This is a genomic window from Microbispora siamensis (genome assembly GCF_016863095.1).
GTDB classification, from domain to species: Bacteria; Actinomycetota; Actinomycetes; order Streptosporangiales; family Streptosporangiaceae; genus Microbispora; species Microbispora siamensis.
The window spans coordinates 114,808-170,202 of the sequence record NZ_BOOF01000030.1 but is presented as its reverse complement, the minus strand read 5'-3'; the positions used below and the strand labels follow the sequence as shown (position 1 = coordinate 170,202).

At 73.6% G+C, this 55,395-nt stretch carries 57 protein-coding genes (2 of these 57 cut by a window edge); 27 read left to right on the top strand and 30 right to left on the bottom strand.

Annotation, left to right across the window (positions count from 1 at the left end):
• From lanKC to Msi02_RS25235, 5 genes are all read right to left on the bottom strand, one after another.
• Positions 1 to 374, bottom strand: partial view of a class III lanthionine synthetase LanKC gene (gene lanKC / locus Msi02_RS25255; RefSeq protein ID WP_204050547.1) — the 5' portion only. The gene continues 2,254 nt to the left of window position 1, outside the view; only the first 374 of its 2,628 coding nucleotides appear in the window; the start codon lies at positions 372 to 374; its stop codon lies beyond the left edge, outside the window.
• 377 nt (positions 375 to 751) lie between these two features.
• Positions 752 to 1,465 carry a sensor histidine kinase gene (locus tag Msi02_RS25250; protein ID WP_204050546.1) on the bottom strand — a complete coding sequence of 238 codons (714 nt, stop codon included), beginning with the start codon at positions 1,463 to 1,465 and terminating at the stop codon, positions 752 to 754.
• Between the two features lie 281 nt (positions 1,466 to 1,746).
• Positions 1,747 to 2,847, bottom strand: a complete 1,101-nt coding sequence (locus Msi02_RS25245) for an NAD(P)/FAD-dependent oxidoreductase (RefSeq protein ID WP_204050545.1) — start codon at positions 2,845 to 2,847, stop codon at positions 1,747 to 1,749.
• Positions 2,844 to 3,404: an isoprenylcysteine carboxyl methyltransferase family protein gene (locus tag Msi02_RS25240; protein WP_204050544.1), complete on the bottom strand. Its 561-nt coding sequence runs from the start codon at positions 3,402 to 3,404 to the stop codon at positions 2,844 to 2,846. The genes Msi02_RS25245 and Msi02_RS25240 overlap by 4 nt, the downstream gene beginning before the upstream one ends.
• A gap of 9 nt (positions 3,405 to 3,413) precedes the next feature.
• Complete coding sequence (locus Msi02_RS25235) at positions 3,414 to 4,481, bottom strand: type III polyketide synthase (RefSeq protein WP_204050543.1); 1,068 nt, start codon at positions 4,479 to 4,481, stop codon at positions 3,414 to 3,416.
• A 119-nt stretch (positions 4,482 to 4,600) separates the two neighbouring features.
• Here Msi02_RS25235 and Msi02_RS25230 point away from each other — a divergent pair, with 119 nt between their 5' ends.
• A complete protein-coding gene (locus Msi02_RS25230; RefSeq protein WP_239108684.1) occupies positions 4,601 to 5,632 on the top strand; it encodes a UbiA family prenyltransferase in 1,032 nt (343 codons plus the stop codon).
• 22 nt (positions 5,633 to 5,654) lie between these two features.
• Here the strand turns inward: Msi02_RS25230 and Msi02_RS25225 are convergent, their stop codons facing one another.
• Positions 5,655 to 6,812, bottom strand: a complete 1,158-nt coding sequence (locus tag Msi02_RS25225; RefSeq protein WP_239108683.1) for an MFS transporter — start codon at positions 6,810 to 6,812, stop codon at positions 5,655 to 5,657.
• A gap of 75 nt (positions 6,813 to 6,887) precedes the next feature.
• Between Msi02_RS25225 and Msi02_RS25220 the strand changes: the two genes are divergently transcribed.
• Positions 6,888 to 7,631 (top strand): AraC family transcriptional regulator, encoded by a 744-nt coding sequence (locus Msi02_RS25220; RefSeq protein ID WP_204050542.1) that lies wholly within the window; start codon positions 6,888 to 6,890, stop codon positions 7,629 to 7,631.
• Positions 7,632 to 7,640: 9 nt separating this feature from the next.
• Here the strand turns inward: Msi02_RS25220 and Msi02_RS25215 are convergent, their stop codons facing one another.
• Positions 7,641 to 9,164: a DUF2079 domain-containing protein gene (locus Msi02_RS25215; RefSeq protein ID WP_204050541.1), complete on the bottom strand. Its 1,524-nt coding sequence runs from the start codon at positions 9,162 to 9,164 to the stop codon at positions 7,641 to 7,643.
• 198 nt (positions 9,165 to 9,362) lie between these two features.
• Here Msi02_RS25215 and Msi02_RS25210 point away from each other — a divergent pair, with 198 nt between their 5' ends.
• From Msi02_RS25210 to Msi02_RS25200, 3 genes are all read left to right on the top strand, one after another.
• Complete coding sequence (locus Msi02_RS25210; RefSeq protein ID WP_204050540.1) at positions 9,363 to 12,053, top strand: helix-turn-helix transcriptional regulator; 2,691 nt, start codon at positions 9,363 to 9,365, stop codon at positions 12,051 to 12,053.
• Between the two features lie 79 nt (positions 12,054 to 12,132).
• Positions 12,133 to 13,380, top strand: coding sequence for a M24 family metallopeptidase (locus tag Msi02_RS25205; protein ID WP_204050539.1), 1,248 nt, complete (start codon positions 12,133 to 12,135; stop codon positions 13,378 to 13,380).
• Positions 13,377 to 14,375 (top strand): MBL fold metallo-hydrolase, encoded by a 999-nt coding sequence (locus Msi02_RS25200; protein ID WP_204050538.1) that lies wholly within the window; start codon positions 13,377 to 13,379, stop codon positions 14,373 to 14,375. Before Msi02_RS25205 ends, Msi02_RS25200 begins: the two co-directional genes overlap by 4 nt.
• Before the next feature lie 69 nt (positions 14,376 to 14,444).
• On the opposite strand, the gene Msi02_RS25195 is transcribed toward Msi02_RS25200, so the two are convergent.
• Genes Msi02_RS25195 through Msi02_RS25185 form a run of 3 tightly spaced genes read right to left on the bottom strand, consistent with a single transcriptional unit; the run spans position 14,445 to position 16,347 of the window.
• Positions 14,445 to 15,056 (bottom strand): methyltransferase domain-containing protein, encoded by a 612-nt coding sequence (locus Msi02_RS25195; RefSeq protein WP_204050537.1) that lies wholly within the window; start codon positions 15,054 to 15,056, stop codon positions 14,445 to 14,447.
• Positions 15,053 to 15,706: a TIGR04282 family arsenosugar biosynthesis glycosyltransferase gene (locus Msi02_RS25190; RefSeq protein ID WP_204050536.1), complete on the bottom strand. Its 654-nt coding sequence runs from the start codon at positions 15,704 to 15,706 to the stop codon at positions 15,053 to 15,055. The genes Msi02_RS25195 and Msi02_RS25190 overlap by 4 nt, the downstream gene beginning before the upstream one ends.
• Complete coding sequence (locus tag Msi02_RS25185) at positions 15,703 to 16,347, bottom strand: glycosyltransferase family 2 protein (RefSeq protein ID WP_204050535.1); 645 nt, start codon at positions 16,345 to 16,347, stop codon at positions 15,703 to 15,705. Before Msi02_RS25185 ends, Msi02_RS25190 begins: the two co-directional genes overlap by 4 nt.
• Before the next feature lie 103 nt (positions 16,348 to 16,450).
• Here Msi02_RS25185 and Msi02_RS25180 point away from each other — a divergent pair, with 103 nt between their 5' ends.
• Positions 16,451 to 17,728, top strand: a complete 1,278-nt coding sequence (locus Msi02_RS25180; RefSeq protein ID WP_204050534.1) for a hypothetical protein — start codon at positions 16,451 to 16,453, stop codon at positions 17,726 to 17,728.
• Between the two features lies 1 nt (position 17,729).
• On the opposite strand, the gene Msi02_RS25175 is transcribed toward Msi02_RS25180, so the two are convergent.
• Positions 17,730 to 18,749, bottom strand: a complete 1,020-nt coding sequence (locus tag Msi02_RS25175) for an NAD-dependent epimerase/dehydratase family protein (protein ID WP_204050533.1) — start codon at positions 18,747 to 18,749, stop codon at positions 17,730 to 17,732.
• A gap of 148 nt (positions 18,750 to 18,897) precedes the next feature.
• Here Msi02_RS25175 and Msi02_RS43440 point away from each other — a divergent pair, with 148 nt between their 5' ends.
• Positions 18,898 to 20,046, top strand: coding sequence for a cellulose binding domain-containing protein (locus tag Msi02_RS43440; RefSeq protein ID WP_239108682.1), 1,149 nt, complete (start codon positions 18,898 to 18,900; stop codon positions 20,044 to 20,046).
• A gap of 67 nt (positions 20,047 to 20,113) precedes the next feature.
• The gene (locus Msi02_RS25165) at positions 20,114 to 21,397 is read left to right on the top strand and encodes a cytochrome P450 (protein WP_204050532.1); all 1,284 of its coding nucleotides are present in this window, start codon (positions 20,114 to 20,116) and stop codon (positions 21,395 to 21,397) included.
• Here the strand turns inward: Msi02_RS25165 and Msi02_RS25160 are convergent.
• Complete coding sequence (locus tag Msi02_RS25160) at positions 21,385 to 22,539, bottom strand: RtcB family protein (protein ID WP_204050531.1); 1,155 nt, start codon at positions 22,537 to 22,539, stop codon at positions 21,385 to 21,387. The two genes, Msi02_RS25165 and Msi02_RS25160, sit on opposite strands and share 13 nt — an antisense overlap.
• 117 nt (positions 22,540 to 22,656) lie before the next feature.
• Between Msi02_RS25160 and Msi02_RS25155 the strand changes: the two genes are divergently transcribed.
• On the top strand, positions 22,657 to 23,685 hold the full coding sequence (locus tag Msi02_RS25155) for an aminoglycoside phosphotransferase family protein (RefSeq protein ID WP_204050530.1): 1,029 nt from the start codon (positions 22,657 to 22,659) through the stop codon (positions 23,683 to 23,685).
• Positions 23,686 to 23,878: 193 nt separating this feature from the next.
• Positions 23,879 to 24,316: a hypothetical protein gene (locus Msi02_RS25150; protein WP_204050529.1), complete on the top strand. Its 438-nt coding sequence runs from the start codon at positions 23,879 to 23,881 to the stop codon at positions 24,314 to 24,316.
• Positions 24,317 to 24,346: 30 nt separating this feature from the next.
• On the opposite strand, the gene Msi02_RS25145 is transcribed toward Msi02_RS25150, so the two are convergent.
• The 5 genes from Msi02_RS25145 to Msi02_RS25125 are packed head-to-tail and all read right to left on the bottom strand — an operon-like array spanning position 24,347 to position 28,789.
• On the bottom strand, positions 24,347 to 25,033 hold the full coding sequence (locus Msi02_RS25145; protein ID WP_079314903.1) for a nitroreductase family protein: 687 nt from the start codon (positions 25,031 to 25,033) through the stop codon (positions 24,347 to 24,349).
• A complete protein-coding gene (locus Msi02_RS25140; protein WP_204050528.1) occupies positions 25,020 to 26,333 on the bottom strand; it encodes an MFS transporter in 1,314 nt (437 codons plus the stop codon). The genes Msi02_RS25145 and Msi02_RS25140 overlap by 14 nt, the downstream gene beginning before the upstream one ends.
• A 23-nt stretch (positions 26,334 to 26,356) precedes the next feature.
• Positions 26,357 to 27,172: an alpha/beta fold hydrolase gene (locus Msi02_RS25135; RefSeq protein ID WP_079314905.1), complete on the bottom strand. Its 816-nt coding sequence runs from the start codon at positions 27,170 to 27,172 to the stop codon at positions 26,357 to 26,359.
• A 10-nt stretch (positions 27,173 to 27,182) separates the two neighbouring features.
• On the bottom strand, positions 27,183 to 27,941 hold the full coding sequence (locus tag Msi02_RS25130) for an SDR family NAD(P)-dependent oxidoreductase (RefSeq protein WP_239108681.1): 759 nt from the start codon (positions 27,939 to 27,941) through the stop codon (positions 27,183 to 27,185).
• Complete coding sequence (locus Msi02_RS25125; RefSeq protein ID WP_204050526.1) at positions 27,938 to 28,789, bottom strand: sugar phosphate isomerase/epimerase family protein; 852 nt, start codon at positions 28,787 to 28,789, stop codon at positions 27,938 to 27,940. The genes Msi02_RS25130 and Msi02_RS25125 overlap by 4 nt, the downstream gene beginning before the upstream one ends.
• 167 nt (positions 28,790 to 28,956) lie before the next feature.
• Here Msi02_RS25125 and Msi02_RS25120 point away from each other — a divergent pair, with 167 nt between their 5' ends.
• Positions 28,957 to 29,829: a LysR family transcriptional regulator gene (locus Msi02_RS25120; RefSeq protein ID WP_204050525.1), complete on the top strand. Its 873-nt coding sequence runs from the start codon at positions 28,957 to 28,959 to the stop codon at positions 29,827 to 29,829.
• Between the two features lie 40 nt (positions 29,830 to 29,869).
• Here Msi02_RS25120 and Msi02_RS25115 read toward each other — a convergent pair whose 3' ends face one another.
• Positions 29,870 to 30,346, bottom strand: a complete 477-nt coding sequence (locus Msi02_RS25115) for a nitroreductase family protein (RefSeq protein WP_204050524.1) — start codon at positions 30,344 to 30,346, stop codon at positions 29,870 to 29,872.
• A gap of 12 nt (positions 30,347 to 30,358) precedes the next feature.
• Entirely contained in the window at positions 30,359 to 31,714 is a 1,356-nt protein-coding gene (locus Msi02_RS25110) for an MFS transporter (protein ID WP_204050523.1), read from the bottom strand.
• Between the two features lie 132 nt (positions 31,715 to 31,846).
• On the opposite strand from Msi02_RS25110, the gene Msi02_RS25105 reads away from it, so the two are divergent.
• The 5 genes from Msi02_RS25105 (at position 31,847) to Msi02_RS25085 (ending at position 35,024) form a co-directional block, all read left to right on the top strand.
• A complete protein-coding gene (locus Msi02_RS25105; protein WP_204050522.1) occupies positions 31,847 to 32,317 on the top strand; it encodes a MarR family winged helix-turn-helix transcriptional regulator in 471 nt (156 codons plus the stop codon).
• A gap of 235 nt (positions 32,318 to 32,552) precedes the next feature.
• Positions 32,553 to 32,975: a YjdF family protein gene (locus Msi02_RS25100; protein WP_204050521.1), complete on the top strand. Its 423-nt coding sequence runs from the start codon at positions 32,553 to 32,555 to the stop codon at positions 32,973 to 32,975.
• 118 nt (positions 32,976 to 33,093) lie between these two features.
• Entirely contained in the window at positions 33,094 to 34,083 is a 990-nt protein-coding gene (moaA, locus tag Msi02_RS25095) for a GTP 3',8-cyclase MoaA (protein WP_204050520.1), read from the top strand.
• 51 nt (positions 34,084 to 34,134) lie between these two features.
• A complete protein-coding gene (mobA, locus tag Msi02_RS25090) occupies positions 34,135 to 34,755 on the top strand; it encodes a molybdenum cofactor guanylyltransferase (protein ID WP_204050519.1) in 621 nt (206 codons plus the stop codon).
• Positions 34,756 to 34,766: 11 nt separating this feature from the next.
• Entirely contained in the window at positions 34,767 to 35,024 is a 258-nt protein-coding gene (locus Msi02_RS25085) for a DUF6457 domain-containing protein (protein WP_079314974.1), read from the top strand.
• 308 nt (positions 35,025 to 35,332) lie between these two features.
• Here the strand turns inward: Msi02_RS25085 and Msi02_RS25080 are convergent, their stop codons facing one another.
• Complete coding sequence (locus tag Msi02_RS25080) at positions 35,333 to 35,656, bottom strand: DUF3099 domain-containing protein (protein WP_239108680.1); 324 nt, start codon at positions 35,654 to 35,656, stop codon at positions 35,333 to 35,335.
• A gap of 86 nt (positions 35,657 to 35,742) precedes the next feature.
• Here Msi02_RS25080 and Msi02_RS25075 point away from each other — a divergent pair, with 86 nt between their 5' ends.
• Positions 35,743 to 35,958 carry a dodecin gene (locus Msi02_RS25075; protein WP_139573056.1) on the top strand — a complete coding sequence of 72 codons (216 nt, stop codon included), beginning with the start codon at positions 35,743 to 35,745 and terminating at the stop codon, positions 35,956 to 35,958.
• A gap of 27 nt (positions 35,959 to 35,985) precedes the next feature.
• Here the strand turns inward: Msi02_RS25075 and Msi02_RS25070 are convergent, their stop codons facing one another.
• A complete protein-coding gene (locus Msi02_RS25070; protein ID WP_204050518.1) occupies positions 35,986 to 37,368 on the bottom strand; it encodes a metallopeptidase TldD-related protein in 1,383 nt (460 codons plus the stop codon).
• Positions 37,365 to 38,858 carry a TldD/PmbA family protein gene (locus tag Msi02_RS25065; protein ID WP_079314917.1) on the bottom strand — a complete coding sequence of 498 codons (1,494 nt, stop codon included), beginning with the start codon at positions 38,856 to 38,858 and terminating at the stop codon, positions 37,365 to 37,367. The genes Msi02_RS25070 and Msi02_RS25065 overlap by 4 nt, the downstream gene beginning before the upstream one ends.
• A 77-nt stretch (positions 38,859 to 38,935) precedes the next feature.
• Here Msi02_RS25065 and fabG point away from each other — a divergent pair, with 77 nt between their 5' ends.
• The 3 genes from fabG (at position 38,936) to Msi02_RS25050 (ending at position 41,632) form a co-directional block, all read left to right on the top strand.
• Positions 38,936 to 39,640, top strand: coding sequence for a 3-oxoacyl-[acyl-carrier-protein] reductase (fabG, locus tag Msi02_RS25060; protein ID WP_079314918.1), 705 nt, complete (start codon positions 38,936 to 38,938; stop codon positions 39,638 to 39,640).
• Positions 39,641 to 39,669: 29 nt separating this feature from the next.
• Positions 39,670 to 40,434, top strand: coding sequence for an enoyl-ACP reductase FabI (gene fabI, locus Msi02_RS25055; RefSeq protein WP_204050517.1), 765 nt, complete (start codon positions 39,670 to 39,672; stop codon positions 40,432 to 40,434).
• Between the two features lie 226 nt (positions 40,435 to 40,660).
• Entirely contained in the window at positions 40,661 to 41,632 is a 972-nt protein-coding gene (locus Msi02_RS25050; RefSeq protein WP_204050516.1) for a helix-turn-helix domain-containing protein, read from the top strand.
• 105 nt (positions 41,633 to 41,737) lie between these two features.
• Here Msi02_RS25050 and Msi02_RS25045 read toward each other — a convergent pair whose 3' ends face one another.
• The 5 genes from Msi02_RS25045 to Msi02_RS25025 all read right to left on the bottom strand — a co-directional run bounded on the left by Msi02_RS25045 (position 41,738) and on the right by Msi02_RS25025 (position 46,964).
• Complete coding sequence (locus tag Msi02_RS25045; protein WP_204050515.1) at positions 41,738 to 42,895, bottom strand: LLM class flavin-dependent oxidoreductase; 1,158 nt, start codon at positions 42,893 to 42,895, stop codon at positions 41,738 to 41,740.
• 11 nt (positions 42,896 to 42,906) lie between these two features.
• On the bottom strand, positions 42,907 to 43,458 hold the full coding sequence (gene ssuE, locus Msi02_RS25040) for an NADPH-dependent FMN reductase (RefSeq protein ID WP_204050514.1): 552 nt from the start codon (positions 43,456 to 43,458) through the stop codon (positions 42,907 to 42,909).
• A 52-nt stretch (positions 43,459 to 43,510) separates the two neighbouring features.
• A complete protein-coding gene (locus Msi02_RS25035; protein WP_204050513.1) occupies positions 43,511 to 44,743 on the bottom strand; it encodes an SfnB family sulfur acquisition oxidoreductase in 1,233 nt (410 codons plus the stop codon).
• A gap of 4 nt (positions 44,744 to 44,747) precedes the next feature.
• Positions 44,748 to 45,881 (bottom strand): dimethylsulfone monooxygenase SfnG, encoded by a 1,134-nt coding sequence (gene sfnG, locus Msi02_RS25030; RefSeq protein ID WP_079314923.1) that lies wholly within the window; start codon positions 45,879 to 45,881, stop codon positions 44,748 to 44,750.
• Positions 45,882 to 46,037: 156 nt separating this feature from the next.
• On the bottom strand, positions 46,038 to 46,964 hold the full coding sequence (locus Msi02_RS25025) for a LysR family transcriptional regulator (RefSeq protein ID WP_204050512.1): 927 nt from the start codon (positions 46,962 to 46,964) through the stop codon (positions 46,038 to 46,040).
• A 152-nt stretch (positions 46,965 to 47,116) separates the two neighbouring features.
• Between Msi02_RS25025 and Msi02_RS25020 the strand changes: the two genes are divergently transcribed.
• A complete protein-coding gene (locus Msi02_RS25020; protein ID WP_204050511.1) occupies positions 47,117 to 48,340 on the top strand; it encodes an acyl-CoA dehydrogenase family protein in 1,224 nt (407 codons plus the stop codon).
• A gap of 131 nt (positions 48,341 to 48,471) precedes the next feature.
• Here Msi02_RS25020 and Msi02_RS25015 read toward each other — a convergent pair whose 3' ends face one another.
• From Msi02_RS25015 to Msi02_RS25005, 3 genes are all read right to left on the bottom strand, one after another.
• Positions 48,472 to 49,071, bottom strand: a complete 600-nt coding sequence (locus tag Msi02_RS25015) for a DUF2690 domain-containing protein (RefSeq protein ID WP_204050510.1) — start codon at positions 49,069 to 49,071, stop codon at positions 48,472 to 48,474.
• A 153-nt stretch (positions 49,072 to 49,224) separates the two neighbouring features.
• On the bottom strand, positions 49,225 to 50,244 hold the full coding sequence (locus Msi02_RS25010) for a hypothetical protein (protein ID WP_204050509.1): 1,020 nt from the start codon (positions 50,242 to 50,244) through the stop codon (positions 49,225 to 49,227).
• A 151-nt stretch (positions 50,245 to 50,395) separates the two neighbouring features.
• Positions 50,396 to 51,334, bottom strand: coding sequence for an aldo/keto reductase (locus tag Msi02_RS25005; protein WP_079314927.1), 939 nt, complete (start codon positions 51,332 to 51,334; stop codon positions 50,396 to 50,398).
• Between the two features lie 35 nt (positions 51,335 to 51,369).
• On the opposite strand from Msi02_RS25005, the gene Msi02_RS25000 reads away from it, so the two are divergent.
• The 6 genes from Msi02_RS25000 to mshC form a co-directional block, all read left to right on the top strand.
• Positions 51,370 to 52,188 carry an undecaprenyl-diphosphate phosphatase gene (locus Msi02_RS25000; protein ID WP_079314928.1) on the top strand — a complete coding sequence of 273 codons (819 nt, stop codon included), beginning with the start codon at positions 51,370 to 51,372 and terminating at the stop codon, positions 52,186 to 52,188.
• The gene (locus Msi02_RS24995; RefSeq protein ID WP_079314929.1) at positions 52,185 to 52,886 is read left to right on the top strand and encodes a histidine phosphatase family protein; all 702 of its coding nucleotides are present in this window, start codon (positions 52,185 to 52,187) and stop codon (positions 52,884 to 52,886) included. The genes Msi02_RS25000 and Msi02_RS24995 overlap by 4 nt, the downstream gene beginning before the upstream one ends.
• 9 nt (positions 52,887 to 52,895) lie before the next feature.
• Positions 52,896 to 53,462 carry a DUF3090 domain-containing protein gene (locus Msi02_RS24990; RefSeq protein ID WP_079314930.1) on the top strand — a complete coding sequence of 189 codons (567 nt, stop codon included), beginning with the start codon at positions 52,896 to 52,898 and terminating at the stop codon, positions 53,460 to 53,462.
• Positions 53,463 to 53,519: 57 nt separating this feature from the next.
• Positions 53,520 to 54,281 (top strand): SCO1664 family protein, encoded by a 762-nt coding sequence (locus Msi02_RS24985; protein ID WP_204050508.1) that lies wholly within the window; start codon positions 53,520 to 53,522, stop codon positions 54,279 to 54,281.
• Between the two features lie 94 nt (positions 54,282 to 54,375).
• The gene (locus Msi02_RS24980; RefSeq protein WP_239108679.1) at positions 54,376 to 55,140 is read left to right on the top strand and encodes an NRDE family protein; all 765 of its coding nucleotides are present in this window, start codon (positions 54,376 to 54,378) and stop codon (positions 55,138 to 55,140) included.
• A gap of 10 nt (positions 55,141 to 55,150) precedes the next feature.
• On the top strand, positions 55,151 to 55,395 hold the beginning of the coding sequence (gene mshC / locus Msi02_RS24975) for a cysteine--1-D-myo-inosityl 2-amino-2-deoxy-alpha-D-glucopyranoside ligase (protein WP_204050506.1). 967 nt of this gene lie beyond the right edge of the window; the window shows 245 of its 1,212 coding nt (coding positions 1–245); its start codon is at positions 55,151 to 55,153; its stop codon lies beyond the right edge, outside the window.

The following is a 55,395-nucleotide window of genomic DNA, read 5'->3' as shown; positions in this document are numbered from 1 at the left end:
TCGTCCACGGGGTAGATGGTGACCAGCTTGCCGCTCGACCCGCGGAAGGCGTACTTGGAGTTCTGCATCGTCATCACGCGCCGGCCGCGCAGGAACTTGAAGGCCAGCCCGCGGGGCACGCAGTAGTCCCAGGCCGCCGCGATCACCCGCTCCGCCTCCGGCACGGAGGAGGAGATGTGGATCTTCCAGCCCTGGGTGGGCAGGGTCGCGCCGGCCGGCGCGTAGTGCAGCCAGGTCTCGCTCTCGGCGTGCGCCCACCCGTCGGGCGTGGGCCGTGCGGCGAGGGCGAAGTCGGGATGCTCCGCGCGCTTGGTGTCGAGCGTGTCGTAGAACAAGGGATCTGCGAGGCAGTAAATCTCGTACTTACTAATCACCAGATGTCCCCTTAGGCCGGTCACATCAAAGAATTACGGAAATAAAGAGAAGGGCCAAGTTACGCCCGTCAACTGCGCTATGTGAAATCTGCACATAACAAACCATGACGCAGTCACGGGTCGATGGTGATGCTGTTCACGGCCGTCTCCGGGATGCCGCGTGAAGCATTCGGTCAAGGGGCTGGTCAAACGCCGTGCGGGCCGACGGGGCCGGCGCGGGGCGGCGGACGGGTGGAGGAGGGCGGGGCGCGACGCGCCTCGTGCACGCCCGGCGGGCGCTCAGCGGTCTGTGGAGGGAGGCGCGGGGTGCCGAGGGCGCTCCATCGCGGATCCGCGCGCCGGACGCCGGTCCACCCGGCGGGTGCGCGCGGCCGGCGTCAGCGGCGGTCCCCGCCCCTGCGGGGGATCTCGGCGATGAGGCGGAACCAGCCGTCCGGGTCGAGGACCGTTCCCATCACGCCGTCGAGCGCCGCCGCCCGGTTGCGGAGGTTGTCCAGCCCGCTGCCGTCGCCGGGCGGCACGGTGGGGTCGACGCCGTCGTTGGCGACGGTGAGCGTCGCCATGCCGCCGCGCACGACGATCTCGATCGTGCACAGGGTCGCCCTGCTGTGGCGCAGGACGTTGGTCACCGCCTCCCGCACCATGATCGCGAGCACCGCGCTCACCTCCTCGCCCAGGTCCGCCTCGGTCGCCTCGACCTTGCAGTCGGTTCCGTACGCCCGGAGCACGGCCCGCGCGTTGGCCAGTTCCGAGGCGAGCGAGACGTCCCGGAAGGAGCGGGTCACGTTGCGGATGTCGGCGGACGCCTGGCGGATCGACTGCACCACGTCGGCCAGCGCCGGTCGCAGGGGGCTGTCGTCGTCCGCAAGCCGGTAGGCGAGTTCGCTGCGCAGGGTGGCCAGCCACAGGCGGCTGCTCACGAGGTCGTGCACGTCGCGGCCGAACTGCTCGCGCGCTTCGGCCGCGGCCTGCCGTACGGCCTCGGCCTGCATGGCGCGCAGCCGGCGCAGGCGGAGCACGAGGACGACCAGCGCGGCGATCAGGAGCGTACCGAGCAGGGCTAGCAGGGCGAGCAGAGCGATGTGCGGCAAGTGGGGCAAGTGACGACCCTCCAGTCATCCCTGCCGTAACATCGGCCTCGCCATTCGGTACACACGCTAGATCTTTGCATACCGGTCACCAAATATGGCTACTTCGCCAATGTCGAAGTAGGTTCTATTACCACCGCGTATAGAGATCTCCGGGGGCGCCCTAAAAACGGGCGTTCATGAACTGTGAATCCGGCTGTAACAATTCACGGGGGGCCGTGTCCGTTTCGCACCGAAGGTGCGAGAAGCGTGGAAGGCGCGGGGAGCGCGGAAGGCGCGAGGGTTCAGGCGAGCGACCGCACCGCCGCCCCGAACACCGCGGGTAGGCGCCGCGCGGCGGGCACGATCATCCGGGCCGCGGGAGGATGCCGCCGGGCCCGCACGAGCGCGGCCGTCAGCAGCCGGGAACGCCGCGACAGGCGCCGCCAGGCGGTCTCGTACTCCTCGGGGCGGCCCGCCCGCAGGCAGCCGACCAGGGCGCGGGCCGACAGCAGCGCGAGCGAGATCCCCTCGCCGGTGAGCGCGTCCACGTAGCCCGCGGCGTCGCCGACGAGCAGCACCCGCCCGGCCACCCGCCGCCGCACCCGCTGGCGCAGCGGCCCGGCCCCGCGCACGGGGGTGACGGGCGGGCCGTCCAGCCGGGCGAGCAGGTCGGGGAACCGCGCCAGGTGCTCGTCGTAGGGCCGCCGCTCGCTGCTCAGCACGGCCACGCCGACCATGTCGTCGCCCACCGGCGTGACGTACGCCTCGCCGCCGGGCGCCCAGTGCACCTCCACGAAGTCCGTCCAGGGCGCGACCCGGTAGTGGCGGCGCAGGCCATACCTGCGGGGGCCGCCGGACGGCAGGTCGAGTCCGAGTTGAGCCCTGATCGGCGAGTGCAGCCCGTCGGCCGCGACCAGCCACCGCGCGCCCAATCCCGAGCCGCACAGGTCCCGCTCACACAGGTTTCGATCACACAGGTGGGCGCGCTCAGGCCCGCACGGGTCCGGCCCGCCCGTCACGTGGGCGCGCACGCCCTCGCCGGTGGCGCGCACCACGTCCACCCGGCCGGGCACCACGCGGACGCCGAGGTCCCGGGCGCGGCGGGCGAGCGCAGTGTGCAGGGCGGTGCGGCGCACGCCCAGCCCGGGGCCGTCCCGGAACTCCGCCTGCACCCGGTGCCGCCCGTCGACGTAGCGGATGCCGCGGAACGGCACGCCGTCCGGCACCGCCACCCCGAGGTCCGCCAGGGCGGCGGCGCCGGTGGGCATCAGGCCCTCCCCGCACGCCTTGTCGACCGGGCAGGGCCGCGGCTCGACCACGACCGCCTCCATGCCGGCCAGCGCCGCGTGGATGGCCGTGGCCAGCCCGGCGGGCCCGCCGCCGACGACCAGCACGTCGATCACGCCGCGGTCCCCGCCCCGGCGTCGCGCGTGGCGGAGCCGGGGGCCGCGGTGGCGAGGGCGGCGTTCTCGCAGCGCAGGCGCACGGCCATGAGCGGCACGTTGAGCAGGGTGAAGGCCAGCGCGGTCAGCCAGGCGGAGTGCACGAGCGGCAGCGCCGCGCCCTCCACCGCCACCGCGACGTAGTTGGGGTGGCGCAGCCACCGGAACCGGTACGGCCCGCGGCGCACGAGCGGCAGGCCGGGCACGACGATGACCTGGGTGTTCCACTGGGGGCCGAGCGTGGTGACGCACCACCAGCGCAGTGCCTGCGCGGCCAGGACCAGCCCGAGCATCGGCCAGCCCAGGCCGGGGACGAACGGCCGGTCCGCCAGCCACACCTCCAGCAGGCATCCGGCCAGCAGGCCGGTGTGCAGGGCGACCATCCAGGGATAGTGGCGCCTGCCGTACACCACCCCGCCCCGGCCGAGGCTCCAGCGGGCGTTGCGGCGGGCGACGACCAGTTCGGCGAGGCGCTCCACCGCGACGAGCGCGATGAGCGCGCCATACCAGGGCGACACAGCTTCTCCCTACCAGCGCAGCAGGACGAGTTCGGAGCAGAACCCCGGGCCCATCGCCAGCAGCAGGCCCGGTGTGGCCGGCGGCGGGGGCCGCAGGGCGAGGGTGTCGCGCAGCACGTGCAGCACCGAGGCCGACGACAGGTTCCCGTTGGCCGCCAGCGAACTCCAGGTGAGGTCGAGCGCGCCGTCCGGGAGCGCGAGCGTCTCCGCGACGGCCTCCAGCACCTTGGGGCCGCCGGGGTGGCAGACCCAGGCGGTGACGTCGCCGGCGGTCAGGCCGTGGTCGGCGAGGAACCCGTGCACGTCGCCGCCCAGGTGGGTGCGGACCACGTCGGGCACCCCGGCGTCCAGCACGACCCGGAAGCCGCTGTCGCGGACGTCCCAGCCCATCACGCGTTCGGTGCCGGGATACAGGCGGCTGCGCGTCGCCACCACCACGGGCCCCGCCGCGTCCGCGCGTGGCGGCTCGCGTTCGTCCCCGTACGCGACCACGGCCGCGGCGCCGTCCCCGAACAGGGCGCCCGCCACGAGGTTGGCCGTGGAGGTGTCGTCGCGCTGCAACGTGAGCGAGCACAGCTCGACCGAGAGCAGCACCGCCACGTGGCCGGGCCAGCCGCGCAGATAGTCGTGCAGCCGGGAGATCCCCGCCGCGCCCGCCACGCACCCGAGGCCGAACACCGGCACCCGCTTCACGTCGGGGCGCAGCCCGATGCGGTTGGCTAAGCGGGCGTCCAGCGACGGCGCGGCGACACCGGTGACCGACGTGCACATGATCATGTCCACGTCCGCCGGGGTGAGGCCGGCCGCCTCCAGCGCCCCCATGACGGCCTGCGCGCCCAGGTCGAGCGCGGCCTCGACGAACAGGTCGTTGGCCGCGCCGAAGCCGTCGAGCTTGCCGTACTGGTCGAGCGGCAGCACCAGGTTGCGATGCCGCACCCGGGCACCGGCGTGCAGCCGGTCGAGGAGCCGGCGATCGCCGCCCGGCGGAAGGCAGACCCGCGCCAGTGCGTCAGCGATCTCCGCCTGCGAGTGGCGATGAGGGGGAACGACACCATGGACGGCCGCGATCCGCGTCATCTCACATCCCCGTGCCGGCGAAAACCGTGACAAGTCTCTCTTGCCCGTTGATGGCTGTCGCATACCTTCCGGGGCTAATCGTGATCTGTGCCCGGGGGCGCCCGGTTACGCTCGGGATCGTGACCGGTTCAGGGGAACTGCCCGACGACACGGCGGCAGGCGGCGGCCCGGGTGCCGCCGTGCCGGTCCGCCGCGCGCGTCGCGCGGACCTCGCCTCGCCGGACAGCGCGGGCAGCCAGGCGGCCGATGGGCGCCCCCGGGCGGCCGGGACCGTGACACGGACTGTGGCACGGATGGTGGCGCGGACGGCGGCCGGCCTGGCCCGGGCGTGCCATCCGGGCCCGGCCGCGGCGGTGACGACCCTGGTCACGGCGCTCGTGTCGGTGGCCGGGTGGGGCCCGGCGGGGACGGCGCTGACGGCTCTCGCCGTGCTGACCGGCCAGTTGTCCGTGGGCTGGTGCAACGACGTCGTGGACGCCGCCAGGGACGCCGCGGGCGGGCGGACCGCCAAGCCGATCGTCGCGGGCCTGGTGTCCGCGCGTACGGTGCGCGCCGCGGCGTTCGCCGCGCTGGCGGCGTGCGTGCCGCTCTCGCTGGCCTGCGGCGTGGTGGCCGGGGCGACGCACCTGTTCGCCGTCGCCGCGGCCTGGGTCTACAACCTGTGGCTCAAGGGCACGGCGGCCTCGTGGGCGCCGTACGCGGCCGGGTTCGGCGCGGTGCCGGTGTTCGTGACGGCCGGAACGCCGGGCCATGCCCTGCCGGTCTCCCTGCCGGCCCCCCTTCCGGCGTGGTGGGTCGTGCTCGCCGCGGCGCTGCTCGGCTGCGCGGCGCACCTCGCCAACGTGCTGCCCGACATCGAGACGGACGTCGCCACGGGGGTGCGGGGCTGGCCGCAGCGTCTCGGCGCCGCCCGGGTGCGGGTCGTCCTGCCGCTGCCGCTGCTGGCCGCGTCCGTGCTGCTGGTGGTCGCGCCTCCGGGACCCGCGGGCCCGGCCGGGTGGCTCGCGCTCGCCGGGGTGGCCGCGTGCGCCGCGGCAGGCCTGCTGCTCGGCCGGCGCGTGCCCGTGGCGCCCTTCGCCGCCGCCGTCGGCGCCGCCGGGATCGACGTCCTGCTGCTCGCCGCCACGCCGGGCGTCATCACCGCGGGGTGAGGCCTGGCAGCACCTGCGGGGGTCATCTGCGGGGAAGAAGCAGCCCCAGTCCCACGGCAGCGATGGGCACCAGGCAGAGGATCGTGAAGACGCCCTGCGGGCCGTACGCCTCCGCCGCGACGCCGAGCACCGGCGCGGCGAGCCCGCCGACGCTCACGGCGAGCCCGAGCGTGACGCCGGCCGCGGTGCCCGGCCGGTTCGGCAGATAGTCCTGGCCCAGCTTCACCAGCACGGCGAACGGGATGTTGATCGCGATGCCCGCCAGCACGGCGAACAGCAGCGGCAGGTAGGGCCCCGGGAGCAGGCGCAGCCCGGCGAGCGCGGGTATGGCCAGCAGGCCACCGATCTGCACGGTCCGCACGAGCCCGATCCGGTCGGCGAGGCGTCCCCCGATCAGCGTGCCGGCGACCCCGCCGACCAGGAAGGCGGCCAGGGCCGCGCCCGCGAGGCCGCGTCCGGCGTCCAGGTGCCTGATCCAGAACAGCTCGATGAAGGTGAGCACGCCGAAGAACGTCACCGACCTGACGACCTCGATGCCGGTGAGGACCATGAACGGCGCCCACCTGTCGGTGCCGGCGCGCGTGCCCGCCGTGGCCGCCTGGGCCGAGGGCCGCTTCCTGAGCAGCGCGAACGCGACGAGCAGGGCCGGCGGGATGAACAGCGCCGTGGCGCCGACGCCCATCGAGATCAGGGCGGGCGTGGCCAGCACCGGCGCGAGGAAGAAGCCGACGCTCCCGCCCGCCGCGAAGACGCTCATGGCGGTGGCGCTGTCTCCCGCCGTCTCCCTGGCCCCCTTGCCCGCCGCCGGGTGGAACATGGCCACCCCGAGCCCGGACAGCAGGACGAGGGTCCAGACCGCGGCGTACGGCTCCACCAGCCCGGACAGGCCGAGGCCGAGCCCGGCCAGCGCGACGCCGGCGGCGGCCAGCCAGCCCAGGCGGAAACGGTCGACCGCCAGGCCGATGAACGGCTGCGGGATCGAACTGCCCAGGGCCGCGGCCAGCGTCAGCCCGGAGGCCGCCACGTAGCCGTAGTGCCGGTCCAGCACGAAGTAGGGCACGCAGGCCGGCACCAGTCCCTGGTAGAGGTCGTCGACGGCGTGCGCGGCCGCCCACAGCCACATGCGCCGCCACGCGGACGTCGCCCGCGCCGCAGGTGCCGAAGCGGTTGTCTGTGTCACTGATCGTCTCCTTGAGAGGCTCCGTCGAGCATCCCGGAGGACCGAGTCGGCGAACTAGCGATACTCTGCCGAGTCATGTCGGCAATCCGCCATTCCGCGAGCGGTGGCCCGTCCCGGGTGCCGCTGGCCCACCGCCAGCGCATCGACTGGCACGACCACGCCTCGCACCAGCTCATCCACCCGCATCGCGGGGTGCTGCGGATCTCGACCCCGATCGGCGACTGGGTGGTGCCGCCGCATCGGGGCGTGTGGATCCCGGCAGGGGTGGCGCACGCGCACGAGGCGTACGGGCCGACCGAGATGCGGGCGCTGGTCTTCGACCCCCCGGTCAACCCGCTGCGGCTGGACCGGCCCACGGTCCTGGCGATCACGCCGCTGCTGCGGGAGGTGATGCTCGCGCTCACCGGCGACGACGAGCCGACCGCGACGCAGCGGGCCAACCTGGAACGCGTGCTGCTCGACCAGCTCCGCGAGGTCGAGGCGCTGCCGCTGTGCCTGCCGGCGCCGTCCGATCCCCGGCTGCGCGACGTGGCCGCCATCCTGGAGACGGACCCGGCGGACGGCCGGACGCTCGCCGAGCTTGGGGCGGCGGTGGGCGCCTCGGAACGCACGCTCAGCAGGCTGTTCCGCGCCGAGACCGGCATGAGCTTCCCGCAGTGGCGCACCCAGCTACGGCTGCATCGCGCGCTCATCCTGCTGGCGGGCGGCCGGTCGGTGACCTCGACGGCCGCCGCCTGTGGCTACAGCGGCCCCAGCGCCTTCATCCAGGCGTTCAAGCACGCCTTCGGCACCACCCCGCACGCGTACGTGCGCTCGTGAGGCGGCCGGTCACGGCCGGGTGAGCACCACGTAGCCGGCCTCCCGGAACACCACCCGGTAGCCCTGCCGGAGCAGCGTCTCGACCCTGGCGATCTGCCGCCGGACCGAGTCGAAGGGGAAGTCCCTGGCTCCCACGTCGGCCGCGACCCACGGCGCTCCGCGCGGCGTGCGGTCCCACAACAGGGTCCGCGTACGCGGCGACAGGGCCGGGGCGAGGGAGCCGGCCGCCTCGACCAGCACGCCGTCGGGCACGGCCGCCACGGCGCGCCCGGCCGCGCGCGTCCGTGCCGTCTCCGCGTAGAACGAAGGTGTGAACAGCGCGCCGAACGAGAAGAACGGCACGAGCGCGAGCGCGGTGGCGAGCACGAGCAGCGCCCATCCGCGCACGAGCCCTCCGGACCGTCCGGGAAAGCGGGAGGCCGCCCGCAGCGCCCCGTCGATCCCGGCGGCGAAGACGACCGCGACGACGAAGGCCGTGTAGTGGTACCGCGGGGTCCACCAGTTCGGGTAGGCGCCGGCGAGCATGCGTTCCAGCAGCGGCGGCAGCAGGGCGAGGCCCAGCGGGGACAGCACGGCGGCGAACAGCACGGGAGCGAGCGTCAGCACGAGCGTGCGCAGCTTCAGCGGCGGGTCGGCGAGCAGCGCGACGATGTCGCCGGGCCGCGTGACGGCGTGCACCGCGGCCCGGCGCAGGTCCGGGCCCAGCCTCCAGTACGCCCAGTAGTAGCCGGCCCTGCCCCCGAAGTGCGGGATGAGGAGCCGCGTCGCCACCAGGGTCGCGGCGACGCCGCCGACGACGAGCAGCGCGCCCGGCCTCCGGTCGCGGCGGCGGGTGAGGAGGACCAGCCCGAACCCGGCCAGCAGCAGGCCCATGTCCTCCTTGACCAGCAGAAGCGCCAGCCCCGCGAGGAGCGCCGCCCGCCTGCGCCCGGCCTGGTGGCGCTCCAGCATGGCCGCCGTGAGCAGCGGCGCGAACGCCGCCTCGTGGAAGTCGAAGGCCACGGCCTCGGTGATCGGCCACGACAGGGCGTAGGCGACCGCGACGGGATAGGCGACGCGCCGCCCGGCCGTGACCGCCGAGGAGGCGCGGAAGGCGTACGCCCACACGAACGGGATCGACAGCGCGAGCAGGACGGCCTGGGCGACGAGCAGCGTCGCGGGCCCGTCGTGGATCCAGTACAGCGGCGCCAGCAGCGCGAGCGCCGGAGACCAGTGGTCGCCGAGCACGCAGAACCCCGGCCCGAACCCGTTGTGCACTCCCTTCAGCATCGAGACGGGCGGCTGGAAACGCGCGTACGAGCGGATCGCCTGGTCGAATATCACCAGGTCGTACGCGCCCGCCCGGAACCGCGCCAGCGTGACGCACGAATAGAGCGCGTAGAGCGCCGCCGCCGCGACGGTGAGGGCCGAGACGCCGGCGAGGTCCCCGCCGGCCACGCATCCGGTGGCGAGGCGTCCGGAGGCGAGGTGTCCGGGGGCGCCGTTCCCGCCGACGCGGTCGCCGCGCCGCGCCCGCGACCATCCTGCGACCACTCCTGCGACCAGCCGTGCGACTGCTCGCGCGATCCCCGCCATCCGCCCCGTTCGCTTCCGCCTGCTTCCCGCGGCAGCCTATCCACGCCGCCCCGGCGCGGACCGGAAGCACACGCGTGACCAGCGGACTCGAAACGGGGACCCGGGCAAGGCCGGCGAGTGGATCAACCGGCAACGGTGTGCGGCAGACTATGAGGCATGCTCCACGGCCGCGAAGCGGAACAGGCGGAGATCGATCGGCTGCTGGCCGATCGCACCGGTGTGATGATCCTCCGCGGCGAGGCGGGGATCGGGAAGACCGCGCTGCTGGAGTACGCGGCCTCCGCCGCGCACGGCCGCGTCCTGCGGGTGAGCGGGGTCGAGTCGGAGGCGGAGCTGCCGTTCGCCGCTCTGCACCTGCTGCTGCGCCCGATGCTCGACCGCATCGCGGCGCTGCCGGACCAGCAGGCGGACGCCCTGATGAGCGCCCTGGGGCTGGGCCGGGCGGCGCCCGGTGACCGCTTCCTCGTCCGGCTCGCCACCCTGAGCCTGCTGACCGAGCTGGCGGCCGACCGGCCGCTGGTCTGCCTGGTGGACGACGCCCAGTGGCTTGACCAGGAGTCGGCGGACGCGTTGCTGTTCACGGCCCGCCGCCTGCATGCCGAGCCGATCGCGCTCATCTTCGCGGCGCGCGACGACGGGACGTCCTTTCCCGCCCCCGGGCAGCCGGAGCTGTGGCTGACCGGGCTGGACAGGCGACCGGCCGCGAGCCTGCTCGCCGAGCGGGCCGGCGGGCTCCCACTGGCCGTACGCGAGCTGATCGTGGACGAGGCGCAGGGCAACCCCCTGGCGCTGCTGGAGCTGCCGCGTACGCTCACCGCCGAGCAACGGGCCGGAGCCATCGGGCCGCCGGTCTTCTCCCTCGGCGGCGCCGAGCCGGTCTCCGGCCGGGTGCTGGCGGGCTTCCGCGCCGCGATCCTGGAGCTTCCCGCCGCGACCAGGTCATGTCTGCTGGTGGCGGCACTGGACGACAGCGGCGACATCGACACGCTCAACCGCGCCCTGCACGGCATGGGCGTCTCGCTCACCGACTTCGCGCCCGCGGAACGCGCGGGGCTGGTCGGGGTCACCCCCACGGGCGTGGCCTTCCGCCACCCTCTGGTGCGTACGGCGACGCGGCTCGCGGCGGATGTGGCGCAGCGCGTCGCCGCGCACCACGCCCTGGCCGGGGCGACGGACGAGGACCGGCGTGCCTGGCACCTGGCGGCGGTGGCCACCGGGCCCGACGAGGGGGTGGCGGGGGAGCTGGAGAAGGCCGCGATCCGCGCCGCGAGGCGCAGCGGCCAGGCGGCGGCGTCGGCGGGGTACGAGCGGGCGGCGCGGCTCTCCGCCGATCCGCCGGCCGCGGCGCGCCGCTGGGCCGCCGCCGCGGCGGCCGCCCTGGACGCAGGCCTGCGGCGGCGCGCCGAGGAGCTCACCCGCCGGGCCTGTCCCGCGGCCGACCCCGCGGTGGCGGCCGAGCTGGCGAGGGTGCGGGCCACGCTGGCCTTCGAGGCGGGCCGGCCGCTGGAGGCGATCCGGCTGTTCCTGGACGGCGTCGAGGCTCTGGCCCCGGTCGACCCCGAGGCGGTGCTGCCGATGGCGAGCATGGCCAGCGTCTACATCTGGAGCAGCACTCCCCATCCCGACCAGCTCGGCCTGGCCCGCCGTATCGCGGACCTGACTCCGCTCGTCGAAGGCCCCCTGAGCGTGCTCAAGGAGTTCAGCAAGGACGTGGTCCACCTGCTTGAGGGCGACGACACGGCCGTCTTCGGCATGCCGTACTCCAGGCTGGGGCACCAGGCGGCGCTCCCGTTCGAGCTGCGCGCCATAAGGACCTACCTCGGCTTCGTCCACGGCCGGCAGCGCATGATGCTGGAGGACGCGAACGGCCTGGTCGCCGAATGCCGCCAGGCCGGGCGGGTCGGCCGCCTCCCGCAGGCCATACTGCTCCAGGCCGTGGCGCAGATCCTCAACGGGCGCCACCGCGCCGCGCGGGCCGGCGTGAGCGAAGGCCTGCAGATCGCGGCGGACAACGACCAGCCGTACTGGGACAACTACCTCATCGGCATCTCCGCCTGGCTTGCGGCGGTGGCCGGGGCGGAGGAGGAGTGCCGCCGGCTGATGGCGCAGGCGTGTGCGGCCGAGACGTGGATGACCGGCGCCACCTGGGCCACGTACGCGGCCATCATGCTGGACCTGGGGGCGGCCCGCTACACGTCCGTGCTGGAGCGCATGGACGAGCGCATGAGCGGGCCCGGCCGGCACGCCTTCATCTGGCGGTACGCCTACCCCGACTACGTCGAGGCGGCCGTCCGGGTGGGCACCCCCGAGCGGGCACGCGACGCGATCGAGCGCTTCGCGACCTGGGCGTGCGCCACCGGGCAGCCGTGGGCGCTCGCCGTACTGGAGCGCTGCCGTGCGCTGATGACCGGGGACGACGCGGCGTACGAGCGGGCGCTGGCCCTGCACCGCGAGGCCGACCACCCCTTCGAGCAGGCCCGCACGGAGTTGCTGTACGGCGAATGGCTGCGACGTCACCAGCGCCGCGCCGAGGCCCGCATCCGGCTGAACGCCGCCATGGAGGCGTTCGTCCGCCTCGGCGCGGCTCCGTGGTCGGCCCGCGCGGAGGCGGAGTTGCGTGCCACCGGCGTCTCGCCGTCCCCCCGCGACCACGGCCGCGACCCGCTGGCCACGCTCACCCCGCAGGAGCTCCACGTGGTGCGGCTGGCGGCGGGCGGAGCGTCGAACCGGGAGATCGGCGCGCAGCTCTTCCTGAGCCCGCGTACGGTCGCCTACCACCTGTACAAGGCGTTCCCCAAGCTGGGCATCACCTCGCGCGCCGAGCTCGCCAGGTTCGTGATGACCTAAGCGGACCCCGCCGACGTGCCCGCCACTACCGTCACATGACGGAGGCGGTACGGAGGCGTCCGTTCCTAGCCTCGGCGGCATGAGCATTCCCACCTATTCACTGGCGGAACGGGACCGCCGCTGGGCGAACGCCCGCGGCATCATGGAAGCCGAGGGCGTCCAGGCGCTCATCGCGTACGGCGAGCACGAGTGCGTGGATCTCGCCCCCTTCGCTCCGGACGCCTACTTCACCAACGACCGGCCCGGCGCGATCGTCGTCTTCTGCCGCGACGCCGACCCCGTCGAGCTGACCTGGTCGACGCTCCCCGTCGCCGACCACATCCAGGCGAGCAGAAGGGGCGAGGAGCTGTGGATCCCCCCGGAGCGCATCCGGGTGGCCAGGCACGCGGCGGGCGTGGCGGAGGTCCTCAGGGAACACAACCTGGAGACGGCGGCCGTCGGGGTGCTGGGGCTGGACCCCTACCCGCCGTTCCACATCAATCCGATCATGCCGTACGGCCTGTGGTCCCAGGTGCTGGCGGAGCTGCCGGAGGTCACCTTCAAACCCGTCGGGCTGAGCTACCTGCTCGCCATCATGCGGCAGTCCGAGGAGGAACTCGCGGTCGTCCGGTATTCGGCCGAGACGGGCGACGCCATGGCCGAGGCGATGCGGGAGGCCGCCCGGCCGGGGGTGAGCGAGGCGGAGGTCTACGCGGCCGGCATGGCGGCGGCGTTCCGGCGCGGCCTGGCCGCCCCGGGCATGTTGCTGTCGTCCGGGCCGGGCTTCGTCTCCTGGGGCCCGCCCGCCTGGTCCTACCGGCCCCAGGCGCCGCGCGTCCTCGAGGAGGGCGACGTCGTCATGGCCGAGGTGTTCTGCCGCTTCGGCATGAAGGAGACCCAGCACCAGGTGGCCATCGCCGTCGGCGAGCCGCACCCGGACATCGAGACCGGCGCGAAGGTGGCCCGTGCCAGTTACGAAGCGGGTCTGGCCGCGGCCCGTCCGGGCAACACCTTCGGCGACCTGGTGGAGGCCATGCAGGGGCCGCTGCGCGACGCCGACGCCTGGAACGTCCACCCGCTGGTCCACACGCTCAACCCGATGGGCCCCGTCGGCGGCTTCGGCGCCGGCCTGCGCAGGCTGCCCGAGGCGGCGCGATACGGCCGGCTGTTCGACCTGCCCACGATGGGCGGCCAGCTCCCCCTGATGCCGGGGATGACCTTCGCCTTCGAGCCCAACGCCGTCATCGGTGATCGACTGACCAACCTCGGCGGCACCGTCGTCATCGGCGAGGACGGCCCCGTCGAGCTCAACCCCTTCACCGCCCACCTGCTGAGGAGCGAGGGATGAGCGCGACCGCCCACATTCCGGAACGCGAGCTGTCCGAGCGGCCGAGCGGATACTCGGGGCCGAACCTCTCGCCCTCGGGCCTGCGGCTGGTTCCGCATGCCCTCGCGGACGGCGTCCACGCGCTGATGGCGACCATCCCGCCCAAGGACAACAACGGGCTCGTCGTCGGCTGGGACGCCGCCCTGATCGTGGACGCCGGAATCACCCCGGAGGTGTCCGGACGGATCCAGGGGCTGGTCGCCGAGCTGACCGATCGGCCGTTGCGCTTCCTCGTCAACACGACCTACCACGGTGACCACACCTTCGGGAACATGGCGTTCCCCGCCGGCACCGTCATCGTGTCGTCGCGGCCGAACAAGGAGAACATGGGCGACCTCGACTACGAGAAGCAGGTCAGGTCGGGCAACATGTACGGCGACGAGACGCTCCTCGACGCGGTGACCCAGTGGCGCACTCCCGACCTCGTGTTCGACGGCTTCGCCGAGATCGACCTGGGCGGGCGCGTGGTGCAGTTGTGGCACTTCGGCCCGGGGAACGGCCCCGGCGACACCGTCGTGTACGTGCCCGACGCCCGCGTCGCCTGGACGGGGAACCTCCTGTGTCACGCGGGCATCGCCCACATGCTGCTGCAGGGCGGTCCCGAGCCGTACATCGGCACCCTCCGCCGGATGAAGGAGGCGCTGCCCGATCTGGCGACCATCGTGCCGGGTCACGGGCCCTCCGGGGACGGCCATGCGGCCATCGACACGCTGGTCGCCTACCTGGAGCGGCTGCACGACGAGGTGCTCGGAGCCGTGGAGGCGGGCCGTACCCTGGAGGAGACCATGGAGACGTGCACCGACCCGTGGGCGGAGGGCCTGGACCCGGAGCTGTCCGCCGCGCTCGCGCGGTATCGCATCCCCCAGGACGTGGCCCGGCGCGGCATGCTCGACCTGTGCCGGAACCTGCACCGGCTCAACGTCCTGGCCACCTACCGTCTCTACACCCGCCCCTGAACCGGGTTCCGGAGTGACGGGGTCTCTGGAGGCGGCACGATCGGACGACCCGCGCGAGCCGCTCCCGGTTCAGCCCAGGACCGAGAACCAGCGCCCGGCCTCGGTCCACACCTCCACGGGGCGGAAGCCGGTGCGCGCGGCGAGCGGCCCGATGCCGGACACGCCGACCCGCGCCCAGGCGAACCATCCGGTGACCCTGCCCTCCCGGCGAAGGCGGACCCGCTCGGTACGGGTCGTGGCGCCGGGCGGATCGAGTTCGGCGACGACCTCGCCGCCGGGCCGCAGCAGCTCGCGGACCCGCCGCAGGAGGGCGTCGGGGTCGCCGCCGATGCCGATGTTGCCGTCGGCCAGCAGCACGGTGCCCCAGCGGCCGGCGCCGGGCACGCGGCCGAACACGTCGCGGCACAGGGCCCGCCCGCCGGCCAGACGGGTGAGCCGTACGGCCCGGGGGGTGACGTCGATGCCGAGTGCCCGCACGCCGCGCCTCGTCAGCGCCACGGTCAGCCGCCCCGGTCCCGAGCCCACGTCGAGTGTGGGGTCGGCGCAGCGGGCGAGCATGGCCTCGTCCCCCTCGGCGCCGTCGAGCCAGCGCCGTGCCTCCAGCGGCCATGTCCTGCCGTCGGCCGACTCGACCTCGACCCGCGCGCCGTCCAGCGACTCGGCGTAGAGGGGGCCGATCACGCGGGGACGTCCGCGCCGAGGGCCGCCAGCGTCGCCGCGAACCGCGAGGAGGGGACCCGCGCGGCCACCGCGCGCGCGTCGGCGGCGGTGTCCACGTCGGTCAGCTCGGGCAGCAGGGCGGCTCGTACGCCCGCGGCGCGGATCCGCTCCAGCAGCAGCGCCCCGGTGTCCGGCCGCGACATCGGCAGCCCGGCCAGCAGGGCGGGGTCGGGCCTGCGCTGCCCGAGCAGCCAGAATCCGCCGTCGGCGGCCGGGCCGACCACGACCTCGTGCCCGCCCAGCAACCGCCCCGCCTCGGCCAGCAGAGCGGGGGTGACCTGCGGGGTGTCCATGCCGATCAGCACGACCGGGACGGGAAGGGCCGCCCACGCGTCGGCGAAGGCGGCGGCCAGCCGGGCGGCCAGGTCGTCCCCCCGCTGCGCGACCACGTCGTACCCCTCGGGCAGCCAGGGCCCCGGCTCGCCGAGCAGGGCCAGCACCCGGCGCGCGGCGGGGGCGGCGGCGACGGCCGACAGCGTGTCGCGCAGCGCCGCCTCCGCGAGGGCGGCGGCCTCCCGTGCGCTATAGGGCGGCGTGAGCCGGGTCTTGACCGCCCCCGGCACGGGCGCCTTGGCGATGACGACGATCTGCGTCGTGGCCTTGGTCTTCACGCCGCCCGCCACATGTCGCGGACGGTCCGCACGGTGCCGCGTACGGTGCCCGTCACCTTCGAGCGGCCCACCCGCGGCAGGTAGTCGACCTCGACCTCGGCGATGCGCCAGCCCGCCTCGCTCGCCCGCAGCACCATCTCCAGCGGATAGCCGAACCGCCGGTCCCGCAGGTCCAGGGCGAGCAGCGCCGTACGGCGGGCCGCGCGCATCGGGCCGAGGTCGTGCAGCGGGGCGCCGGTGCGGCGGCGCAGCCGCCAGGCGAGCACCCGGTTGCCCAGCCGGGCGTGCGCGGGCCACGCCGATCCGGTGACGGGCCTGCGGCGGCCCAGCACCAGGTCGGCGGCGCCGCTCACCACACCCTCCGCGACGTGCGGCACCTGCCGCGGGTCGAGGGAGGCGTCGGCGTCCATGAAGCACACGACGGGGGCGGTCGCGGCCTCCAGGCCCGTGTGACAGGCGGCGCCGAACCCCGGCCTGGGCTCGGTCACCACGAGCGCGCCGTGCCGGGCGGCGACCTCGGCCGACCCGTCGGTGGACCCGTTGTCCACCACGATGGCGCGGCAGCCGTCCGGCATCCGGCCGAGCACCCAGGGCAGCGCCGCCGCCTCGTCGAGGCAGGGAAGCACCACATCGATCTGCATGCCGCAGAAGCTAGGGCCGCCGAGGCCGCACAGTTCTTACGAAGTGACTACGGGGCCGTCCACGGGACGGGGAGGGCGGTCCGGCGCGCCTACCGTGTCGGTCGTGACGGCACGGTCGATGGAGGGACGGCGGGCACTGGCGGCCTGGGCGGCACTGGTGGCGGGCGCGTTCGCGGTGGGCGGTCTGCTGCACGCCCGCGGGGTGCTGCGCATCGACCATCTCCCGCCGCTGCACGCGCTGGCGCGACTGCCCACGCTCGCACTGCTTCCGGCCGCGGCCTTCGCCGCGGTCGCGGTCCCCGTGCTGCCCCGGCTGACCGCGCACCTGCCCATGCGCGCGGCACTGGCGGCGGCCTTCGCCGCGTCGCTCGCGTGGACGGTCCTGCTGGCCGTGTCGGGGGAGGGGCTGGCGTGGCCGTTCACCCACCCGCAGGAATACCTGGCCGGGCTCGGCGCCGTGGGCGACGACCCTCTCGGCTGGCTCGCCGGGTTCACCCGCGACCTGCCCGCCTACCCCACACACGTACGCGGCCATCCGCCGCTGCCGGTGCTGGTGCTGTGGGCGCTGGCGGCCGCAGGGCTGCCGGGACCGTTCTGGGCCGCCGTCCTCGTGGTCGTGACCGGGTGCTCGGCCACTGCCGCGATCGGGCTGACCGTATGGCGCGTCGCGGGGGAGGACGCGGCCAGGCGGGCGCTGCCGTACCTCGCCCTGTGCCCGGCCGCGGTGTGGATCGCGACGACCATGGACGCGTTCTTCGCAGGGGTGGGGGCGTGGGGGACGGCGCTGCTGGTGCTCGGCGCGCGGAGCCGGGCGGGCCGGGTGGCGCTCGGCCTCGGCGCGGGGCTGGCCCTGGGCGCGCTGCCCTACCTCAGCTACGGCCTGGTGCCCTACCTGCTCGTCCCCCTCGTGGCGGCGGCCGCCGCGCAGGTGCCGCGTACGACCGTGGCCGCCTGCCTGGCCGGGATGGCGGCGGTGAGCGCCCTGTTCGCCGCCGGAGGGTTCTGGTGGCCGGCCGGAGTGCTCGCCACCCACGCCGAGTGGGCGGCCGACCCCGGCGCGGCCCGGCCGTACCTGTACTTCCTGGTCGCCGACCTGGCCGTGCTCGCCCTGGTGACCGGGCCGGCCACCGCCGTCGGGCTGGTGGCGGCGGGGCGGGCCGGGGAGCGGATCCTGCCCGTGGCGGCGCTGGCCGCGGTGCTCGCCCTCGACGTCAGCGGCGTCACCCGGGGCGAGGTGGAGCGGATCTGGCTGCCGTACGCCCTGTGGGTCGCCGCGGCGGCAGGGCGTACGGCGGCCGGGCGTGCGGGAGACCGCCGCCTGCTGGCCGCACAGGCGGTGCTCGGTCTGCTGCTGCAGGGGTTCGTGAGATCTCCCTGGTGATTCAGCCGGCCGTCCCCAGAGGGGCGTGGGCGAACTCCCGCATGCCGTCGGCGAAGCGGACCCGGGCCCGGAAGCCGAGGTCGGCGGCGGCGCGGTCCGGGGAGGCCACGATGTGCCGCACGTCGCCGAGCCGGTAGCGGCCGGTGACCTCGGGGGCCGGCCCGCCCCGGGCCGCGCTCAGCGCGTCCGCCAGGTCGCCGATCGTGCGGGGCTCGCCGCTGGCCACGTTGTACGCGCGAAGCCGCCCGGGCGGGGCGGACTCCAGCGCGTCGAGCGCGGCGAGGTTGGCCGCCGCGACGTCCCCGACGTGGACGAAGTCCCTGCGCTGGCCGCCGTCCTCGAACACCAGCGGCGCCCGCCCGGCCTCCAGCGCGGACCTGAAGATCGCGGCCACCCCCGAGTAGGGGGTGTCGCGCGGCATGCCGGGGCCGTACACGTTGTGGTAGCGCAGGGCGACCGCCGCGCCGCCGGTCTCGCGGGCCCAGTTGGCCGCCAGATGCTCCTGGGCGAGCTTGCTCGTGGCGTACGCGTTGCGCGGATCGGCAGGGACGTCCTCGTCGACGGTCCCCGGCGTCAGCGCCCGCCCGCAGCGCGGGCACGCCGGCTCGAACCGCCCCGCGGCCAGGTCCTCCTCGGCCCGGGGGCCGGGGCGCAGGCGGCCGTGCTCCGCGCAGTCGTAGACGCCCTCGCCGTAGACCACCATCGACGACGCCAGGACCAGCCGGGCGACCCCGTGCCGCGCCATCGCGGCGAGCAGCACCGCGGTCCCGAGCGCGTTGACCGACACGTACTCGGGGAGGTCCCGCACGTCGACGCCGAGGCCGACCTTGGCCGCCTGGTGCACGACGGCGTCGGCGCCGTCGAGGGCGCGGCCGACGGCGTGCTCGTCAAGCACGTCACCGGCCGTGACGTCCTCGCCGCCGCGCAGGTCGAATCCCCGCACCTCGTGCCCGGCGTCCCGCAGCAGCCCGGCGACGCGGCTCCCGATGAAACCGGCCGCGCCGGTGACCACGATCTTCATTCCGTGACGGTAACAACGGCCCACCGCGCTGAAAGTTTCATATTCCTTACGGAATGACGGGCACGGATGCGAGCGGAGTTGACGGGTCCGCCCCGGCGAACCGATGATCCGGGCGATGTCGTCGGCGGATCGTCCCGGAGGGTGGCTCTTGTCCAGACTGTCGTGGCCGGCCGCGTGGACCGCGGCGGGCGCCGTCGCCGCCGCGCTGCTGGCGGCCAACATCGCCGCGCCGCCCGTCCTCGCGACGAGTGTGACGACGGCGTATGCCGCTTCCGCGTCCGCGGGCGAACCGTCGCCGCAGCCGACCGGGACCGGTTCCGCCGGCACGCCCACGACGCCGGGCGAGGTGCGCGCCTGCCCGCCGCCCCTGCCCACGGGCGGCACGCCCCAGGGCGTGGTCGGCCTGTGCTGGACGGCGTCCACCGACGACGTCGGCGTCACCGGCTACGACGTCTACCGCCTCACGCCCGACGGTTTCGTGAAGGCGACCTCGACCACGTCCACGATTACCGTGATCACGGGCCTGACCATCGGCCGCACCTACACCTTCTTCATCGTGGCCAAGGACGCCGACGGCAACACCAGCCCGCCCACCGCGCCGTTCAGCACCACGGCGGTCACCGGCATGTCCGTCTCGCCGAGCCCCGGCACGGGCGACACGACCCCGCCGACCAAGCCGGCCGGGATGCAGGCGAACTGCCTGCCGGACTTCCGCGGCACGTCGTTCTGCTGGACGCCGTCCACCGACGACGTCGGCGTCACCGGCTACGACGTCTACCGGCGCACCGACACGGGCTGGACGCGGGCGGGGACGGCCTCCGGCACCGCCCGCTACTTCACCGAGGGCAACCTCGTCACCGGTCAGTCGTACGTCTACTTCGTCGTGGCCAAGGACGCCGCGGGCAACCTCAGCCTGCCGTCCGACCTGGTGACGACGGTGGCGTCGGGCGGCTTCCCGCCGTACACGCCGCCCCCGGTGAGCTGCAGGATCAAGTACGACTGGTGGCCCTGGGGCGGCGGCTTCACGGCCACCGTGACGATCACCAACCTCGGCCAGACGGCGATGAACGGCTGGACGCTGCGCTTCGTCCTCCCCGACGCGGGACAGAAGATCACCAGCGGCTGGTCGGCCACCTGGTCCCAGTCCGGCAAGGACGTCACCGCCGCGAACACGCCGTGGAACGCGGTGATCCAACCCGGCGCGTCCCTGCAGATCGGCTTCACCGGCACCTCCACGGGCGCCAACCCCGAGCCCACCGGCTTCACGCTGAACGGCGGCGCCTGCATCCGGGGCTGACCGCCCCACCCGACCGGGCCGCGGGCCAGGCCGTTTTCGAGGGGCGAATCGGGGCAGGCAGGACGGTATGCCGCTGCTCGACACCACGCTGCTCCTGCTGCTCGAGGGCTACGCCTGGCTGCCGGCCCGATGGCGGGAGACCCAGGGAGAGATGGTCCACACCCGGCTGATGGGCCAGCGCGCCGTCGTGCTGCGCGGGCCGGACGCCGTCCGCTTCTTCTACGACGACAACCACGTCCAGCGAGCGCCCGCGCTGCCCGAGCCGATCAAGAGCACGCTGTTCGGCCACGGCGCGGTGCACACGCTCGACCAGGCCGCGCACCGGGCGCGCAAGGGCATGTTCATGTCCCTGATGACGCCGGAAAGCGTCGCCGCCCTGGTGGGCGAGACCACCGCGGCGTGGGACGCGGCGGTGGCGACCTGGCCGGACAGGGGACACGTCGTGCTCTTCGACGAGGCCGCCCGCGTCATCACCCGGGGGGCGTGCCGGTGGGCGGGCATCCCGCTCACCGAGGAGGAGACCGAGCCCCTCGCCGCCGACCTCGTCGCGCTGGTCGACGGCTTCGGGTCACCCGGCCCTCGGCACTGGCGGGCCCGCGCCGCCCGCAGGCGCCGCGAGGCGTGGCTGGCGGGACTGGTCGAGGACGTGCGGCGCGGAGCCCTGCGGGTGCCGGACACCTCGGCGCTCGCCGTGGCCGCCCGCCACCGGGAGCCCGACGGCGAGTTGCTCGCGCCCCGGATCGCGGCGGTCGAACTGCTCAACCTGGTGCGCCCCACCGTCGCCGTGAGCTGGTTCGTCACGTTCGCCGCGCACGCGCTGCACTGCTGGCCGGTCAACCGCGTCCGGCTGACCGAGGACACCGACGGCACGTACGCCGAGGCGTTCGCGCACGAGGTGCGGCGGTTCTATCCCTTCGCGCCCTTCGTGGCGGGCAAGGCCGTCAAGGACCTCACCTGGAAGGGCGAGCAGATCCTGGCCGACTGGCTCGTGCTGCTCGACGTCTGGGGCCAGAACCACGACCCGGCGCTCTGGCCGAACCCGTGCGCGTTCGACCCGCGACGTTTCATCGGGCGCGAGATCGGCCCGTACGACCTGATCCCACAGGGCGGGGGCGACCCGGCGGCCGGGCACCGGTGCCCGGGCGAGCCGGTCGCCGTGGGCCTGCTGGAGGCCCTCGCGCCGCGGCTGGCCCGGCTGGACTACACGGTGCCGGAGCAGGACCTCACCGTCTCGCCGTACCGGATCCCGGCCCGGGTGGCGAGCGGCTTCGTCCTGCGTCCGGCCGGCGCCGCCGTGACCCCCGAGCCCGTGGGGGCCGAACGGCGGCGCCCCTCCGTTCATCCCTTGTAGTTGAAGACCTGGCGCAGCGTGTGCCGGACCTCGACGAGGTCCTTCTGGTCCGCCATGACCTGGTCGATCGGCTTGTACGCCTCGGGGTGCTCGTCGACCAGCGCGGCGGCCCGGTCGGAGTTCCAGGTCCGGCCGCGCATCGCCTCCCTGAGCGAGGCCGCCGACAGCTCACGCTTGGCCCGGCTCCGCGACATCCTGCGTCCCGCGCCGTGCGAGCAGGAGTTGTACGACAGCGGGTTGCCCCGCCCGCGCACGATGTAGGACCGGGTGCCCATCGAGCCCGGGATCACGCCCTCGTCCCCGGTGTCCGCCTTGATCGCGCCCTTGCGGGTGATCCACAGCTCCTTGTCCTGATGGGTCTCCATCTGGGTGAAATTGTGGTGGCAGTTGATCGTCCGGACCCGCGTGCCCGTGCCGACGACGCGGAACAGCGCGTCGCTCAGCACCCTGTCCATCCGCGCCCGCGACGCCATCGCGTAGCGCTGCGCCCACAGCATGTCCTCGATGTACGCGGTGAACTCCGGGGTGCCCTGGGTGAAGTAGGCGAGGTCGTAGTCCTCCAGCCCGATCTCCATGCGCCGCATGAGCCGCTTCGCGCCGTTGATGTGCGCGGTGGCGAGCTGGTTGCCGATCCCGCGTGATCCTGAGTGCAGCACGGTCCAGACCCGGTCGCGCTCGTCGAGGCACACCTCGACGAAGTGGTTGCCCGAGCCGAGGGTCCCGAACTGGCAGGCGACCGTGTTCTCCTGCTTGGGCGTCAGCGTGGTGTGCGGCCGGCCCAGCTCACCGAGCGCGCGGTCCACCGCGCGGTCGTCGTGCCCCTTGCCCACACCCGCCGGGATGCGCCGCTCCACCAGCCGCATCAGCGGGTCGAGCGAGTCGGGCAGGTCGGCGGCCGTGAGCGTGGTCTCGGTCGCGACCATGCCGCAGCCGATGTCCACGCCGACGGCGGACGGGATGATCGCGCCCTCCGTGGGGATCACGGAGCCGACCGTCGCGCCGATGCCCACGTGCGCGTCCGGCATGAGCGCGACGTGACCGGGCACGAACGGCAGGCGCGCCGCCCGGGCGGCCTGGTCGATCGTCCCGTCGTCGATCTCGCTCGCCCAGGACAGCACCTTCGGGGCGATGTGCTTCGGCATGGTTGGATCTCCTCCTCGGTCGAGATCCACTGTGCCGCGCACCGGGCGGGAATCCCAACCGAATATCGCGCGGAAACTCGTTTGCCGCCCTACCCGCTCGCCGCCCATCATGCCGAAATGAGCGACGATTCCCGTGATCCCGGCGGTCAGGACGCGGAGGAGCGGCGGCGCCGCGGCGGCGAGGACGGCCCGCCCCCGCCCGCCGGAGGCGTACGACTGCCGTGGACCGCGGTGCCCGCGCACCTGCGGCTGGCCGTCGAGACGCGCCTCGGGGACCGCGTGATCGAGGCCGTCACCCAGCCCGGCGGCTTCTCCCCGGGCGTGGCCGCCCGCCTGCGGCTCGCGGGCGGCGGCAGGGCCTTCGTCAAGGCGGTCGGCCCCGAGCCGAACCCGGTCAGCCCCGGCATCCACCGCGCGGAGGCCCGGGTGGCCGCCGCGCTGCCGGCCACGGCGCCCGCGCCCCGGCTGCTCGCGTCCTTCGACGAGGACGGCTGGGTGGTGCTGCTGTTCGAGGACGTCGAGGGACGGTCACCGGCCCAGCCCTGGGTTCCGGCGGAGCTGGATCTCGTGCTCGGCGCGATCGCCGAGCTGGCCGAGTCGCTCACCCCCGCGCCCGTGGCCGTGCCGACGGCCGCCGAACGGCTCGCGGAGGAGTACCGGGGATGGCGGCGCCTGGCGGACGGCCCCGATGGCCTCACCGTGGACGGCTCCGATGCCGCATGGGCCCGGCGGCACCTGGACCGGCTGGCGGAGCTGGAGGCGGCCTGGGAGCGGGCGGTGGAGGGCGACACGCTTGCCCACGCCGACCTCCGGGCCGACAACCTGCTGCTCACCGCGGACGGACGCGTGTACGTGGTGGACTGGCCCTGGGCGTGCCTCGCGGCCCCGTGGTTCGACCTGCTCGGGATGCTCCCGAGCGTGGCCATGCAGGGCGGGCCGCCACCGGCCGAGGTCTTCGACGGCCACCCGGTCGCGGCGAAGGCGGACGGCGACGCCGTCACCGCGGTCCTGGCCGCCGTGACCGGCTTCTTCCTGCAGCGGGGAAGCCTCACCCCGCCACCGGGCCTGCCCACGCTCCGCGCGTTCCAGCTCGCCCAGGGTCGTGCCGCGCTGGCCTGGCTGCGGCGGCGTACCGGCTGGAGATGACCCGGCGACCGACGCCGCGACCGGACGCCTGCCCGCGCTCCTGCCGGCGAGGTCCCGTCGGCACGTGACCCTGGATCGGGAACCGGGCAGGACGAGTGGAACCCTGGGCGAGGGCGACGGCGCGAGCCGTGAGCGGCGGGACGACCCGCCCGCAGCGCCCGGCCGGTTTCGCGTGCGCGAGAGGAGAGCGAGCATGAACCCCGCCTCGGCCGCCGTGGGCGGCGCGGCCACCTTCGTCTGGCTCGGGATGGTGCTGGCGATCTCCTTCCTGGAGGCGCCCCTGAAGTTCCGCGCGCCGGGGGTGACGATCCCGATCGGCCTCGGCATCGGCCGGCTCGTCTTCCGCGCGCTCAACGCCGCCGAGGCCGTGCTGGCGGTCGTCGTGATCGTGGCGGTCGCGACCGGATCACCCGCCACCGCCGCGGTCGCGCTCACGGTGGTCGCCGCGGCCGTCCTGGTGATCCAGATCGCCGTCGTACGCCCGCCGCTCAACCGCAGGTCCGACCGGGTCCTGTCCGGCGAGGACCCGGCGCGGCACAGGTCGAGGGCGCACCTGTACTACGTGGCGCTGGAGGTCGTGAAGGTCGTGTCGCTGCTCGCACTGGGCTGCGTCCTGCTGGGCCGGATCTGACCCGGGGTCTTCGGTCCGCTTCCGCCGGCTCTACCAGTGGTCCCAGTGGACGACCTCGGTGACGGGGACGCGGCGTGCGGGTTTGAACTCCGTGCCGACCGTCCAAGCGACGGGGATGAGCGCGCATTGGACGGTCGTCTCGTACGGAAGGCCGAGCAGCGTGGCCGCCTCGCGTTCGCAGTTGAGGTGCGGCGTGGTCCACACGGTGCCGAGGCCGCGGCTGCGTGCGGCCAGCATGAAGCTCCACACGGCGGGCAGCACCGAGCCCCAGGTGCCGGCCTGCGTCGCCGGATCGTCGAGCTCCGCCCGCGATCCCACCCGGATGCAGGGCACCAGCAGGACGGGCACCTGGTCCAGGATGCCGACCAGGTGATGCAGGCTGTCGGCGATCGCGTGCCACCCCGACTCGGCGGTGAAGTCGTGGCGGCTGGGGCCCTCGTGGGACTGCGGCGCGGCGGGACTGGTGAGGCCGCGTCGCCACAGGTCGGCCAGGGCGCGTCGCCGGGCGGGGTCGGTGACGAAGACGAAGTCCCAGCGTTGCCGGTTGCGTCCACTGGGGGCCTGCTGGGCCAGGCGGGTGCAGTCGAGGAGCACCTCGCGCGGGACCGGCTTGGTCACGTCCAGCCTGCGGCGTACCGCGCGGGTCGTGCCGAGCAGCTCGTCCGGGGTGAGGTGCAGCAGGTGGCCGCGGTCGTCGGGGATCTCAGGCTGGGACATGGTCACTCCTGATGTGGCGGTCGCGTTCGGGGTGGACCAGCAGGGCGAACAGGGCTCCGGCGAGGGCGAGCAGGACGCCGCTGAGGAGGAAGGCGGTGGTGTAGCCCGCCTGCGGGGTGGCGGCTCGGTCCAGCAGCCATCCGGTGATGATGGGGCTGGCGATCCCGGCGGTGACGCTGAGGCCGGAGAAGACGCCGAGGATGCCGGCTCGCTGGTGGGGAGGCACGAGCTCGGCCACGGCGGGGTTGGCGAAGGTGTTGACGGTGACGGATATGCCGTAGCCGAGCATCAGGAGGGCGATGGCGGGGATCGGCGCGTGAATCAGCGGCAGACCGGTCAGCAGGATGCCGGCGCCGGCCAGGCAGGCGCCGCCGAGCAGGCCGCGCGCCCGTCTGGAGGTGACCCCCGCGCGCAGGAGCCGGTCGGTGATCGCTCCGGAGGCGACCAGCGCCACGATGCCGAGCGCGCTGGGCAGCCCGAACAGCGACCCGGCCGCCTCCGGGGAGAATCCGAGGGCGTTTTCGAAGTAGGAGGGCAGCCAGGTGAAGATGATGGCGGCGAGTGCGTTCTGGGCGAAGTAGGCGATGAGGCAGCCGATGAACGTGCGGTTGAGCAGCGCGCGACGCCAGGGGACGCCGGTGGCCTGACGGCGCTGCGGCCGGTCACCCCGGCCGGGGGCGGCTCCGTACGGGCCGAGCCGCCCGGTGGCCAGCCACAGTAGCGACCAGCCGAGCGCGAGCGCTCCGACGGTGAGGAATCCGGCTCGCCAGCCGAACCGGATGATGACCAGGGTCAGGAGGGGCGCCATGGCGATCTTCGCGACGGCGGCGCCCGCGGTGTAGAGCGCCTGCGGCAGGCCGCGCCGCTCGTTGGGGAACCACGAGTACAGCACGGTCATGGACAGGGGGTTGGCCGGTCCTTCCGCGGCCCCGACGAGGATCCTGCTGGCGTACAGCATGCCGCCGGTGGCGGCGACGGCGGCGGGCACCTGGCCGGCGGCCCACAGCAGGCCGCAGGCCAGCAGGACCCACCGCGGGGAGATCCGCTGGGCGGTGAAGCTGACGGCGATGCAGGTCACGCCGAAAAGCACGTAGGAGGCGCTGCCCAGGCCGCCGAAACCGGCGGCGGACATGCCGAGCTCGGCGCTCATCGGTTTGGCGACCAGGCCAAGCAGGGCCTTGTCCAGGAACACCACCACCGCGGAGAGGACCAGCACCGCGGTGACGCCCCAGGCGCGGGCGCTGACGGGTGAGGACGGCATCGAGGCGCCGGGCGGCGCGAGGCTTTCGTCGACTGCCACTGCTGCTTTTCCTTTCCTGCGGGCTATCGGGGCAGGGCCGACAGCCAGCGCATGAGCGAGTCGTTGACGTCGGCGGCCAGTTCCTGGTGGATGAAGTGGCCCGCCTGCGGACGCAGGACCACCTGGCTGTAGTCGTGGGACAGGCACATCCGCTCCACCTGGGCCCGGGCCGCGTGGCGGTGGAAGGCCAGCACCGGCTGACGGCGGCGGCGCAGGACCGGCTCGGCCTGGGGAAGGAAGCGCAGGCTGCCCGGACCGAAGGCGCTGTGCCGGAAGGTCTGCGCCCTGACCCAGGCCGGTCGTGACAGGACCTCCAGCAGGTGCCAGGTGCGCAGGTGCCCGGGGGTCCCCGGGGTGTGGAAGCGGTCGCTGAACAGGTCCTGGGCGATCTGGTCGGCGTCCGGTCCCTCCAGGTCGTCGGCGAGGCGGGCCATCCACTCCCGATCGCCGGGGTCGCCGGCGTAGTCGGGGTCGATCATCACCAGAGCACGGACGAGATCGGGGTGACGGGCGGCCAGTACGGTGGCCACCGAGCAGCCCATCGAGTGGGCGAGCACGACGACCGGCGCAAGGCCGGCGTGGCGGATCAGGGCCGCCAGGTCCTCTGCGTGGTCGCCGACGTCGTAGCCGGTGGGCGGGCTGCCGGAACGTCCGTGGCCGCGCAGGTCGACCGCCACCGTGCGGTGATGGGAGCGCAGGGCGGGGATCTGGTAGATCCAGCCTTCGGCCGCGCCCCACATGCCGTGCACGAGGAGCAGATTGAGCGGCGGCCGGGCCGAGGAGGCGGGCGGGTAGTCGGCGTAGAACAGGCGCACGCCGGAGTGTTCGAAGTAGGGCACGGGGACTCCGTCAGGCTGAGGGAGCGAGCTGGGCGCCGCCGCACACGTGCAGCACCTCGCCGGTGATGAAGCTCGACCGGTCGCCGGCGAGGAAGGCGACGGCGTCGGCCACGTCCTGCGGCCGGGCCAGCCGGCCCAGCGGTGTCATCGCCCGGTGGCGGGCGGCGAATTCCTCGAACTCCCGGCCCGTACGCCCCGCCTTGGTCAAGGGGGTCTCCACCACGCTGGGCGCCACGGCGTTGACGGTGACACCGATGGGGCCCAGTTCGACGGCGAGGGTCCGGGTCAGGCCGACGACGGCCGCCTTGGAGGTGACGTAGCCCGTCGGGCCGCCGCCGAGCCAGGTGCGGGAGCCGACGTTGACCACCCGTCCCCAGCCGTGACGCTGCCACCAGGGCCGGATCGCCTGGCACAGCAGCATGGGCCCGCGGACGTTCACCGCCATCGTCGCGTCCCAGCCGTCGGGGGTCTGCCCGGCCAGGGAGTGGCGGACGTTGACGGCGGCGTTGTTCACCAGGCAGTCCAGTCGTCCGCCCGCGCGCTCCACGCGCGCGATTCCTTCACGGACCGCCTCGGGGTCGCTCACGTCCACCCGGCAGGCGCGGACGGTCCGGCCACCGGACGCCGACAGGCGGCCCGCCGCATCGGCGACGGCCTCCTCGTCGACGTCGAAGAGCGTCACGTCGAATCCGTCGGCGGCCAGCTGAGCGGCGATGGCCGTGCCGAGGACGCCCGCTCCTCCGGTGACGATCGCCCCTTTCGCACTCACCGCTGTCCTCCCTCCGCGGCCTGGAACGAGACGTGGCCGCGCAGATAGGCGGCGTTGAAGGCGAGGGCCTCGCGCGGTGGCCGGTCGGTGCTGAAGTCCTCCACCGACACCCATCCGCAGTAGCCGGCGTCGTGGAGCAGCCGCAGGATCGCGGGCACGTCGAGCACGCCGTCATCCATCGGCGTCCAGCGATGCCGCCATGGACCTCCGCCCTCGGGACGTTCGAAGGCGGCGTTCTTGATGTGCACGTGCGCCAGATGTTCGCCGAGGATCTGCAGCGCCATCCGGGGATCCTCCGACCCCTCCACCACGGCGTTGCCGGGATCGTAGACGACCCCTACCAGGTGCGGGGGCAGGTGTCCCACGACCTGCTTGGCCAGCGCCGTACTGGGGCAGATCGTCCGCTGGTGCATCTCCAGCAGCGCCTGGACGCCGAATCGGCCGGCCAGCGCCGCGACCTTGTCGAAGAACTCGACGCCCCGGCCGAGCGCCTGGTGGAAGCCGCCGTCCGTCATCGACGGAGCCCACAGGCGTATCCGCGGCGTTCCCGCCTCGGCCGCCAGCCTCATGAGCTGCTCGACTCCCTGGACGTCGCCGGCCGGGACGTAACCGCTCAGGCCGATGACGGCCAGGCCCGCGCGGTCGCACAGCTCCCGTGCCCGGCGGATGTCGCCTTCTTCCGGACGGAGGGTGCAGCGGTTGTTGGTCAGAAAGTGCGCCGGGCCCGGCGAGCCGGCCTCGGCGGAGACCCGCCATTCGATTCCGGCATACCCCGCTGCGACCGCCGCCTCGATCGCCTCACCCGGCGTCAGCTCCGGCAGGCAGGCCGAACACACGCCAAGCCTCATCGTGCTCCTCGAAGAACGCAGCATGGAAGCTGCTCACCGTTGCGCGTCACCATCGGTGATGGCCGCCGACATCAGTACAGGGCCGGACATCCCTCGCCGTCCAAGTCCTTCTTGGCACTTCTGGTATGTTCCGCAGGCATAGCCGAGCGATCGGATGAGGAGAGACCATGGAACTCCGGCACCTGCGGTATTTCGCCGCGGTGGCCGAGGAGGGCTCGTTCTATCAGGCCGCTCGGCGCCTGCTGGTCTCGCAACCGTCGCTGAGCCGGCAGATCATGGATCTGGAACGGCGACTCGGGCAGCGGCTGTTCGAGCGCACGTCCCGGGGGGTGCGGCTGACACCGAGCGGAGAGGCGCTGCTGCGGCACGCCCGGGAGATTCTCGGCCTCGCCGCGACCACTCAGGAGATCGTCTCGGAAGCGGCGCGGGCGCGCCAGGTGGTCTCCATCGGCGTGCCTCCCGCGACGCCCGGCTCCTGGCTGTCCTCCGTCGTCGAGGCAGTGGACCGTACGCTGCCCCACGCCGAGCTGAACTACGTGGAGGCCACCAGCTTCGACCAGCTTCGCCTGCTGCACGAGGGCAGGCTCGATCTGTGCCTGGTCCATCAGCCGCCACCCGGTCACCACGGCTCATGGCTGTTGCGTCAGGAGATCCTCGGCCTGGCGGTGCGGCCCGGCCACCCGCTGGCCGACGAGCCGCACTACCGGATCGGCGACCTCCACGCGCTGCGGGTGCTGGTGCACGCCCGCGAACGGGAGCCCTCGCGCGAGAGCATGACGGCGGCCGTGCTGGCCGCCGGAGTCCGGCCGTACTGGCGATTCGCCCAGTTCACCGAGCACGTTCTGGCCTGCGCCCAGGCGACGCGGTCCGATGCCGCGCTGGTCGCCTCACACGTCGCCGCGCTGCGCCTGCCCGGCTGGCGCTGGCGGCCCGTCGAGGGGCTGCCCGAGGCCGTGATGACCACGTGGCTGGTGTGCCAGCGGCCCACGCGGGCGGTGGTGGAGGAGGTGGCCGGCGTCGTGCGGGCCGTGCCGGCCTGACCAGGCCGTCCGCGGGGTGCGGGCGGCCTGGCCGATGCGTTCACCACCGTTCCCAGTGCAGGACCTCCTCCCGCGGGATGCGGGGAGCGGGCTTGAAGTCGGTTCCGATGGTGAAGGCCTGCACGGCCACCGGGGCGTGATCGGTGCGTCCCTCGACGCCGGGGATGACGAACGCGGGCACCCGGTGGATGTTGGCCGCCAGATGGCGCAGACCGTCGAAGACCCGATCGGTGGAGCCGCGGTGGTAGTTCATGCGCCACAGATCGCGCTCGGTCAGCGGCTGCCCGGTGGCCAGCGGCAGGGCGCGCAGGAAGATGTCGGCCACGGCCCGCCGCCGCTCGGGCTCGGTGACCACCAGGAAGTGCCAGCGCTGCCGGTTGCGGCCACTGGGGGCCTGCACGGCCAGGTCCACGCATTCCTCGATCAGCTCGCGTGGCACGGGCCGGGTGAAGTCCAGGCGCTTGCGGACGGCGCGGGTGGTGCTCAGCAGTTGGTCCGGGTCGAGATCCAGCTTCACGATGTGTCTCCTTCAGGCGGTGGGGACGGGCGCGGGGCGGCGCGAGCGCAGGCCGTACGCGGCGACGAGGGCGCCCACCAGGGAGAAGCCGCCCGCCGTCAGGAACGCGATCCGGTAACCGGCCGACGCGGACTCGCCCAGGGTCATGACGGCGGCCAGTGCCGCGACGCCGATCCCGGCGCCGATCTGTACGGAGGAGGTGACGAGACCCGAGGCCAGACCCTGCCGCTCGTCCGGCAGCCCGCCGACGGCGGCGATGTTGAGACTGGGGAACGACAGCCCGTTGCCGATGCCGTGCACGACCAGCGCGGGCAGCAGCATCGTGAGGTAGTCGCCGGTGGCCCCGGCCCGCAGGAACAGCAGAATGCCCGCCCCTTGGACCAGCATCCCGGCCGCGGCCACCCGGCCCAGTCCCCACCGGGCGATCAGCCTGCCGGCCAGGTTGGCCGTGATGACGATGGCCAGACCCATGGGGACGATCCCGAGCCCGGTGGCCAGCGCGGTGTAGCCGAGCGTCCGCTGCAGGTACAGGACGGCGACGAACTGCCAGCCGATCGTCGCGCACGCCCAGGCCAGTGCCGCGAGATTCGCGGCGGCCACCGTACCGGACCCGAACACCTCCAGCGGGACGAGCGGCGCCGGCCGTCGGCGCTCGACGGCTACGAAGGCGCCCAGCAGGAGCACGGCCACCACACCGGCCGGCCAGTTCCTCTCCGTCAGCGCGAACACCAGCAGCAGCACCCCACCGGTGACCGCGACGGCGCCGGCGGCGTCGAACCCCTCACGTACCGCGGACGGCCGGAGGCCGCGCGGCAGCACCAGCGGCGCCGCGGCCAGGACCAGCACCGCGACCGGGACCGGCAGGAAGAACACCAAGCGCCAGCTGATCTCGGTCAGCAGACCGGAGGCGATCAGCCCGGCGGTGTAGCCGGTCGCCCCGGCCAGCGAGTAGACCCCCAGCGCCCGATTGCGCTGCGGCCCCTCGGCGAAGGTGGTGGTGATGAGCGACAGCGCCGCGGGTGCGGTGAGCGCGGCCGCCACCCCCTTGACCACCCGGGTGACGACCAACGGCCATCCCGCCGACAGCAGCCCACCCGCCAGGCTCGCCGCCGCGAAGACGGCCAGCGACAGCAGGAACACGCGGCGCCGGCCGAACAGGTCCGCCACCCGGCCGCCGAGCAGCAGGAACCCGCCGTAGGCGACCGCGTAACCGGACATCAGCCACTGCAGGACGCTCTCCGGCAGCGACAGGTCACGCCCGATGGCGGGCAAGGCCACGCCCATCAAGGACAGGTCCATCGAGTCCAGGAACACCGCTGCGCACAACAACACCAGGGCCGCCTGTCTGCGGCCGTCGGTCAGTGGCACGACCACTCTCCATCTGAGGACAAACAATTTGCTGACAGACGATCGGACCGTATGGCCACAAATCATCTTCTGTCAAACGATTTGCCTGGAGATGGTTTGGTGTACGCTGGCCGCATAGCGAAGAGGAGATCGATGGCGACCACGACCAGGACGGCCGAGCGGGCACGCGTGACGTACTTTCCGCAGCTGGCGGCGGAGCGGCTGGACATCGCGCTGTGCCGGGCCTCGGCAGCCGTGGCGCGCGCCGCGGACGCCCGCGCCACCGAGGAAGGTCTCGGCGTCGGGCAGCATCTCGTGCTCCAGATGCTCGACGCCGTCGGCCCGTGCTCCCAGCAGACGCTCAGCGAGGAGCTGCGCATCGACCGCAGCGTCATGGTGAGCGTCTGCGACGACCTGGAGCAGGCGGGTCACGTGCGCCGGGAACGCAACCCCCGCGACCGCCGTTCCTACGCCGTCACCATCACCGACTCGGGCCGGCGGCGGCTGGCCGAGGCCCAGACGTCGATCCCGGCCTTCCTCGAGGACGCCTTCCACCCTCTTACGCCCGAGGAGCGTGGCCAGTTGAGCGCGCTTCTCGGCAAACTCCTCGGAATCGGCTCCTGACGCGAGTCGGCCAGGAGGGCGGCCGGCACCCCGAGCCGGGGGCGGACGCCTGCCGTTATCCTGGTCGCGCACACGAAAACGCGGTCCCGGTCGGTAGCCCGGGCGCCCGCCGGTCCTTCCGGGCCCGGCGGTTCCGTATCCGCCTCACGTGTCCCCTCGGGGAGCCTCGGAGGATGTCCGGTGTGCCGGAAAGCGGCTTCGCCAAGCCGCCTGTCGGCATACCTGTGGAGGCATCGTGGTTTCCCTGTCCGTCTACTTCGAGAGCCCTTTCTGGGTGGGCGTCCTGGAGATCGTCGAGGACGGCGAGCTTCGCGCGACCCGGTTCGTCCTCGGCTCCGAACCCACCGACCCCGAGCTGTACGAGTTCCTTATGCGGCACGGGGTCGCCCTGCTCGAACGCGCCGAGGCGGCCCCGGCCGTCCCGGTGGAGACCGCCCGGGAGCGGCGGGTCAATCCAAAGCGCGCGGCCAAGCTCGCCGCCCGCGCCGCGGCCCGGGTCACCCGGCGCGGCACGGCCGCGCAGGAGGCGCTGCGGCTGGAACTGGAGAGCACCAAGGGCCAGGCGCGCGTGAACCGGCGCGAGCGCGAGCGCGCGCTGGCCGAGCACCGGCGCGAGGTCGCCCGCCGCAAGCGGATCGAGCGCCGCCGGGATCGGTGACCGCGGGCGGCGGGGCCGTTCCGTCCGGGGTGGGGGAATCATGCCGGGGCGATCGAGGTTGTCGCCATCGTGGCGGCAGGGCTTAGGCTTGAGGCTCTCTGGGGTTGGAGGTCCTCTCGTGCTGGTTGACTCGTTCGGCCGGGTCGCGACCGATCTGAGGGTGTCGCTGACCGACCGGTGCAACCTGCGGTGCGCGTACTGCATGCCGCCAGAGGGCCTCGACTGGCTGCCCAAGCCCGAACTGCTCACCGGCGAGGAGATCGTCCGCCTGCTGACGATCGGCGTGGAGCGGCTCGGCATCCGGGAGGTTCGCTTCACCGGTGGCGAGCCGCTGCTGCGGCGGGAACTCCCCGAGATCGTGGCCGCGACCGCCGCGCTGCGCCCGCGTCCACAGGTGTCGCTGACGACCAACGGCATCGGCCTGGCCCGCCTCGCGGAGCCGCTCGCGCGGGCCGGTCTCGACCGTGTCAACGTCTCTCTGGACACGCTCGACCGCGACGTGTTCGTCCGGCTGGCGCACCGCGACCGGCTGCGCGACGTGCTGGACGGGCTCGCCGCGGCGACGGCGGCGGGCCTCACGCCGGTCAAGGTCAACGCGGTGCTGATGCGCGGCGTCAACGACCACGAGGCCGTGCCGCTGCTGCGTTACTGCCTCGACCAGGGGTATGAGCTGCGCTTCATCGAGCAGATGCCGCTCGACGCCCAGCACGGCTGGCGCCGCGACGACATGATCACGGCCGACGAGATCCTCGGGCTGCTGAAGGACTCCTTCGACCTCGCCGAGGACGATCCGCGCGAGCGGGGCAGCGCCCCCGCCGAGCTGTTCCTGGTGGACGGCGGCCCGCACCGGGTGGGCGTGATCGGCTCGGTCACCCGGCCGTTCTGCGGCGCATGCGACCGCGTCCGTATCACCGCCGACGGTCAGGTCCGCAACTGCCTGTTCGCTACCGAGGAGTCCGACCTGCGTACGGCGCTGCGCTCGGGCGCCTCGGACGAGGAACTGGCGGCGCGGTGGGTCGCGGCGGTGCGGGGGAAGAGGGCGGGGCACGGCATCGACGATCCCGCCTTCCTCCAGCCGGCCCGCCCGATGTCGGCCATCGGCGGCTGACGGGGCCCCAAGAGAGCCCAAGAGAGCCCCGAGAGAGTTCAGGGAGCACCCGTGCGTTCCCGTCCCGGAACCGGCGCAGGTGATGCGGCCTGCCCGCCGGCGTACGACGCCGTGATCCTGGCGGGGGGCCGGGCCGAGCGGCTCGGCGGGGCGGACAAGCCGGGCGCGCTCGTCGGCGGGATGCCCCTCGTCGAGCGGGTGGCGGCGGCCGTCCGCGACGCCCGCACGGTGGTCGTGGTGGGCCCGCCCAGGGACATGCCGGGCGTGCTGTTCACCCGCGAGGACCCGCCGGGCGGCGGGCCGGTGCCGGCGCTGCGCGCCGGGCTCGCCGAGGTCACGTCCCCGCTGGTCGTCCTGCTCGCCGCCGATCTGCCGTTCGTCGTCGCCGGGCACGTCGGGGCGCTCCTGGCGGCCGTGCCGGAGGACGGCGCGGGCGCGGTGCTCGTGGACGACGAGGGCCGTGAGCAGTGGCTCACCGGTGCGTGGCGGACGGCGGCCCTGCGGGCCGCGCTCGGCCCGTACCAGGGGCGGTCGCTGCGCGGGCTGCTCGGCCCGCTGGCGCCGGCGCCCGTACGCCCGCCGGTGGCGCCGGGGGAGACCCCGCCGTGGTTCGATTGCGACACCGTCGAGGATCTGCGCGCGGCCCGCGAGCGGGCCCGGGAGCGCGGGTGAAGGGAGTACGCGTGAACGTGCTGGAGGAATGGACGGCCCAGGTCTGCCGCGAGCTGGGCATCGACCCCGCCCGGGTGGACCGGGCCGCGGTGCTCGACCTGACCAGGGATGTGGCGCACGGCGTGGCGCGGCCCGCCGCCCCGCTGACCGCCTACCTGGTGGGGCTGGCGCAGGGGGCCGGCACCGCGCCGCCGGATGTGGTGGAGCGGCTGTCGCGGATGGCGAAGGAGTGGGCGGAGGCGACCGCGGACAAGCCCGGCGACTCCTGACGCCGGCTTCCACGGCCCCGGCGCCGCGTAGAGGGGAAGGGCGGACGCCGGGGGCCGTTCGGCGGAAGGGCCGTCCCCGCCGGGGACGACCGCGACGGCCGGTCCGTGAGGTCCGTACGAAGTCGGTTGACGCTGCTCGACGACCCCGGAAAAGGGCGACGCCGGGTGGTTACGGGGGCAAACCACCCGGCGTCGCTTCATCGGCGTTCCGACGGGGGCCCGGAACGCCGGCACCAGCGCTCCGACGGGGGACCAGAGCGCTTGGCTAAACTGTACACCTCCAACCCTTGGGTTGCGTCAAGACTTTGTCACGACCCGATCTCGCGTCGATGGCGTGGTATCTCGTTTTGGTTAGGCGAGGTCAAGTCTGGGGGCGGAGGAGGCTCGTGACCTCTCTGATTGGCCCCGATAACGGCAACGTATGGCAAAAGAACCGCGCCCGCGACGAACAGGGCCCTGACGGGCCAGGGGGCCGGCACCGCCACCGCCAGGATGAGGCAGACGAGCCGGATGCCCATCTTGATGAGGTAACTGATCTCCCGCTTGCGCACGTCGTCGGACAGCGACGGCTGGGCGTCCGTCACCTGGTGAACGACCGGGCGGTCTTTTCGCAACCAGCGCCATGGATTCACGATTTCCACGGTAGACCCCGGGGGAGGCGGGGGTGACCCCCGCACCAGCGATACGATCACGCGACAGGCACAGGCAGGAGGACGTCATGTCGGACCGCACCTACCGGGTGACCGAGATAGTGGGCACCTCGGCCGAGAGCGTCGACCAGGCCATCCGCAACGGCGTCAGGCGGGCCGCGCAGACGCTGCGCCACCTGGACTGGTTCGAGGTGACCGAGGTTCGCGGGCACATCGTGGACGGCGAGGTGGCCCACTTCCAGGTCGGCATGAAAGTGGGCTTCCGCCTCGAGGACACCGAATAGGACGTCGAGCAGGACGTCGAATGGGACTCAGCTGGCCTGGCTGACCGTCGACATGTTGAAGTCGGGCACCCGGACCGGCGGCATGACGGCGCGGGTGAACCAGTCGTTCCACTCGCGCGGCAGCGTCTGCTCGCTCGGGCCCACCTCGGTGAGGCGGCCGAGCAGGTCGACCGGCGACTCGTTGAACCGGAAGTTGTTGACCTCGCCCACGACCTCGCCGTTCTCGACCAGGTAGACGCCGTCCCTGGTCAGCCCGGTCAGGAGCAGCGACTGCGGGTCGACCTCGCGGATGTACCACAGGCAGGTCAGCAGCAGGCCCCGCTCGGTCGAGGCGATCATCTCCTCCAGCGAGCGGCCGCCGTCCGGTCCCGTCATGATCAGGTTGTCGATCTGCGGGGTCGCGGCGAGGCCGGTCAGCTCGGCGGAGTGCCGGGTCTGCACGAGGTTGGCCAGGGTGCCGTCGCTGATCCACTCGGTGCGGGCCAGGGGCAGGCCGTTGTCGAAGACCGACTGCTCCCGGCTGGAGGAGTGCGCGACGACGAACGGCGCGCACTCGACGCCGGCCCGGGCCGGATCGCTGTGGAGCGAGACCGGCAGCGTCGAGAGCCGCTCGCCCACCCGGGTGCCGCCGCCGGGCCGGGAGAACACCGTGCGGCCGTCGGCCGCGTCCCGCGCGCCGGCCGACCAGTACAGGTAGATCATCAGGTCGGAGACCGCCGTGGGCGGCAGGAGCGTCTCGTAGCGGCCCGGCTCCAGGCTGATCCGCCGCTTGGCCCAGTCGAGCCGCCGGACGAGCGTCTCGTCCAGCGCGGCCACGTCCACGTCGGAGAAGTCGCGGGTGGCCACGCCCGTCCACGCCGAGCGCGTCATGTCCGCCGACTTGGCGTTCAGTTCGAGCCGGCCGGTCGGCTGGTCGTGGCGCAGCCGCAGTCCCGCGGACGAGCCGACGAACGTCGAGGTCATGCTGTGCTCGGCGAAGCCGTACAGCCTGCGTCCCGAGGCGTCGGCGGCGGCGAACGCCTCGCCGAGCGCGGGGGCGAAGTCCCCGAACACGTCGATGGAGGTCGGCTCCACCGGGCGGTCCCAGCCCTCGCCGGCCGCGCCCTCCACCAGAGGCCGGGCGTCCTCCGACGGCCGGGCCTCCCGCGCGGCGCGGTCCGCCGCGACCACCACGTCGGCCAACTGCTCGGCCCGTACGGCGGAGCGCGACACGACCCCCACCCCGGCGCCCACGACGGAGATCACGGTGAGCCGGGACGAGCGCGCGACCCCGTTGGTCGTCAGCGTGTTGCCGGCGAAGCGGAGATTGGCGGTCGAGCCCTCGTCCACGATGACGACGCAGCCGTCGGCCTCGCTCAGCGCGAGCGCCCGCTCCACCGTCTCCTGCGGTGTGGTCACCCCGTCGCTCACTTGCCACCCTCCTGGACGGTGTTGAGGATCCGTACGCCGCGGAACAGGGCCGCAGGAGCGCCGTGACTGACCGGCGCGACCTGGCCCGGCTGGCCCTTGCCGCAGTTGAAGGCGCCGCCGAGCACGTACGTCTGCGGGCCGCCGACGGCCTCCATGGAGCGCCAGAAGTCCGTGGTCGTCGCCTGGTAGGCCACGTCGCGCAGCTGCCCGGCCAGGCGGCCGTTCTCGATGCGGTAGAACCGCTGGCCGGTGAACTGGAAGTTGTACCGCTGCATGTCGATCGACCAGCTCTTGTCGCCGACGACGTAGATCCCGCGCTCGACCCGCGAGATCAGCTCGTCGGTGGAGGGGCCGTCCGCCGCCGGCTGGAGCGACACGTTGGCCATCCGCTGGATCGGCACGTGCCCCGGGGAGTCGGCGAACGCGCAGCCGTTCGACCGCCCGAGGCCCTTCAGCAGCGCCATCCGCCGGTCGAGCTGGTAGCCCACCAGCGTGCCCTCGCGGACGATGTCGAACGACTGACCGGCCACGCCCTCGTCGTCCCAGCCGACGGTGGCCAGGCCGTGCTCGACCGTGCGGTCGCCCGTCACGTTCATCACCGGCGAGCCGTAGTGCAGGCTGCCGAGCTGGTCGAAGGTGGCGAAGGAGGTGCCGGCGTAGGCCGCCTCGTAGCCGAGCGCCCGGTCGAGCTCGGTCGCGTGGCCGATCGACTCGTGGATCGTCAGCCACAGGTTCGACGGGTCGATCACCAGGTCGTACGGCCCGGCCTCGACCGAGGGCGCCTTGAGCTTCTCGTCCAGCAGGTCGGGGATCTCGGCCAGCTCGGCGGGGAAGTCCCAGCCGGTGCCGGTCAGGTACTCGTACCCCCGGCCGACCGGCGGGGCCAGCGTGCGCATGTCGTCGAACCGGTCGCCGTCGGCCCGCATCGCGGTCAGGACGGGGTGCAGCCGCACGCGCTGCTGCGTGGTCACCGTGCCCGCCGTGTCGGCGTAGAACTTCTGCTCCTTGACCTGCATGAGCGAGGCGGAGACGTGGTCGACCCGGCCGAGCAGGCCGGACGACCACTCCGCCAGCAGCGCCGCCTTGTCCGGCAGCGGCACGTCGAACGGGTCGACCTCGTAGGCCGACACCCAGGTCACGTCGTCGTACACCGGCTCGGGGGCGAGCTCCACCGGCTCGCGGTTGATCGGCGCGCTGACCGCCGCCACCCGCACGGCCTCCTCGGCGGCCCGGGCCGCGGCCTCCGGGGTCAGCTCGATCCCGGACGCGAAGCCCCACGTGCCGTCCTTGATCACCCGTACGGCGAAGCCGAGGTCGTCGGCGTCCGAGGACCCCTCGAGCCGGGCGTCGAACAGGCGCAGCGTCTCGGCGCGCACGCGTTCGAGCCGGAACGAGGCGTGCTCGGCTCCCAGGTCACGGGCGCGCTGCAGGGCCGCGTCCGCCAGCCGCCGCAGCGGCAGGGCGAGGAAGTCGGGGTCGATCTGGCGCATGTCCACGATCCTAACCCTGTGATCTTGTGCCCTGCGGACAAGTGGACTACCCCCAAGTAGCCGATACGGTCGGTCGCATGGTTCGCTCTGTTCTCGTCACCGGCGGAAATCGCGGCATCGGCCTCGCGATCGCCCGCGAGCTCGCCGCCGCGGGGGACGCCGTCGCCGTCACCTACCGTTCCGGCGAGCCCCCGGAGGGGCTGTTCGGGGTTCGCTGCGACGTGACGAGCTCCGCCGACGTCGACGCCGCCTTCGAGAAGGCCGAGGCCGAGCACGGCCCGGTCGAGGTGGTCGTCGCCAACGCGGGGATCACCAAGGACACGCTGCTGCCGATGATGAAGGAGGAGACCTTCACCGACGTCATCGACACGAACCTGACCGGCGCCTACCGCGTCGCGAAGCGGGCCGTGCGGCCCATGCTGCGGATGCGGCGCGGGCGCATCATCCTGATCTCCTCCGTCGTCGGCCTGTCCGGCTCCGCGGGCCAGACCAACTACGCCGCCTCCAAGGCCGGGCTGGTCGGCTTCGGCCGGTCGCTGGCCCGTGAGCTCGGCTCGCGCGGCATCACGGTCAACGTGGTCGCGCCGGGGTTCGTGGAGACCGACATGACCGCGGTGCTCGACGAGGCGCAGCAGGAGCAGATCCGCAAGAGCATCCCGCTCGGGCGGCAGGCGCAGGCCGAGGAGATCGCCCGGGTCGTCAGGTTCCTGGCGAGCGACGACGCCTCCTACATCACCGGGGCGGTCATCCCCGTCGACGGCGGCCTCGGCATGGGCCACTGAGCCGGACACCCGACTGACTGGAGCTGGACATGGGTTTGCTGGACGGGAAGCGACTGCTGGTCACCGGCGTCCTCACCGACGCCTCGATCGCCTTCAACGTGGCGAAGCTGGCCCAGGAGGAGGGCGCCCAGGTCGTGCTGACCGGCTTCGGCCGCCTCAGCCTGGTCGAGCGCATCGCCAAGCGGCTGCCCGAGCCGCCGCCGGTGATCGAACTGGACGTCCAGAACACCGATCACCTCGACACGCTCGCCGACCGCGTCGGCGCGCACCTCGACGGGCTGGACGGGGTCGTCCACTCGATCGGGTTCGCCCCGCAGTCCTGCCTGGGCGGCAACTTCCTCAACACCTCCTGGGAGGACGTCGCCACGGCGGTCCACGTCTCGACGTTCTCGTTCAAGTCGCTCGCCGTCGCGTGCCTGCCGCTGATGAAGGAGGGCGGCGCGGTCGTCGGCCTGGACTTCGACGCGACCAAGGCGTGGCCGGTCTACGACTGGATGGGCGTGGCCAAGGCCGGGCTGGAGTCGTGCTCGCGCTACCTCGCCCGGGACCTGGGCAAGCACGGCATCCGGGTCAACCTCGTCGCCGCCGGCCCGCTCCGCACGATGGCGGCCAAGAGCATCCCCGGGTTCAAGGAGTTCGAGGACTCCTGGCCGGAGCGCGCGCCGCTCGGCTGGGACCTCGCCGACACCGCCCCCGCCGCCAAGGCCTGCGTCGCGCTGCTGTCCGACTGGTTCCCCGCCACGACCGGCGAGATCGTCCACGTCGACGGCGGCGTGCACGCGATGGGCGCCTGACGGCGCCCCCTCGCGTCATCCCGCTTCGTGCGGGTCACGGGCCGCGGCGGAATCTTGCCGCGGCCCGTCTCCGCGCTTAGCATCTGGGCGTGTCTGACGCCCGCCCGTTCCCGTGAGTGGGCAGGGGCTGTCAGGCGCGAGCGTGGTGCCCGGGCCGCCCCGTCCCCGTACGCCCCCGGACGGCGTCGCCCGTGGCGACGTGGCCGCCGGAACTCGTGTGGGGACCATGGGACGACCAGAGCGCGACCTCAGCCCCGAGGAGGGGCCCTTACAGGCGTTCGCCGTCGCGTTGCGGCGGCTGCGCGAGGAGGCGGGGTCGCCCACCTACCGGGCCCTCTCGGAACGGGCGCACTACTCGCCCACCGTGCTGTCGCGGGCCGCGGGCGGCCGCGTCTTCCCGAGCCTGGAGGTCACCCTCGCCTTCGTACGGGCCTGCGGGGGCGACGAGGACGCGTGGGCGCGGCGCTGGCACCGGGTCAGCGAGGAGATCTCCGGACGGGTGGCGGAACCGCCGGAACCGCCGGCACCGGCCCAGTCGGGCGACGGCCCCTCGTCTCCGATCCCCGCTGTCGCCGAGGCCGGCGGCGGGCACGATACCGGACCTGGTGGCGACCCTGATGGCGGGCCTGATGCCGGCTCGGATGCCGGGCGCGGCGGCCTCGCGGGCCGGGTGCGGCGCCGCGGGCGCCTGCTCGCGCTTGCAGCCGTTCTCGTGGTCGCCGGTGCGGTGGCGCTTGGCGCCGCCGCGCGCGGTGTGGGGCTCGCGCCCGGCTGGACCTCGCGCAACCAGCACGTCACCGACCGGGCGGGGGACGCGAGCCGGGCCGAGGACATGGACGGCGACGACCCCCGCGCCCGCGGGTGCGGCGACGACCTCGACACGATCGACACGCTCGACGCCGTCCCGCTGAACCTGCCCGACGGCAGCCGCTTCGGCACGCTCCGGCTGCGGCGCAGCCCCGAGTGCGACACGGCCTGGGCGTCGGCGCACTTCGACAACCCCCACCTCTACACGGTGTGGCTGGCCGCGCACCGTCCGGCGGACAACGCCCAGGTGCGTTCTCAATGGTCGAACAACACGCCGCCGGGCAGCTACGGGGACATGCTCTCCCTCGCGCCCGGATGCGTCTGGGTGGAGGGATGGGTGGTCACCGGGCAGGGGGAAGGCCCCCACGCGAGAACCCGCTGCCTGCGCTGATCCCGCACGCCTGCGCTCACCCCCTCGCCTGGTGCGCTGCGCCCCCGGCGGTGCCGCGGTGCGCGGGGCACGCCCGGGAGTCCCGCGTCACATCACGGCGTCACGTCACCGGGAGGCGGTGCCGGCGAACGGGATGGCGGCCGGGAGCGTATCGCCGGGCGCGTCCACCGGGTGCCGCCACAACCCCCTGCGCTGGAGCAGGGGCAGGACGCCCTCGCCGAACCAGTAGGCCTCCTCCAGGTGCGGGTGACCGGACAGCACGAACTCGTCGATGCCGAGGGCGTGATACTCCTCGATCCGTTCGGCCACCTCGACGTGGCTGCCCACCAGGGCCGTGCCCGCGCCGCCGCGGACGAGCCCGACACCGGCCCACAGGTTCGGCGAGACCTCCAGCGCGTCCGTGCGGCCCCCGTGCAGGGCCAGCATCCGCCGCTGCCCCTCCGACCCGCTGCGCGCGAGACCCGCCTGCACCGACGCGATGACCGCCGGGTCCAGGGCGGACAGCAGGCGCTCGGCCTCCGCCCACGCCTGCGCCGAGGTGTCCCGGCTGATCACGTGGAGCCGGATGCCGAACCGCACCTCGCGGCCGGCCGTGGCGGCCTCCCGCCGGATCCAGGCGAGCTTCTCGGCGACCTGCGCGGGCGGCTCGCCCCAGGTCAGGTAGACGTCGCTGTGCCGCGCCGCCACCCTGCCCGCGGCCGGGGACGACCCGCCGAAGTACACCGCCGGCACCGGGGACGGCACTCGGCTCAGCGCGGCGTCCGCGACCCTGACGTGCCTGCCCTCAAGGGTGACCCGTTCCCCGCGCCACAGGGCGCGTACGACCGTGAGGAACTCGTCGGTGCGGTCGTAGCGCTCGTCCTTGGTGAGGAAGTCGCCGTAGGCGCGCTGCTCGTGGTCCTCGCCGCCGGTGACGACGTTGACCAGCAGGCGCCCGGCCGAGTGCCGCTGGAACGTGGCGGCCATCTGCGCGGCGAGCGTGGGCGACAGCAGCCCCGGCCGGAAGGCGACCAGGAACTTCAGCCGCTCGGAGTTCGCGACCAGCATGGCGGTGGTCAGCCAGGCGTCCTCGCACCAGGCTCCGGCCGGGGTGAGGGCCCCTTCGAAGCCGAGCTGCTCGGCGGCGCGCACGATCTGGCCCAGGTAGGCCAGGGTGGCCGGCCGGTCCCCGCCCGCCGTGGTGATGTCCGTGCCGTGCCCGCCGCCGACGAGGTGGCGGCTGTCGCCGTACGTGGGCAGGAACCAGTGGAACGTCAGTGTCATCGGGGGTCCCCTCAGGAGGCGGCCAGCAGCGGGCGGCGCGCGGCCACGGCCGAGGCGAAGGCGTCGACCACGCGGTAGAGCGGCGCGGCGTGGTCCGGGTCGAGACCGGCCTCGTCGCCGCGGAGCGCGATGTGCCGGTCGAGGACGAACCACCCCGGCACGACGTGGTCGGCCCCGAGCGAGGTCAGGACCGGGCGCAGCGCGTAGTCGATGGCCAGCACGTGGGCGGGGCTGCCGCCGGTGAGGATCGGCAGCACGACCTTGCCCGCGAACGCGAACTGCGGCAGCAGGTCGAGCAACGTCTTCAGCAGCCCGCTGTAGGCGGCCTTGTACACGGGTGAGGCGACCAGGACGCCGTCCGCCTCGCCGACGAGGCCGACGACCTCGGCGATCCGCGGGTGCCCCGTGTCGGCCGACAGCAGCGCCTCCGCCGGCAGGTCGCGCACATGCACGGTGCGGACCTCGTGGCCGAGGAGGCGCAGCCGGTCGGCGAGGTGCACGCACAGGGCGGCGGTACGCGAGACCGCCGAGGGGCTGCCGGACAGGACGACGATGGTGGACATGGCGGAACCTCCGTCAGAGGGGGACCGGATTCGGATGAGGCCGGATGCGGGATCAGATCAGGCCGTGCCGAGGGGGCGGGGTCCGGTTCAGCGCGTACCGGCCGATGTGCTGGATCTTCCAGCGCACCGGATCGTGCAGGGTGTGGGTGCGGGCGTTGCGCCAGTGCCGGTGCAGGTTCAGCGAGTCGAGCGCCGACCTGGTGCCGGACACCTCGAACAGGGCATCGGCGACTCCGACGGCCGCGGGGTCGGCGAACGCCTTCGCCGTGGCGACCGCGATGGACGCCGCCGCCGCGGTCTCGTCGTCGAGCCGTTCCCGCGCCCGGTCGACCGCCCGCCCGGCCTCGCCGAGCAGCGCCTCCGCGGCCCGTACGGAGACCTCCAGCTCTCCGAAACGCTGGATGGTCAGGGGGTCGTCGCTGGCGTGGTCGAGACCGCTCTCGAACCACGGCCTGCTGCGGGTGCGGACGAACTCGGCGGCCTCGGTGAGCGCGGCGCGGGCGATGCCGACGTCGATCGCGGCGTGCAGCAGTTGCGCGTGGGCGCCGTGCAGTTGCGGCCCGGTGAAGGTCAGGTGGTGGGGGACCACGCGATCGGCGGGCACCCGCACGCCCTCCAGCCGGACCGTGCCGCTGGCCGTGGTGCGCTGGCCCATGCCCTCCCAGTCGTCCACGACCGTGAGGCCGGGCGCGCCGGCCGGCACGTACGCGACGACGAGCCGGTCGGCGGGGTCCTTGGCCAGCACGGTGATCCAGTCGGCGAACAGGGCCCCGGTCGAGTAGTGCTTGACGCCGTCGAGGACGAAGCCGCCGTCCTCGGCGGAGCGCAGCCGGGTGCGGTAGTCCTGCACGTGCCGGGTGCCCGCCTCCGACTGGGCGTTGCCGAACCGCCTGCCCGCCAGGACCTCGGCGAAGAAGAACTCCCGCTGGGCCGCGGACCCCTGCTGCCGCAGCACGTTGACGTACACGAAGTGGCTCTGCGGGATCTGGGCGATGTTGGGGTCGGCGGTGGCGAGCAGGCGGACGACCTCCGCCAGTGTGGCGGTCCGCACGTCGGCGCCGCCGTGCTCGCGGGGGACGGTGATGCCCAGGAGGCCGCTCGCCGACAGCTCGGCCAGCTCGGCGTGCGGGAGTTCGCGGCGGGCGTCCCGCTCCGCGGCGCCGCGCGCGAACCGCCCGGCGAGCTCGGCGGCGACCGCGATGGCCTCCTCGTCGCCGGTGACGACGTGCGCGGTCCCCGATGAGTGAACAGGTGGGTGAACGGGCGCGTGGGTGAGATCGGTCATGGGATCAGGCCCGGGCCGGTTCCACCGGGAACGCGCCCTTCGCCGCGAGCTCGCCCTCCAGTTCGCGGATGATGGGTAGCACGTGGCGGCCGAAGTACTCGACCTCCTCGTGGTAGTGCAGGAAGCCGAGCAGGAGCAGGTCGACGCCCCGCTTCTTGTACTCGATCGCCCGGTGGGCGATCTGCTCCGGCGTGCCGATGAGGCGGGTGCGGAAGCCGTCGTTGTACTGCACCAGGTCCTCGAACGTGGAGTCGGCCCACATCCCCCGTCCGTCCTGGGTGGACCGGCCGGCCTGGCGGACCGCGTCGCGGAACCCGTGGACGGCCTCGACGTCGGCCTTGGCCACGATCTCGCGCAGCGTCTCGCGCGCCTCCGCCTCGGTGTCCCTGGCGATGAGGAAGCCGTTCAGGCCGAACCGCACCCGGCGGCCGTGGGCCCGCGCCGCCGCGCCGACCTCCTCGATCTGCTCGGTGACGCCGTCGAAGTCCTTGCCGTTGCTGAAATACCAGTCGGAGACCCGGCCCGCCATGGCGCGTGCCGCGGTGGAGTTGCCGCCCTGGAAGATCTCGGGGTGCGGGCGGTCCGGCCCGGAGAGCGGCTTGGGCTGCAGGTCGTAGCCGTGCAGCCGGTAGAAGTCGCCCTGGAACCGCGCCTTGTCCTCGGTCCAGCTCGCGCGCAGGACGCGGATGAACTCCTCGGCCCTGCGGTAGCGCTCGTCGTGCTCCAGCCACGGCTCGCCCAGGGCGGTGAACTCGCCCTTGAACCAGCCGCTCACCACGTTGACGGCGGCCCGCCCTCCCGAGAGGTGGTCGGCGGTGCTGAGCAGCTTGGCCAGCACCGCCGGGTGCCACAGGCCCGGGTGCACCGCGGCGATCACCTTCAGCCGCTGGGTGGCGAGCAGCAGCGCCAGGCTGAAGCTCGTCGACTCCTGCTGGAACGCGGCGCCGTAGCTGGCCATGTAGCGCACCTGGGACAGCGCGTACTCGAAGCCGTTGTTCTCCGCGAGCACCGCCAGCTTCCGGTTGTAGTCGTAGCTCCAGTCGGTGCGCTGCTCGATCGTGCTGGTGACGAGCCCGCCGCTGACGTTGGGCACCCAGTAGGCGAACCGCAGCGGCTCGGGACTGACGTTCGCAGACACGAATGACCCCTTCCAGGCATTTCCTACTTGGACAATTGGGATCGTACGGCGGCCGGCGTCCGGAGTTCCACACGCGATCGGCGGGGGAGTGATAGGGCCGCCCTGTCACTCCACCACGGGCACTTCACCACTGGCACTCCACCACTGGCAGGGCTTTCACCCCGCGGCGCGGGCCCGGGCGCCGGTGCGGCACTCGCGTGCCCGGTCCAGGAGGAACCGGTGCAGGTCGCGGGCCACCCGGGGACCGGAGGCCGACCGCTGCGACTGGATCACCAGGAGCACCTCCGCCACGCGCTGCGCCAGCGGCCGGTAGGTGATCGCGCCGCTGCGCAGGAGGGGGTCGCCGGCCACGCTGAACTCGGGCAGCACGGTGGCGCCGAGCCCCTCGGCGACCATGAGCTTGCCCATCTCGGCGCCGTCGGTCGAATACGAGAACGACGGCGCCCGCCCGCCGAGCAGGCGGTGCACCAGGCGGTGCATGACATAGCCGGAGCGCATCACGATCAGGGGCTCGCGGAGCAGGTCGGCGACCTCGACCGCGGGCAGCGCGGCCAGCGGGCTGTCGGGCCGTACGCACACGACCGGGCGGCCGCGCAGCAGTTCGGTCGTGGCGAGGTCGGGCGGCAGGTCGTCGCCGCTCAGGTAGTTCACCAGCCCGAGGTCGAAGCTCCCCTCCCGGATGCGCCGGTGGATCTCGGCCTGCTGGGCGCCGACGACCTCGACCTGGGTCGCCGGATGGGCCTCCCGGAACGCCCGTACGGCGGGGATCAGCAGCGGGACCGTGGCCGCGTTGACCGTGCCCAGCCTGACCATGCGGGCCGTGTGGTGCTGCTCGTCGGCCGCGCCGCGCAGGCGGTCCACCGCCTCCAGCACGCCGTTGATGTACGGCAGCAGCTCGCGGCCCTTGTCGCTGATGGTGGCGCCGGACCGGCGTCGCTCCAGGAGGTCGACGCCGAGTTCCCGCTCCAGGTTGCGCACGGTCTCGCTGAGCGCCGGCTGGGACAGGTGCAGGTGGTCGGCCGCCCGGCGGAGCGAGCCGAGACGGGTCACCGCACGGATGTACTCGAGCTGCTCGATGCGCATCGTCGTCCACCTCGTCAAAGGGGTTCGCCGGTGGTGTTCAAGGGCGACCCTACCGGCCGTTCGGCAATTTTCCTACTTAACAAGTAGAGAATGTTGCCTAACCTGGTGAGCGACAGCAGGCGCGACGCGCCGCACACGAGAGGAGACGACACGTGACCATCGCTCACGCCAGCCGTACGGACTGGACGGACGGCCCGGCGCCACGCACTCCGGACGAGTGGATCGCGCGCGCCGGTGAGGTGGCGGCCGTCCTCGCGGTGGACGCCGCCGAGCGTGATCGGGCCGCCAAGACCCCGTACGCGGAGATCGGGCTGCTCAAGGACTCCGGCCTGGTCACGCTGCTCGGACCGGCCGGGTACGGCGGTGCGGGACAGGACTGGCCCACCGCCTACCGCGTCGTCCGCGAGGTGGCCGCGGCCGACGGCTCAATCGGCCAGCTGCTCGGCTACCACTACCTCTGGAACTGGGCGGCGCGCCTGGTGGGCACCCGCGAGCAGTGGGAGCGGATCGAGGCCGACGCGGCCCGGAACCGGTGGTTCTTCGGCGGGGCCGTCAACCCCCGCGACCGCGACATCGTCGTGCGCGACGAGGGCGACACCCTCGTCTTCGACGGGCGCAAGACCTTCTCCACCGGCAGCAAGGTCTCCGACGTCACCGTCCTGGAGGGCGTGCTGGAGGGCACGGACAAGCACGTCTTCGCCATCGTCCGCTCCAGCTCCGAGGGGCTGACCTTCCACGACGACTGGGACAACATCGGCCAGCGCCTGACCGAGAGCGGCAGCGTCACCGTCTCCGGCGTGCGCGTGCCGTGGCGCGACGCCCTCGGCTACGTGGACAAGGAGTTCCAGCCGCGCGTCTACGCCACCCTCAACGTGCCGACCATCCAGCTCGTGTTCGTGAACTTCTACCTCGGCATCGCCAGGGGAGCGCTGGAGACCGCGCTGGCGTACACGAGGGAGCACACCCGCCCGTGGCTGCACGGCGGGCATGAGCGCGCGGTCGACGAGCCGTACGTCATCGACCTCTACGGCGACCTCACCGCCAAGCTGTGGGCCGCCGAGGCGCTGGCCGACGAGGTCGCCCGGGAGGGCCTGTGGTTCCACCTCAACCCGGACGAGGTCACCCCCCGGCTGCGCGGGGAGCACGAGGTGCGGGTGGCAGCGGTCAAGGCGCGCGCCACCGACGTGGCCCTGGAGGTCACCTCGCGTGTCTTTGAGGCCACCGGCGCCCGCTCGACCGCGTCCCGATACGGGTTCGACCGGTTCTGGCGCAACGTGCGCACCCACACCCTGCACGACCCGGTGGCGTACAAGCGCCGCGAGGTGGGCGTCTACCGCCTGCTCGACGAGATCCCCGAGCCCACCTGGTACTCCTGACCGGGCGCGTCCGGCCTCCTCCCGCGCGGGGAGGAGGCCGGACGGCCGCGGGACCGGCCCCCGTTCCCGCGGCACGAGCTCCCGCCGTGGCATGCGGCGTACGTGCGCGGACCGTCGGTTCCGCGGCGGGCTCAGCCCCTGGCCCAGGCGGAGGCGATGTCCGGCCAGACGCCGCAGCACAACGCGTACGCCGTCGCCTCCACGTCCTTCGCGTAGAGCTGGTCGGAGTACGCGGTGCCGTTGCGGGTCGCGTACGTCTCGGTGCAGTCGTCGAAACCCTCGCCACGGCACACGAGAACGCCCACCGGCGCGGTGCGCTCCTCGTCGAGCGTGACCCTCGACCAGTTGGTCCCGCACCGGGGGGAGTACCGCAGCTCGACGGTGGCGCCGGCGGGCCGGGTGGCCCGTCCGCGGCCGTCGTGATACCAGAGCCGCGAACTGGCCACCGTGTACGCCCCGTCGTCGCAGCGGCTCCTGACCGGGTCGGTCCCGTCGCAGGTCTGCGCGCTCTTCCGCCCCTGGTCGCACAGCCTGTCGGAGACGTGGCGCGGGAGGTCGGCGGTCCCGCCGCGCGGAATGTCGTCGGACCGCACCGTGCCGGTCCGGCCCGACCCCGACCCCGAGCCCGGCCCGTCTCCCGATCCGGCGACCGCACCGGTGGCGGTCGTCGTCAGCGCGACGGCCGCCACGGCCGGGACGGCCAGCGCCCTGAGGGCGATGCTCCATCTCATCCCGAGTTGCTCCTTCCGTGGCCCGGGCACCTCGCGGTGCCGCCACGGCATGGATAACCCGGTCCGGTGTTGACGCGCGATCACCCGGCGCCGGTTCGCATCAACCCATCAATCGGGCGAGGCGCGGCTCAGGCCGGTGCGTGCACGCCGCCCTCAGGCGAGCCGGTGGCGCCCCGCCTTGCCGGGCAGTCGCATGCCGCCCTCGAAGGGGATCGACTCGTGCGGCTCCTGCTGCCCGGCACGCGCCCGCCGGGCTGAGACCACGCGGGTGGCGAGCAGCGCCGAGAGCAGCAGCGCCGCGGTGAGGGCCGTCCCCGCCGTGTCGTAGGACCGGTGGGCCCGAGCGCGCGCGCCCGCCGGGTCGCCGCGTAGTTCGGGCAGCTCGGGCATCTTCTGCCCGGGCCACAGGAGGGGGATCACGCCGTCCTCGTCGGGGTCCACCCTCGACGCTCGGTCCGTCCGCGGCGTGTCGTCCAGCGCCGCGACGAGACGCGGCCGGTACGGCTCGGGCGCGAGGGTGCCCTCGGGCGTCATGGACGCCTTCGGCCGCGCCGGCTTCTTGCCGGCCGGCCGCGTCTTCCCGCTGCCCTGCGCGCCCTCCCCGCTCTCGCGGTGCTCCTGGGACGCGCAGTCCTCGCCGGCGACCAGGGGCAGGCAGGTGTCCTGGACGGCGCGGGTCAGCCCGTCGGTGAGCTTCTGCACGCTGGGGGCGGGGCTGTGCGCGGCTCCGTCGCCGCCCGTCACCGCTCCCGTCGCCGCTCCGACCGCTCCGCCCGCCGCTCCGGTCGCTCCGCTCACCGCTCCGCCGGTGGCGCCGGCCGCGGTGTCCGCCGCCCCGGTCAGCGTCTGGCCGGCCTTGTCGACCGCCTTGCCGACGTCGTTCACCGCCGTGCCCGCGGCTCCGGTGGTCGTCTTCAGCGTGTCGTCCACGGCCTTCGTGACCGGTGCCGTCACTCCGCCGGTGGCCTTGTCCGCGACGTCGGTGACGCCGTCCGCAAGGCGGCCCACACCGTCCACCAGGGAGCAGACGCCGCCGGTGATGCCCGAGACCAGGCCGCCGCCTCCCGTGCAGTCGAGCGCCTGTGCCGGGGATGCGGCGAGAGGGAGTCCTCCGGCCAGGGTGATCGTGAGAGCCCCGGCGGAGATCGCGGAGGCCTTGCCTACGATCCCCATGTGTCCCCTTCCGCAGTGCTCTGGTCCATCCCCCGACATACCCGCCACTCTTCGCCAGAGCGCGGGGTTATGCAGTAGAAAGTTGCAGTTCGGTATCGATGTGTGATACGTGAAGGCGATTCTCGTTCGCCTCGCGGGCGCGGCGCGGCGATCAGGGGTCGGAGACGTCGTCCAGAGCCTCGCGGATCTCCCACGGCAGCGTCAGCTTCTCGGCCTGCAACACGCCGAGGAGCTGCGCGTGGGTGCGCGCGCCGACGATCGCCGACGACACGCCCGGGCGGTCGCGCACCCAGGCGAGCGCCACGGAGAGCGGCGACACGCCGAGCCCCTCGGCCGCCGTGGTCACCGACTCCACGATGCTGCGGCACCGTTCGTCCAGATACGGCCGGACGAACTCGGCGAAGTGCGGGGTGGCGGCGCGGGAGTCCGCGGGGATGCCGGTGCGGTACTTGCCGGTCAGCACGCCGCGTCCCAGCGGGGACCAGGCGAGGACCCCGGCGCCCACGTGCCCGGCGGCGGGCAGCAGTTCCTCCTCGGCGTCCCTGGCCAGCAGGGAGTACTCCACCTGCGCCGCGACGATCGGGGCCCGCGAGTCGCCGCACCGCTGCCACGTGGCGGCGGCCGCGAGCTGCCAGCCCGTGTAGTTGCACACGCCCGCGTAGGCCGTGCGCCCGGTGGAGACGGCGAAGTCGACGGCGGCGAGCGTCTCCTCCAGCGGCACCCGGGGGTCGAACGCGTGGAGCTGCCACAGGTCGACCTCCTCCAGCCCGAGCCGGGCCAGGGAGGCGTCGAGCGCGCGGATGAGGTGACGGCGGGAGGCGTCGCGCTCGCCGCCGGGGGTGAGCACGGCCTTGGTGGCGATGACCAGCTCCGAGCGCGGCACCACGTCGCGGATGAGCCGGCCGATCAGGCGCTCGGCGTCGCCGCCGCCGTACACGTCGGCGGTGTCGATCAGCGTGCCGCCGGCCTCGGCGAAGGCGGTGAGCTGCGCCGTCGCCTCCTCGGCGGAGGTGTCGCGGGCCCAGGTCATCGTGCCGAGCCCGATCCTGGACACCGACAGACCGCTGCGCCCGACTAGTCGCTGGTCCATGGTGCGGACAGACTAGCCGATAGGCTGTCCGCACCATGGACGTACTACAGGCGATCGTGCTCGGGCTCGTGCAGGGTCTCACCGAGTTCCTGCCCATCTCCAGCTCGGCCCACCTGCTGATCGTGCCCAAGCTGGCCGGATGGGGCGACCCCGGCGCCGCGTTCACCGCGGTGATCCAGCTCGGCACCATGCTCGCGGTGCTCATCTACTTCTGGCGGGACATCGTCCGGATCACCTGGACCTGGCTGCGCAGCCTGTGGACGCCGGAGCTGCGCGGCGACCTCGACGCGCGCATGGGGTGGTACATCGGCCTGGGCACGATCCCGATCGGCGTCGCCGGCCTGCTGTTCAAGGACGCGATCGAGGGCCCGGCCCGCAACCTGTGGCTGAACGCGGCCATGCTCATCGTCTTCGGCCTGCTGCTGCTCGTGGCCGACCAGATGGGGCGCAAGAAGAAGGAGGTCGCCGACCTCACCATGCGCGACGGCCTGATCGTCGGCGCCTGGCAGATGCTGCCGCTGATCCCCGGCGCCTCCCGCTCGGGCTCCACGATGACCGGCGCGTTGTTCCTCGGGTACACGCGCGAGGCGGCCGCCCGCTACTCCTTCCTGCTGTCGATCCCGGCGGTGATCCTCTCGGGGCTGTTCGAGCTGCGGCACGTCGGCGACGGCGGCGGCCCGCCGGTCGCGCCGACCCTGATCGCGACCGTCGTGTCGTTCGTCGTCGGATACGCCTCGATCGCCTGGCTGCTGCGTTACGTGGCGCGCCACTCGACCATCGTCTTCGTCGTCTACCGGGTCTTCGCCGGGACGTTCCTCCTCACGCTGCTGGCTCTCGGGGTGGTGCAGTCATGACGACCGTCCTCCTCGTACGGCACGGCCTCACCGCGATGACCGGCCCGGTGCTGGCGGGCTGGACCCCGGGGGTCCACCTCGACGAGCGCGGCAGGGAGCAGGCGCGCGCGGTGGCGGAACGGCTCGCGCCCCTGGAACTGGACGCCATCGTGTCCAGCCCGCTGGAGCGGTGCCAGGAGACCGCCGCGGCCATCGCGCAGGGCCGCCCCGTCTCGGTGCAGACCGACGACAGGTTCGGCGAGTGCGGCTACGGCGACTGGACGGGCAGGCCGCTGAAGGAGCTCGCCCAGGAGCCGCTGTGGCGGGTGGTGCAGGCCCACCCCAGCGCCGCGGTGTTCCCCGGCGGCGAGGCCCTGGCGGAGGTGCAGAACCGGGCCGTGCGGGCCGTACGCGACTGGAACGAGCGCCTCGGTGAGAAGGCCACCTACCTGGTGTGCAGCCACGGGGACGTGATCAAGGCGATCGTGGCCGACGCGCTGGGCCTGCACCTGGACCAGTTCCAGCGGATCACGGCCGATCCCGCGTCCGTCACGGTGATCCGCTACACCCCCTTGCGTCCCTTCCTGCTCAGGGCGAACGACGTGGGCGGGGGAGTGGCCAACCTGGTGCCCCCGCCGGAGGTGTCGGAGGACGAAGACGGGGGAGAAACCATCACCGGAAGCGATGCCGCCGTCGGCGGTGGACCCGGGACCACATAAGGTCGGGCTATGCCGGTCTTCGACTACGATCCGCCTGACAGGTTCGTGGCCGGTGCCGTGGGGCAACCGGGCGCACGAGCCTTCTTCCTGCAGGCACGCGGCCAGGGCAGGATCACCACGGTGGCGCTCGAGAAGTTCCAGGTCGCCGTGCTCGCCGACCGCCTCGACGAGCTGCTCGACGAGGTGCTGCGGCGCAGCGGCGGGCGCGCGCCGGTCCCGGCCATGGCCCCCGCTGAGCTGGCCGACGAGGGCCCGCTCGACCTGCCGATCGACGAGGACTTCCGGGTGGGCACGATGGCGCTCGCCTGGGATCCCGAGACCGCCCAGGTGATCATCGAGGCGCAGGAGGCCACCGAGGGCGACGAGGAGGACGAGCCGCCGCTGGACGACCGGCCCGAGCCCGCCGTCCTCAGGGTGCGGATCAGCGCCGCCGCCGCCCGCGCCTTCAGCCGCCGGGCGCTGGAGGTGGTCGCCGCGGGGCGCCCCCCGTGCCCGCTGTGCGGCCGGCCCCTCGACCCCGAGGGTCACATCTGCGTCCGCCTCAACGGCCACCATCCCGGGGGATTGTCGGCATGAGAGGCGCGCTGTGAACGGGTGGAAGGGCGGCCGTGCGCCGCGCGGGCGAGGAACCGGATGACGGCCGAGGACGAGGCGAGCATCAGCGACGTGGACGGGCCGGGGCTGGACGACGCGGCGGCCATGCGCCTGCTGCGGGAGGGCACCTTAGAAGTGGCCGGACGACTCGTCGAGGCCACGAACATGACGCTCTACTGCTCCATCAGGAACGGCGAGCACGCGGCGGCGTGCGTGTACAAGCCGGTGCGCGGGGAGCGCCCCCTGTGGGACTTCCCCGACGGCACGCTCGCGGCCCGCGAGGTGGCCGCCTACGAGGTGGCGGCGGTCACCGGATGGCGCATCGTGCCGCCGACCGTCTACCGGGACGGCCCCTTCGGCCCGGGGATGGTGCAACTGTGGATCGACGCCGATCCCGAGACCGACCTGATGGCCCTGATGCGCAGCCGCAACCCCGCCCTGCGCCGCATGGCCGTGTTCGACGCCGTGGTGAACAACGCCGACCGCAAGGGCGGCCACCTGCTGCCGCTGCCCGACGGGCACGTGTACGGGGTCGACCACGGGGTCTGCTTCGCGGTGGAGGACAAGCTGCGCACCGTGCTGTGGCAGTGGCGCGGCAAGACGCTTCCGCGCGAGGCGGTCAACGTGCTGGTGCGGCTGGAGCGCGAGATCGAGCGGGGACGTCTCGGCCGGCGCCTGCGCGAGCTGCTCACCCAGTCCGAGGTGGAGGCCACGTGGGAGCGGGTCAAGAGGCTGCTGGCCACCGGTGTCCACCCGCACCCGTCCGAGGACTGGCCGGCGATTCCGTGGCCCCCGATTTGATCACCGCAGACAGGCTTGCGCAAAACGTGCGAATTGTGCACTCTGCAGGGGTCTCTACCGATATTGGAGGGAACACGCATTGTGTACGGTCATCGTGAGCGTCGAGCCGGAGGCCGGCGCGCCGGTGCTCCTGGTGGGAGTGCGTGACGAGTTCGTCACGCGGCCGTGGATGTCCCCGGACCGGCACTGGCCCGCGTACCCGGACCTGATCGGAGGCCGCGACCTGGAGGCGGGCGGCACCTGGCTGGCCGCCGACCCCGCCGGGCGGCGCGTGGCCGCGCTGCTCAACGGCGAGGGCGTGGCGGCCCCGGCGGGCCGGCGCCACTCACGCGGCGAACTGCCGCTCCTCGCCGCCGCCGCGGGGGAACTGCCTGCGCTCGACCTGTCCTGGTACGACCCTTTCCATCTCGTCCTCGGCGGGCTCGACGGCGTACGGCTGTGGAGCTGGAACGGCGAGAGCCTGGCCGAGGAGAAGCTGCCCGAGGGCGTGCACGTGATCGTGAACTCGGGCTGGGACCGCGGCGAGAGCCGGCCGCGCACCGCCTGGTTCCGCCCCCGCTTCGCCCGCGCCGTCCGGCCCGGGTGGACCACGGGCGGCTCGTCCGAGCGGTTCTGGGGGGAGTGGCTCGATCCCGCGTCGGGTGCCGGGGTGCCCTGGGACGATCCCCGGGCGCTGGTCATGCGGCGGCGGCTGCCGGACGGGCGGGTCTTCGCCAGCCTCTCGGTCACGCTGGTCGCCCTCGCGGAGGAGGGGCTGCGCTACGACTTCTGCCCCCAGCCCGACGACCCCGCCACCTGGCACGAGATCGACACCTCGTGGAGCACACCGGCTGACCGGGTCCGCCGGCCGCGCGGATAGGCTTCACACCATGCGATCGTGGTCTGCTCCGAATGTCCCCCGGCTGCCCGGTTCGGGCCCTGTGCTTCGTCTGCACGACACCGCCGCCCGTGAGGTGCGGGAGACGGCCCCCTCCGGCGAGGCCCGGCTCTACGTCTGCGGCATCACGCCGTACGACGCCACCCATCTCGGGCACGCCAACACCTACCTCGCCTTCGACCTGGTCAACCGGGTGTGGCGGGACGCCGGCCACGACGTGCACTACACCCAGAACGC

Excerpts from the sequence above, each read along its gene's own strand:
- Msi02_RS24995 (WP_079314929.1), top strand. The coding sequence starts at position 52,185 with ATGACGACCGTCCTCCTCGTACGGCACGGCCTCACCGCGATGACCGGC.
- Msi02_RS25145 (WP_079314903.1), bottom strand. The coding sequence starts at position 25,033 with ATGTCCCAGCCTGAGATCCCCGACGACCGCGGCCACCTGCTGCACCTC.
- Msi02_RS25235 (WP_204050543.1), bottom strand. The coding sequence starts at position 4,481 with ATGACGCGGATCGCGGCCGTCCATGGTGTCGTTCCCCCTCATCGCCAC.
- Msi02_RS25105 (WP_204050522.1), top strand. The coding sequence starts at position 31,847 with ATGGCGACCACGACCAGGACGGCCGAGCGGGCACGCGTGACGTACTTT.
- Msi02_RS25185 (WP_204050535.1), bottom strand. The coding sequence starts at position 16,347 with ATGCAGATCGATGTGGTGCTTCCCTGCCTCGACGAGGCGGCGGCGCTG.
- ssuE (WP_204050514.1), bottom strand. The coding sequence starts at position 43,458 with ATGTCCACCATCGTCGTCCTGTCCGGCAGCCCCTCGGCGGTCTCGCGT.
- Msi02_RS25125 (WP_204050526.1), bottom strand. The coding sequence starts at position 28,789 with ATGAGGCTTGGCGTGTGTTCGGCCTGCCTGCCGGAGCTGACGCCGGGT.
- Msi02_RS25205 (WP_204050539.1), top strand. The coding sequence starts at position 12,133 with ATGAGCATTCCCACCTATTCACTGGCGGAACGGGACCGCCGCTGGGCG.
- Msi02_RS25220 (WP_204050542.1), top strand. The coding sequence starts at position 6,888 with ATGTCGGCAATCCGCCATTCCGCGAGCGGTGGCCCGTCCCGGGTGCCG.
- Msi02_RS25160 (WP_204050531.1), bottom strand. The coding sequence starts at position 22,539 with ATGCCGAAGCACATCGCCCCGAAGGTGCTGTCCTGGGCGAGCGAGATC.
- Msi02_RS25155 (WP_204050530.1), top strand. The coding sequence starts at position 22,657 with ATGAGCGACGATTCCCGTGATCCCGGCGGTCAGGACGCGGAGGAGCGG.
- Msi02_RS25210 (WP_204050540.1), top strand. The coding sequence starts at position 9,363 with ATGCTCCACGGCCGCGAAGCGGAACAGGCGGAGATCGATCGGCTGCTG.
- Msi02_RS24985 (WP_204050508.1), top strand. The coding sequence starts at position 53,520 with ATGACGGCCGAGGACGAGGCGAGCATCAGCGACGTGGACGGGCCGGGG.
- Msi02_RS25035 (WP_204050513.1), bottom strand. The coding sequence starts at position 44,743 with ATGACCGATCTCACCCACGCGCCCGTTCACCCACCTGTTCACTCATCG.
- Msi02_RS25000 (WP_079314928.1), top strand. The coding sequence starts at position 51,370 with ATGGACGTACTACAGGCGATCGTGCTCGGGCTCGTGCAGGGTCTCACC.
- Msi02_RS25075 (WP_139573056.1), top strand. The coding sequence starts at position 35,743 with ATGTCGGACCGCACCTACCGGGTGACCGAGATAGTGGGCACCTCGGCC.
- Msi02_RS25010 (WP_204050509.1), bottom strand. The coding sequence starts at position 50,244 with ATGGGGATCGTAGGCAAGGCCTCCGCGATCTCCGCCGGGGCTCTCACG.
- Msi02_RS25165 (WP_204050532.1), top strand. The coding sequence starts at position 20,114 with ATGCCGCTGCTCGACACCACGCTGCTCCTGCTGCTCGAGGGCTACGCC.
- Msi02_RS25015 (WP_204050510.1), bottom strand. The coding sequence starts at position 49,071 with ATGAGATGGAGCATCGCCCTCAGGGCGCTGGCCGTCCCGGCCGTGGCG.
- Msi02_RS25175 (WP_204050533.1), bottom strand. The coding sequence starts at position 18,749 with ATGAAGATCGTGGTCACCGGCGCGGCCGGTTTCATCGGGAGCCGCGTC.
- Msi02_RS24990 (WP_079314930.1), top strand. The coding sequence starts at position 52,896 with ATGCCGGTCTTCGACTACGATCCGCCTGACAGGTTCGTGGCCGGTGCC.
- Msi02_RS25045 (WP_204050515.1), bottom strand. The coding sequence starts at position 42,895 with ATGACACTGACGTTCCACTGGTTCCTGCCCACGTACGGCGACAGCCGC.
- Msi02_RS25200 (WP_204050538.1), top strand. The coding sequence starts at position 13,377 with ATGAGCGCGACCGCCCACATTCCGGAACGCGAGCTGTCCGAGCGGCCG.
- Msi02_RS25050 (WP_204050516.1), top strand. The coding sequence starts at position 40,661 with ATGGGACGACCAGAGCGCGACCTCAGCCCCGAGGAGGGGCCCTTACAG.
- Msi02_RS25025 (WP_204050512.1), bottom strand. The coding sequence starts at position 46,964 with ATGCGCATCGAGCAGCTCGAGTACATCCGTGCGGTGACCCGTCTCGGC.
- Msi02_RS25005 (WP_079314927.1), bottom strand. The coding sequence starts at position 51,334 with ATGGACCAGCGACTAGTCGGGCGCAGCGGTCTGTCGGTGTCCAGGATC.
- fabI (WP_204050517.1), top strand. The coding sequence starts at position 39,670 with ATGGGTTTGCTGGACGGGAAGCGACTGCTGGTCACCGGCGTCCTCACC.
- Msi02_RS25150 (WP_204050529.1), top strand. The coding sequence starts at position 23,879 with ATGAACCCCGCCTCGGCCGCCGTGGGCGGCGCGGCCACCTTCGTCTGG.
- fabG (WP_079314918.1), top strand. The coding sequence starts at position 38,936 with ATGGTTCGCTCTGTTCTCGTCACCGGCGGAAATCGCGGCATCGGCCTC.
- Msi02_RS25065 (WP_079314917.1), bottom strand. The coding sequence starts at position 38,858 with ATGCGCCAGATCGACCCCGACTTCCTCGCCCTGCCGCTGCGGCGGCTG.
- Msi02_RS25120 (WP_204050525.1), top strand. The coding sequence starts at position 28,957 with ATGGAACTCCGGCACCTGCGGTATTTCGCCGCGGTGGCCGAGGAGGGC.